The organism is Acinetobacter sp. YH12152 (assembly GCF_013418285.1).
Taxonomy (GTDB): domain Bacteria; phylum Pseudomonadota; class Gammaproteobacteria; order Pseudomonadales; family Moraxellaceae; genus Acinetobacter; species Acinetobacter amyesii.
In genome coordinates, this window is sequence record NZ_VPCH01000027.1 from 1 (window position 1) to 46,813 (window position 46,813).

At 40.4% G+C, this 46,813-nt stretch carries 39 protein-coding genes and 1 pseudogene; 20 read left to right on the forward strand and 20 right to left on the reverse strand.

What is annotated here, in order from left to right; translation table 11 throughout:
* Window positions 1-223: 223 nt before the first annotated feature.
* Together FTU83_RS10050 and FTU83_RS10055 are read right to left on the reverse strand one after the other, a co-directional pair.
* Window positions 224-850 carry a superoxide dismutase gene (locus FTU83_RS10050; RefSeq protein ID WP_078192384.1) on the reverse strand — a complete coding sequence of 209 codons (627 nt, stop codon included), beginning with the start codon at window positions 848-850 and terminating at the stop codon, window positions 224-226.
* 156 nt (window positions 851-1,006) lie between these two features.
* Window positions 1,007-1,765: a Nif3-like dinuclear metal center hexameric protein gene (locus tag FTU83_RS10055; protein WP_168379171.1), complete on the reverse strand. Its 759-nt coding sequence runs from the start codon at window positions 1,763-1,765 to the stop codon at window positions 1,007-1,009.
* Window positions 1,766-1,934: 169 nt separating this feature from the next.
* Here FTU83_RS10055 and FTU83_RS10060 point away from each other — a divergent pair, with 169 nt between their 5' ends.
* Window positions 1,935-3,113, forward strand: coding sequence for a trypsin-like peptidase domain-containing protein (locus FTU83_RS10060; protein ID WP_180007671.1), 1,179 nt, complete (start codon window positions 1,935-1,937; stop codon window positions 3,111-3,113).
* 186 nt (window positions 3,114-3,299) lie between these two features.
* Window positions 3,300-3,557, forward strand: a complete 258-nt coding sequence (locus FTU83_RS10065) for a hypothetical protein (RefSeq protein ID WP_078191893.1) — start codon at window positions 3,300-3,302, stop codon at window positions 3,555-3,557.
* A gap of 104 nt (window positions 3,558-3,661) precedes the next feature.
* On the opposite strand, the gene FTU83_RS10070 is transcribed toward FTU83_RS10065, so the two are convergent.
* From FTU83_RS10070 to lipA, 3 genes are all read right to left on the reverse strand, one after another.
* Window positions 3,662-4,048: a carboxymuconolactone decarboxylase family protein gene (locus FTU83_RS10070; protein WP_005008801.1), complete on the reverse strand. Its 387-nt coding sequence runs from the start codon at window positions 4,046-4,048 to the stop codon at window positions 3,662-3,664.
* Window positions 4,049-4,207: 159 nt separating this feature from the next.
* Window positions 4,208-6,721: an acyl-CoA dehydrogenase gene (locus FTU83_RS10075; protein WP_180106404.1), complete on the reverse strand. Its 2,514-nt coding sequence runs from the start codon at window positions 6,719-6,721 to the stop codon at window positions 4,208-4,210.
* A gap of 421 nt (window positions 6,722-7,142) precedes the next feature.
* Window positions 7,143-8,156 carry a lipoyl synthase gene (lipA, locus tag FTU83_RS10080; RefSeq protein ID WP_078190238.1) on the reverse strand — a complete coding sequence of 338 codons (1,014 nt, stop codon included), beginning with the start codon at window positions 8,154-8,156 and terminating at the stop codon, window positions 7,143-7,145.
* A gap of 206 nt (window positions 8,157-8,362) precedes the next feature.
* On the opposite strand from lipA, the gene sthA reads away from it, so the two are divergent.
* Together sthA and FTU83_RS10090 are read left to right on the forward strand one after the other, a co-directional pair.
* Window positions 8,363-9,778, forward strand: coding sequence for a Si-specific NAD(P)(+) transhydrogenase (gene sthA, locus FTU83_RS10085; RefSeq protein ID WP_078190237.1), 1,416 nt, complete (start codon window positions 8,363-8,365; stop codon window positions 9,776-9,778).
* Window positions 9,779-9,920: 142 nt separating this feature from the next.
* Entirely contained in the window at window positions 9,921-11,033 is a 1,113-nt protein-coding gene (locus tag FTU83_RS10090; protein ID WP_180106402.1) for an AAA family ATPase, read from the forward strand.
* 34 nt (window positions 11,034-11,067) lie between these two features.
* On the opposite strand, the gene chrA is transcribed toward FTU83_RS10090, so the two are convergent.
* Complete coding sequence (chrA, locus tag FTU83_RS10095) at window positions 11,068-12,306, reverse strand: chromate efflux transporter (protein ID WP_180106400.1); 1,239 nt, start codon at window positions 12,304-12,306, stop codon at window positions 11,068-11,070.
* A gap of 335 nt (window positions 12,307-12,641) precedes the next feature.
* On the opposite strand from chrA, the gene FTU83_RS10100 reads away from it, so the two are divergent.
* Window positions 12,642-13,625, forward strand: a complete 984-nt coding sequence (locus FTU83_RS10100; RefSeq protein WP_257222578.1) for an alpha/beta hydrolase — start codon at window positions 12,642-12,644, stop codon at window positions 13,623-13,625.
* 94 nt (window positions 13,626-13,719) lie between these two features.
* Here FTU83_RS10100 and FTU83_RS10105 read toward each other — a convergent pair whose 3' ends face one another.
* Entirely contained in the window at window positions 13,720-14,502 is a 783-nt protein-coding gene (locus FTU83_RS10105; protein WP_257222576.1) for a pirin family protein, read from the reverse strand.
* 174 nt (window positions 14,503-14,676) lie between these two features.
* On the opposite strand from FTU83_RS10105, the gene FTU83_RS10110 reads away from it, so the two are divergent.
* On the forward strand, window positions 14,677-15,588 hold the full coding sequence (locus FTU83_RS10110) for a LysR substrate-binding domain-containing protein (protein ID WP_180007677.1): 912 nt from the start codon (window positions 14,677-14,679) through the stop codon (window positions 15,586-15,588).
* 107 nt (window positions 15,589-15,695) lie between these two features.
* Here FTU83_RS10110 and FTU83_RS10115 read toward each other — a convergent pair whose 3' ends face one another.
* The 4 genes from FTU83_RS10115 to FTU83_RS10125 form a co-directional block, all read right to left on the reverse strand.
* Window positions 15,696-16,652, reverse strand: a complete 957-nt coding sequence (locus FTU83_RS10115) for a TauD/TfdA family dioxygenase (protein WP_078190229.1) — start codon at window positions 16,650-16,652, stop codon at window positions 15,696-15,698.
* 221 nt (window positions 16,653-16,873) lie between these two features.
* The gene (locus tag FTU83_RS17445) at window positions 16,874-17,008 is read right to left on the reverse strand and encodes a hypothetical protein (RefSeq protein WP_257221407.1); all 135 of its coding nucleotides are present in this window, start codon (window positions 17,006-17,008) and stop codon (window positions 16,874-16,876) included.
* On the reverse strand, window positions 17,001-18,212 hold the full coding sequence (locus tag FTU83_RS10120) for an MFS transporter (protein ID WP_180106396.1): 1,212 nt from the start codon (window positions 18,210-18,212) through the stop codon (window positions 17,001-17,003). The genes FTU83_RS17445 and FTU83_RS10120 overlap by 8 nt, the downstream gene beginning before the upstream one ends.
* A 244-nt stretch (window positions 18,213-18,456) precedes the next feature.
* Entirely contained in the window at window positions 18,457-19,533 is a 1,077-nt protein-coding gene (locus FTU83_RS10125) for an OmpW family protein (RefSeq protein WP_180106394.1), read from the reverse strand.
* A gap of 441 nt (window positions 19,534-19,974) precedes the next feature.
* Between FTU83_RS10125 and FTU83_RS10130 the strand changes: the two genes are divergently transcribed.
* Window positions 19,975-20,154 (forward strand): hypothetical protein, encoded by a 180-nt coding sequence (locus FTU83_RS10130; protein WP_078190224.1) that lies wholly within the window; start codon window positions 19,975-19,977, stop codon window positions 20,152-20,154.
* 60 nt (window positions 20,155-20,214) lie between these two features.
* Here the strand turns inward: FTU83_RS10130 and FTU83_RS10135 are convergent, their stop codons facing one another.
* Complete coding sequence (locus FTU83_RS10135; RefSeq protein WP_180106408.1) at window positions 20,215-21,672, reverse strand: sensor domain-containing diguanylate cyclase; 1,458 nt, start codon at window positions 21,670-21,672, stop codon at window positions 20,215-20,217.
* A 198-nt stretch (window positions 21,673-21,870) separates the two neighbouring features.
* On the reverse strand, window positions 21,871-22,659 hold the full coding sequence (locus tag FTU83_RS10140) for a hypothetical protein (protein ID WP_180106392.1): 789 nt from the start codon (window positions 22,657-22,659) through the stop codon (window positions 21,871-21,873).
* 300 nt (window positions 22,660-22,959) lie between these two features.
* Between FTU83_RS10140 and uvrB the strand changes: the two genes are divergently transcribed.
* The 7 genes and pseudogenes from uvrB (at window position 22,960) to FTU83_RS10175 (ending at window position 32,561) form a co-directional block, all read left to right on the forward strand.
* On the forward strand, window positions 22,960-24,981 hold the full coding sequence (gene uvrB, locus FTU83_RS10145) for an excinuclease ABC subunit UvrB (RefSeq protein WP_168379183.1): 2,022 nt from the start codon (window positions 22,960-22,962) through the stop codon (window positions 24,979-24,981).
* A gap of 155 nt (window positions 24,982-25,136) precedes the next feature.
* Window positions 25,137-25,733 (forward strand): lipocalin family protein, encoded by a 597-nt coding sequence (locus FTU83_RS10150; protein WP_180106390.1) that lies wholly within the window; start codon window positions 25,137-25,139, stop codon window positions 25,731-25,733.
* Between the two features lie 127 nt (window positions 25,734-25,860).
* Window positions 25,861-26,793, forward strand: coding sequence for an EamA family transporter RarD (rarD, locus tag FTU83_RS10155; protein WP_078191878.1), 933 nt, complete (start codon window positions 25,861-25,863; stop codon window positions 26,791-26,793).
* 218 nt (window positions 26,794-27,011) lie between these two features.
* Entirely contained in the window at window positions 27,012-28,697 is a 1,686-nt protein-coding gene (locus FTU83_RS10160; RefSeq protein WP_180106388.1) for a hypothetical protein, read from the forward strand.
* 711 nt (window positions 28,698-29,408) lie between these two features.
* Entirely contained in the window at window positions 29,409-30,866 is a 1,458-nt protein-coding gene (locus FTU83_RS10165; RefSeq protein ID WP_111885541.1) for a glyceraldehyde-3-phosphate dehydrogenase, read from the forward strand.
* A 309-nt stretch (window positions 30,867-31,175) separates the two neighbouring features.
* Window positions 31,176-31,877, forward strand: coding sequence for an MFS transporter (locus FTU83_RS10170; protein WP_218945804.1), 702 nt, complete (start codon window positions 31,176-31,178; stop codon window positions 31,875-31,877).
* A 3-nt stretch (window positions 31,878-31,880) separates the two neighbouring features.
* Window positions 31,881-32,561: pseudogene (locus tag FTU83_RS10175) on the forward strand (hypothetical protein).
* 56 nt (window positions 32,562-32,617) lie between these two features.
* On the opposite strand, the gene FTU83_RS10180 reads toward FTU83_RS10175, so the two are convergent.
* The gene (locus FTU83_RS10180; RefSeq protein WP_180106384.1) at window positions 32,618-33,472 is read right to left on the reverse strand and encodes an SDR family oxidoreductase; all 855 of its coding nucleotides are present in this window, start codon (window positions 33,470-33,472) and stop codon (window positions 32,618-32,620) included.
* Between the two features lie 115 nt (window positions 33,473-33,587).
* Here FTU83_RS10180 and FTU83_RS10185 point away from each other — a divergent pair, with 115 nt between their 5' ends.
* From FTU83_RS10185 to FTU83_RS10200, 4 genes are all read left to right on the forward strand, one after another.
* Window positions 33,588-33,962 (forward strand): helix-turn-helix domain-containing protein, encoded by a 375-nt coding sequence (locus FTU83_RS10185; protein ID WP_078191873.1) that lies wholly within the window; start codon window positions 33,588-33,590, stop codon window positions 33,960-33,962.
* Between the two features lie 213 nt (window positions 33,963-34,175).
* Entirely contained in the window at window positions 34,176-35,390 is a 1,215-nt protein-coding gene (cgtA, locus tag FTU83_RS10190) for an Obg family GTPase CgtA (RefSeq protein WP_180106382.1), read from the forward strand.
* A gap of 40 nt (window positions 35,391-35,430) precedes the next feature.
* Window positions 35,431-36,564: a glutamate 5-kinase gene (gene proB / locus FTU83_RS10195; protein WP_180022809.1), complete on the forward strand. Its 1,134-nt coding sequence runs from the start codon at window positions 35,431-35,433 to the stop codon at window positions 36,562-36,564.
* 157 nt (window positions 36,565-36,721) lie between these two features.
* Window positions 36,722-37,174, forward strand: a complete 453-nt coding sequence (locus FTU83_RS10200; protein ID WP_218945802.1) for a GNAT family N-acetyltransferase — start codon at window positions 36,722-36,724, stop codon at window positions 37,172-37,174.
* A gap of 57 nt (window positions 37,175-37,231) precedes the next feature.
* On the opposite strand, the gene arsH is transcribed toward FTU83_RS10200, so the two are convergent.
* The 6 genes from arsH to FTU83_RS10230 all read right to left on the reverse strand — a co-directional run bounded on the left by arsH (window position 37,232) and on the right by FTU83_RS10230 (window position 42,975).
* The gene (arsH, locus tag FTU83_RS10205) at window positions 37,232-37,936 is read right to left on the reverse strand and encodes an arsenical resistance protein ArsH (protein WP_168379190.1); all 705 of its coding nucleotides are present in this window, start codon (window positions 37,934-37,936) and stop codon (window positions 37,232-37,234) included.
* A gap of 1 nt (window position 37,937) precedes the next feature.
* Entirely contained in the window at window positions 37,938-38,978 is a 1,041-nt protein-coding gene (gene arsB, locus FTU83_RS10210) for an ACR3 family arsenite efflux transporter (RefSeq protein WP_180007689.1), read from the reverse strand.
* Window positions 38,978-39,451, reverse strand: coding sequence for an arsenate reductase ArsC (locus FTU83_RS10215; protein ID WP_180106376.1), 474 nt, complete (start codon window positions 39,449-39,451; stop codon window positions 38,978-38,980). The genes arsB and FTU83_RS10215 overlap by 1 nt, the downstream gene beginning before the upstream one ends.
* Window positions 39,448-39,777 (reverse strand): metalloregulator ArsR/SmtB family transcription factor, encoded by a 330-nt coding sequence (locus FTU83_RS10220; protein ID WP_180106374.1) that lies wholly within the window; start codon window positions 39,775-39,777, stop codon window positions 39,448-39,450. Before FTU83_RS10220 ends, FTU83_RS10215 begins: the two co-directional genes overlap by 4 nt.
* Window positions 39,778-39,890: 113 nt before the next feature.
* Complete coding sequence (locus FTU83_RS10225; RefSeq protein ID WP_180106372.1) at window positions 39,891-42,086, reverse strand: TonB-dependent siderophore receptor; 2,196 nt, start codon at window positions 42,084-42,086, stop codon at window positions 39,891-39,893.
* A 187-nt stretch (window positions 42,087-42,273) separates the two neighbouring features.
* Window positions 42,274-42,975 carry an SIMPL domain-containing protein gene (locus tag FTU83_RS10230; RefSeq protein WP_180106370.1) on the reverse strand — a complete coding sequence of 234 codons (702 nt, stop codon included), beginning with the start codon at window positions 42,973-42,975 and terminating at the stop codon, window positions 42,274-42,276.
* 485 nt (window positions 42,976-43,460) lie between these two features.
* Between FTU83_RS10230 and FTU83_RS10235 the strand changes: the two genes are divergently transcribed.
* Together FTU83_RS10235 and FTU83_RS10240 are read left to right on the forward strand one after the other, a co-directional pair.
* Window positions 43,461-44,834, forward strand: coding sequence for a diaminobutyrate--2-oxoglutarate transaminase (locus FTU83_RS10235; protein ID WP_078190193.1), 1,374 nt, complete (start codon window positions 43,461-43,463; stop codon window positions 44,832-44,834).
* Window positions 44,835-44,837: 3 nt separating this feature from the next.
* Window positions 44,838-46,370, forward strand: coding sequence for an aspartate aminotransferase family protein (locus tag FTU83_RS10240; protein ID WP_168379197.1), 1,533 nt, complete (start codon window positions 44,838-44,840; stop codon window positions 46,368-46,370).
* The last annotated feature ends 443 nt before the right edge of the window (window positions 46,371-46,813 follow it).

Consider the following 46,813-nt stretch of genomic DNA (forward strand, 5'->3'; position numbering starts at 1 on the left):
TTCGCAAGAGATGCGATGGATGTCTGATGATTTGTAGTCATAAATTTTAGTCCCCACTTGTTTCTAAGTGGGGACTAAATTAAGGCTTATAGGATGAATTCAGAAGGTGTGTTCAGCGGACGCTTACAGTTCTAATACCTTTTATAACTTTACAAATTGTAGAGCCCATAAAAAAATCACCCTAAAAGGGTGATTTTTTTTGACTTTAAAATAAGGTTAAAACTTATTTTTCAACGCCAGCAGCTTGACCTGCATATTTAGCGTTTGCATAGTCCCAGTTCACTAGACTTTCTAAGAAAGTAGAGATGTATTTAGGACGAGCATTGCGGAAATCGATGTAGTAAGCATGTTCCCAAACGTCGATAGTCAACACAGCAACTTTACCGTGTGCAAGTGGAGTGTCAGCATTTGAAGTTTTAAGGATAGAAAGGTTGCCGTTTACTTCGTCAGCAACTAACCAAGCCCAACCTGAACCGAACTGAGTTGCAGCAGCATTTGCAAATTCTTCAGCGAATTTTTCGTAAGAACCAAAAGCTTCGTCGATTTTAGCTGCTAAAGCGCCAGTAGCTTTACCGCCACCGTTTTTAGCCATACAGTTCCAGTAGAATGTGTGGTTCCATACTTGAGCTGCATTGTTGAAGATACCAGCTTTAGAAGCATCGCCTTTAACAGCAGTGATGATTTCTTCTAAAGTTTTGCCAGCAAGGTCAGTACCTTCAATTGCTTTGTTTAGGTTAACCACATAAGTATTGTGGTGTTTGTCGTGATGGTATTCTAAAGTTTCTTTGCTGATATGAGGAGCAAGATCTTCGTAACCGTAAGGTAACGCTGGTAAAGTAATCGTTGTCATGTTTTCAATTCCTTGCATTTTGCTGGGTTTTGACATTAAGTGCCGTTATTGTAATAGATTCTTGCAGTAAAATGCGCATTGCTTATAAATAACAATACAGAATAAAGCCTGAAAATATACGTATAAGGACTGAGCCAAAGACCAGGACGATTTAAATTAAATCGGGTTGTTTAATTCGAAATAACTATACTCAATATTGAACTGTTCTGAAATAGCTTTTGCGAGTCGTTGTACACCATATCTTTCAGTTGCATGATGTCCACATGCATAATAATGCACATTTAATTCTTCAGCTTCGTAAAAAGTACGTTCACTCACTTCACCTGAAATGTACGCATCACAATCTAATGCAGCGGCTTTGCCAATAAAGTCTTGTGCGCCACCCGTACACAAACCAATTTTTTGAATCGATGGTTTATCTGCCGGTAGGTGAATGGCATCAAATCCTAATTTTTCAGAAACGAAGTCTTTAAACGCCGCTGGAGTCATTGCTTGTTTTAAATAACCAACATTACCAATAGGATTGCGCTCAGTAGGATCTAAGGCTTCAATATTCTCTAATTCGAGCAAATCTGCTATCGCTGCATTATTACCTAAAGTAGGGTGACTATCTAAAGGTAAGTGATAGCCAACTAATGAAATATCTTTTTTGATCAGGCTTTTGATGCGTTTGCCGCGCATACCAGTGATTGGGTAAGCTTCACCTTTCCAAAAATAACCATGATGTACCAATAGCAAATCAGCTTTTGCTGCTATCGCGGCTTCAATCGCTGTTTGTGACGCGGTAACTGCACATAAAATTTTATGCACTTCTGCTGAGCCTTCAATTTGCAAGCCGTTGGGAGCATAGTCCTTAAATTCATGTGCTTTGAGTGTGCTATCACACCACTGAATAATTTCACTTAACTGAGCCATATACTGTCCAAAATCTCAAAAAGATGCATCAAAATTTACGATTGTTTAAATTGTAACTAAAGAATCACAAATCTCTGTGTTTATTTTTAAGTTTGTTGAAAATATTACATTACAATACGATATAAATTATTTAGCCATCAATGAATTATAAAATTTAGAGGATATAGACGTGCGTCGGACCTTTACATGGTTACCTTGGGTATTATTAATACTTGTGATCATCGGTTTCTTTACATGGCAACAGGTTCAAAAACCTAAAGCACCCATTGCCCCAGATGGGGTCAAAATGCCTGCAGAAAAGGTTGAGCCCCTCATTGATACGTCGCGTACAGGCGGTGTAGTTTCGTATAGTGCTGCGGTAAAAGTTGCGGCTCCAGCGGTTGTCAATATTTTCACTACGCAAAAAGTGAAACAATTGGATCATCCTTTATTAAATGATCCTGTTTACCGTGAGTTTTTTGGTAATCAACTTCCAGATCAAACCAATCAAAACGAAAATAGTTTAGGTTCAGGTGTGATTGTTCGTCCAGATGGCTATATTTTGACGAATAACCACGTGATCGCACAGGCCGATCAGATCGTTGTGGCTTTACATGATGGTCGTCGTGCTGAAGCGAAAGTTGTGGGTACAGACCCAGATACAGACCTAGCTGTGATTAAGATTGAAATGAGTCAATTACCGGTTTTGCCATTTAAGCTAAGTGGCAATGAAGTCGGTGATGTCGTCCTAGCGATTGGTAACCCTTTTGGCGTGGGTCAGACGGTTACGCAAGGGATTATCTCAGCTACAGGTCGTTCAGATTTGGGAATCAACACTTACGAAGACTTTATTCAAACAGATGCGGCGATCAACCCCGGCAACTCTGGTGGTGCTTTAATTGATGTTGCAGGGAACTTAATTGGTGTAAATACCGCGATCTTCTCGCAGTCAGGTGGCTCTTTGGGGATTGGTTTTGCCATTCCTGCAAAAGTATGTCAACAAGTATTGAACGCTATTTTAAAAGATGGGCGAGTGGTTCGTGGTTGGTTAGGTATTAGTTTACTTCCAATTAAACAAGAAAATATTTTAGATCCACGGGTGAATGGTGTGATTGTCGCAGATGTCATTCGTAATGGGCCTGCAGCACAAGCAGGTTTAAAACGTGGTGATAAAATCATGAAAGTGAATAATGAGCTGATTACCTCGACTTCGCATTTAATCAACTACGTTGCACAACAAGCGCCATTGAGCACTATGCAAATTGAGATTGAGCGAGACGGAAAGGCGATGACATTGCCGGTACAAGTGGGAGAGCGTAAACTGCAAACTCAAAACAGTGACTCGCAATATATTCCATTACCCCGCTAGCATAGAAAATCCCTCTTCATGAGGGATTTTTTTTGATTTCCTTTTTTTGTATATCGCTTTGAAGAGCTTCGTTTGCGCCAAACAATGCGCTTTGAAATTGAAATATCAATTACAAAAATGCATTGCACGCTTTGCTGAATTTGGCTTAATTTATAAGCAATAATAATCAGATAAGCGTATAAGAATATGAGCTTTTTACCCGCTGAACATGCCAAAGTTTTATCCAGTCAAGCCAATTTAGATATCGCCTTATATAAGACACGTTTGGCTTTGCTGATTGAGGAAAATGCCAAACAGGGGAATACCGCCGTATTTACGGTTTTACCCAAGCATTTAGCTTTAGAAGAGATTCGAAGTTTATCTGCTGAGCTTACAGAATTGGGATATCAAGTTCGATTTGAAGTGAATGAATTCTTCTATAATTTTAATGTCTACTGGATTTGATTCGGGATTCACTGCATTTAAGGTCCTAAGTTAAAAACAAGATGAAACCCTTTAGAAAACCACGCTAAGCGTAGTTTTCTAAAACTGTTTTATAACGCAGTATCTTATTCAGATTTTTGATAGTCGTTAATGACTTCAAGCGCCGCACGAAAGGCTTCTTGAGTCGCTGGTGCACCACAATATGGCAAACTATGAAGTAACACTTCCTGAATTTCTTCTACAGTCGCCCCGTTATTTAAAGCACCTCGGACATGACCTTTGAGTTCTGTCGGACTTTTTTGTGCTGTTAAAAATGCAATAGTAATCAGTGAGCGATATTTACGGGGTAAAACGCCTTCACGCTGCCAAGTTGAACCCCATGCATGCTCATTAATCCAATCTTGCAAAGGTTGAGTAAATGGCACGGTATTGTCTTGAGCACGTTTAACGAAACTTTCACCCATAACTTCAGTACGAACTTTTAAGCCATTTTCATAATCTTGTTGTGACATGTAGCAAACCCTCTGTGATGTAATTTTGCAGTACAGCCTATACCTTTGACTCTGCGATACCATTGGCTGATGGTCGTATAAAAAAGCCATCCCATTGTTTAAGAATGGAATGGCTTTTATTTTGAGAAAAATTAAGTTTAAAAGCGATGCAGAAGCTGATTAATATCGCAGAAATGCTTCTGGTTCATCATCGGTGTGTTGTTGCTTTTTCACTTCTGGTGAAACGGTTAAATGTGGATTGGATAGCTCAAGTTCGTGGATGAGCTGCATGTCAAATACATCTGTGAGCATGCTGTCATAGCGTTGAATGTTGTAAGTGCTGAGCTGTTCAGCTTCAGAGGCTGTAATGACTTTTTGTGCAATCGCATCGGCTATATGTGTTTCAAAAGTTAAACCTTTGAATTGACCTTTAGATTCAGCTTTTTTAAATTGGTTCCACAGCGGTTCAATTTTCAACAATTGTAAAAAGGCATTTTCCATACGACCAGAAACTTCATCTGCTGCAGTGCTGTAATACACGTGTTTTTTCAGTTCTTGGCGGAAAGTATTGTCTAGCATCATTTGAGTGGCAACTTCACGTTTTAAACGGTCTGTCGGTTTAGCAACAACTCGTCCAAACGGAAAGCAGATGATTTTTACTACGCTTGCTGCCAGTCGCATTGGGAAGTTATCAAATAAGCCATGGAAAGCTTCTTCGACATTGTACAAAGCTTTATCTAATGCAAGTTGTGCATGTAGTTGTTCAGCTTCGCTTCTTTGACCTTGTTCATAATATTTAAGAATAGCTGTCGCTATAAATAAATAAGAGTGAATGTCTGCAAGTCGTCCAGAGAGCATTTCTTTACGTTTAATATCGCCGGCTAAAAGGCCAAGACACATATCTGCAGTCAGCGCGAAATCGGCACTGAAGCGGTTAATTTTTTTATAGTAGGGGTGGCTAAATTCATCTGCTGAAGCAGGTGAGTCTGATGGACCACCTGTGAACGCATAAGCAAATGCGCGTGCAGTTCGGTTAAAGGTATACCCTAAGTGCTTAAAGAGCATTTCATTGAATGTATTGAGTGCAGTGTTTTTATCTTCGGCTTGAAGTAATTGCAGCTCTTCAAATAAATATGGATGGCACCGCATTGAGCCTTGTCCAAAAATCATCAAAGAGCGACTTAGAATATTGGCACCCTCGACAGTAATTGACACAGGAATGGCCTGATAATTCAATGCTAAAAAATTACGAGGTCCCATCTGCACGGCACGTCCACCGACGATGTCCATGCCATGATTGACTACTTTACGCATGGTTTCAGTGGCATAGTATTTGGCCATTGCAGTCATTACAGCAGGTTTGCCGCCTTGGTTTAAACCACAAGTCACCAAATAGCGAAATGCTTCAAGCATATAAGCATCTGATGCGATATCACTCGAAGCTTCTTGTACACTTTCAAAATTACCTACAGAAATTTTAAACTGCTGACGAACTTTGGCAAATGCGCCGACGTTTAAATATGCCATTTCTCCGGCTGCCGTTGACAATGCAGGAAGTGAAATACCACGACCAACCGCTAAGCATTCCATCAGCATACGCCAGCCTTTACCGGCATTTTCTATCCCACCAATGATCCAGTCTAAGGGAATAAAGACATCTTTACCTTCAACTGTCCCATTCATAAATGGTGAGCCTGGATTATGACGAGGGCCTGTAATGACACCGTCATGACTCGCCGGTAGCAGCGCGCAGGTGATGCCATATTCCGTTTTATTTTTATCTCCTAATAAGCCATCAGGATCGTATAACTTAAATGCAAGACCAATGACGGTGGCAATCGGTGCAAGGGTAATCCAGCGTTTAGAGAAATTCATGTTTAAGCCGAGCACTTGTTGTCCCTCAAAGGTGCCATAACAGACAACACCTGTATCTGGAATAGCGCCTGCATCTGAGCCTGCTTCAGGGCTTGTGAGTCCAAAACATGGAATTTCTTCACCTTTTGCAAGGCCAGGGAGGTATCTGTCTTTTTGTGCTTCGGTACCATAGTGTAGAAGTAATTCCCCCGGTCCAAGAGAGTTGGGCACCATACAACTGACTGCGGCAGTGAGTGAGCGAGATGCAATCTTGCTCATGACACGGCTTTGTGCATATGAACTAAATTCACGGCCCCCGTAAGATTTTGGAATCACTAGTCCTAAGAAACCATTATCCTTAATGAATTGCCAAGCTTCTGGTGGGAGGTCTTTATGTTTATGGTGAATATCCCATTCGTTGAGCATGGCACAAAGTTGTTCGACTTCATTATCAATGAAGGATTGTTCTTCAGCACTAAGCTGAGGATAGGGATAAGCCTCAAATTTTTTCCAATCAGGCGCGCCCATAAATAGCTCTTTTTCCCACCAACTTGTTCCTGCATCCAACGCTTCACGTTCCGTAGTACTCATACTCGGCATCGCATTTGCTAAGGTTTTATAGGCTGGTTTGGTGAGTAGATTGAGCCTCAGTGGGTCAATCAACACAATTAAACTTAAAGCAATAAGAGGGATGCCAAGTATTAATGACCATGGGCTTAAAAAGGCGAGTGCAATTGAAACGAATATCAATGTTATTGCGCCTACAGCACGTGAAAGTTCAAAGAAAAAAACGGCCCAAAGAGCAAAAATAAAGAGTACGGCACTGAGTATAAATAGCATTTGTTATGGCTCCAGTGACAAGGGCCAGAGCGTTATGCGTTTAAAACAGCCTACATGCGTTTAAAAATGATCTCATCTTTTGTCTTTCTGATTTTAAAGTGCATGAGACTGTCAAAATGGCATCACTCGGCTGGTGAGTATGATTGGACAATTGCGCGAATATCATGAAAGCGCAAATAAAGTGTTTTCAATAGATTGATTAATAAATAATCACAATACAATCCCTATCGGGCAAAGAAATGTCACATTACGTAAACTTGGATAATTCGATATATTGGATGAATATTGGATACCGTTTAAAGGAACGCACTATTTTCGAAAGATCTTATATTTGTTAACGAATTGGGCTGAGTGTGAAAGCCACAAAAAAGCCCTCAATCAATGAGGGCTTTAATTTGCGATGTTTTAAATCTTAGAGTGATTAAGCTTCAATGGTTTGAACTGCAATTTTCTTTGCAGGATCAGTTTTACGACGTACCGCAGGCACTGGCTCACCATAGTATTGACGGTCAGCAAAGTAACTTGAACGGACCATTGGTGCAGCCCAAATGTTTTTGAAACCAAGCTTTTGGCCATGTGCAGTGTAACGCTCAAATTCTTCTGGGCTTACAAAACGGTCAATAGGAGCATGTTCTTTAGAGGGCTGTAAGTACTGGCCAATGGTGACATAGTCAACATCGTGTGCTTTTAAGTCGTCTAATAACGCAATCACTTCTTCTTCAGTTTCACCAATACCGACCATCAAACCACATTTAGTTGGTACATCTGGGCAGTATTCTTTAAACATTTTTAATAAGTTTAGAGAGTGTTGGTAGTCAGAACCCGGACGCATTGCTTTATACAAACGTGGCACAGTTTCAATGTTGTGGTTAAACACATCAGGAGGGCACTCCGTCATAATACGAAGGGCAACATCCATACGACCACGGAAGTCAGGGACTAAAATTTCCAAAAGTGTTTTTGGACTCAAGTCACGAGCTTCTTTAATACAGTCAACAAAGTGCTGTGCGCCGCCATCAACAAGGTCATCACGGTCGACAGAAGTAATTACGGCATATTTCAAACCAAGATTGGCAATGGTTTCTGCCATGTGACGTGGTTCATCTGGGTCAAGAGCATTGGGACGACCATGCGCAACGTCGCAGAATGGGCAACGACGAGTACAGATATCGCCCATAATCATAAAGGTTGCAGTACCGCCACCGAAACATTCAGGTAAGTTCGGGCAAGCCGCTTCTTCACACACGGTATGTAATTTTTGTGCGCGCAAAGTTGTTTTAATACGTTGAACTTCATCAGGGGCAGCCATTTTGACCCGAATCCAGTCAGGCTTACGAGGCGTTTCAACCGTTGGCACGACCTTCACAGGTATGCGAGCGACTTTTTCTGCGCCACGAAGTTTTACACCCTGTACAGGTTTACGGTTCTCAGACATATTCAACTTTTCCACTGTTTTTGACGAGGAGATATTCAAAAAATTAGCTCAATCATTATAGCGGACTTGAGCTTAAATAGGGGGAAAACGATATTCATATAATAAATGTGGTTATCACATAATATATGTGAGCTAAATATCCAAAAAAGTTAGGATATACGTCATAATACAGCCTAGATTAAAGAATATTTGTAAAGGAGCGTTGAATGCCACGTAAGAAAGAGGTCGTTAGTGGAACTTTCGTGAAATACGATGCGGTAGTTCTGGGTTCTGGCCCTGCGGGTGAAGGCGCTGCAATGAAACTTGCTAAATCAGGTAAGCGAGTTGCAATTGTAGATATGCGTGAACAGCTTGGTGGTAACTGTACCCATGTAGGAACAATTCCAAGTAAAGCATTGCGTCAGACCGTTTCAAGCATTTTACGTTACCAACGTGACCCTATGTTCCAAAAAGTCGGTGAATGGAAACAGTTCACGATGAAACAGGTGTTACGTAATGCGCATAAAGTGATTCAACAACAAGTTGAAACGCATTCACGTTTTTATGACCGTAATAAAATTGATATTTTCCACGGCCGTGCGTATATCCAAGATCAAAACACTGTTTTGATTTTTAGCAATGAAGGTATGACGGAAACTTTAGTATTCCAGCAATTAGTGATTGCTACAGGTTCACGTCCTTACCGTCCAGCTGCTTTAGACTTTAATCATCCTCGCGTATTTGATTCAGACAAAATTTTGGATCTGGATTATTCAATCCAAAAAATCATCATTTATGGTGCAGGTGTGATTGGTTGTGAATATGCGTCTATCTTTATTGGTCTAGACCACAAAGTTGACTTGATCAATACACAACACAAATTACTCAGCTACTTAGACGATGAAATTTCAGATGCATTGTCATATCGTTTACGTGAGCAGGGTGTATTGATTCGCCACAACGAACAGATTGATCATCTTGAAACACATGATGATCATGTGGTTCTGCACTTGCAAAGTGGTAAGAAAATTAAAGCCGACGCGATTTTGTGGTGTAACGGCCGTTCTGGTAATACAGATGGTTTAGGCCTAGAAAATGTAGGTATCAAACCAAACAGCCGTGGTCAATTAACCGTGAATGATCAATATCAAACTGAAGTAGAGAATATCTTTGCTGCGGGTGATGTAATCGGTTGGCCTTCACTTGCATCTGCTGCATATGACCAAGGTCGCTGTGCCGGTTCTAACATGAGCGGTGAAGAAGGAATTGCACCTGTAACGGATATTCCTACAGGTATTTATACGATTCCTGAAATTTCTTCGATTGGTAAAACTGAACAACAGTTAACAGAAGAAAAAATTCCGTATGAAGTGGGGCAGGCATCTTTCCGTCATTTGGCACGTGCGCAAATTACCGGTGATACCGTGGGCGAGCTTAAAATTTTGTTCCATCGTGATACTTTAGAAATTTTAGGCGTTCATTGCTTCGGTAATAATGCTGCGGAAATTATCCACATTGGTCAGGCTGTGATGAACAGCCCGAACAATACGATTAAATATTTCGTAGAAACCACATTTAACTATCCGACTATGGCGGAAGCGTACCGTGTGGCAACATTGAATGGTATGAACCGTTTATTCTAAGGCTAAATTGAACTTAGAATGTACAATGAAAGACCCGTAAGTTTCGGCTTGCGGGTTTTTTATGGTAAGAATAAAGTGTATGCAAAATATACATTCAATCCACTTATAATCATCAGCATTTCCAACTCATTTTAGGTAGCTTATGACGATCCGTTCAGTGACCATTCAAGGTTTTCGATCTATTCATCATATGAATCTGACCTTATCGCGTCTGAATATCGTCAGTGGTCCGAATGGTTGTGGTAAATCCAATCTATATAAAGCAGTACGTCTCTTGCATGAAGCTGCAAATGGTCAATTATCCCAAGCTATTGCAAATGAAGGCGGGATTCAAAAAATCATGTGGGCAGGTGGTCACCGTGCGGGTGATCGATCGAAAGATCCTAAGCGCATGAAGCTTGCGGTGGAGATGGAACATTATGAATATCAACTTGAAATTGGTTTCCCTGAACCGCTTATTACGATGTTTGCACTCGATCCTTTGGTCAAACTAGAAGGAATTTGGTTGAGCGGCTATCAACGTCGAAAAATGAGTGAGTTGTTGGAAAGAACCAACCAAGCGGCATTTCTTAAAAATGTTGATGAAGAACGGATTGCTTATCCGATGGCATTAACACCAGAAGAGTCGGTGTTTGGACAATTGTCCGATCCACACTTATATCCCGAAGTTTCACAAGTGCGTGAGACCATGAAAAACTGGCGTTTTTATCATGAGTTTTCTGTCAGTGGAAATTCACCGATCCGTGTCCCACAGGTGGGCATTCGTTCGCCGGTTTTAGCGCATGATGGCACAAATTTAGCCGCAGCCTTTGAAACTTTACGTGAGCGTGGCAACAGTGAAACCTTGTTTGAAGTACTAGAAAAAGCCTTTCCGCAGACCCAATTTTATGTGCAGGAAATGGGTGGGCGCTTTCAAATGATGATGCAAAAGCAAGGGATCTTAAGACCTTTGGAAAGTGCCGAATTTTCAGATGGGACTTTACGGTTTTTGTGTTTAGCCGTGGCTTTGTTGAGTCCAAGACCCCCAAATTTTATGGCACTGAATGAGCCAGAAAATAGCTTACATCCCGATTTATTACCTGCCTTGGCGATGCTGATTGCCGAAGCAAGTCGCTATACACAGCTTTGGTTGACCACACATTCCAATGAACTGGTTGAAATGATCAAACAGTATAGTGATGTGCAGCATTATCAACTAGATCAAGTCGAGGGGAAGACCGTGGTCAAGGGCGCAAGCTTAATCGATGAGGATTAGATTATTCCTTTAGCTATAGTTTTTTTGCTTAAGTTTAAAAAGGTAGAAAAGTTAAAAAAGCATAATAGCCGATAAAACTGCTTATTAGGCTAAACCAGACTGGCAGCTTGCTGCGAAGTAAAGCAATAACGACGGCAACAAATATAAAGTCCGTCCATTGAATGATGTATTTCTGGCTCATTTGAAATAGTAGACACAGTAATAGACCGACGACAGCAGCATTGATTATTTTTAAGGTGCCGAAAAGCATCGGGTATTTCATCAACTTATTCCAAAACGGTAATAAGCCAAACAATAATAAAAATGATGGTAAAAATATCGCCACAGTCGCGAGTACAGCATTTAAGAGTAGCACATCAGTCATGGGTAAAAGTGTGCCGAGATAGGCGGCGAAACTAAACAAAGGTCCCGGCATGAGTTGCGCAAGGGCATAGCCTAAGTCAAAATTTTCATTACTGATCAGTCCTGTAGAGACAAAGTCCTGATGTAAAAATGGCAAAATAATATGTCCACCACCAAAGACGAGGGATGCTGTGCGGTAGAAGCTTTCTAAGCTGAAAGCCAATATATTGCTATGTTGTATATCGAAGAATGGCAGAACGAAAAAAGGGCTGATAAAGGCGAGAAGCCATAGCCAAGAGGTGCAAGTATTTTCATGTGCATTCCGGCTAAAATTGTCATGTTTGGGTGGAAATGTTTCGGCGATATTTGGCTTTTGGCTGTGTAATTGATTTGACGATAAAACTAAACCGATAATTGCAGCGCATAAAATCACCAAAACTTGATTTAAAGAAAATTGAAAGAAATAAATAAAAAATGCAGCTAAAAGCATGACTAGATACTGAAATTTTGTTTTACAGAAGCTTCGCATCATTTGCCAAAATGCCCATGTAACCACAGCAAGGACAATCAACTGAATAACATGAAAGAACTGTGTTGAGAGTTGATCGCTAAGTTTTAAGCTTAAAATCGCCGCGGCACACATCAGCAGGGCGGATGGTAAAGTAAAGCCTAACCACGCCAAACAAGCACCTTGATAGCGGTTGAGTTGAAATCCAATCGCCATGCCGAGCTGGCTACTGGTTGGGCCTGGAAGGACTTGAGTCAAGGCAAGCAAATGCGCATATTCATGCTCCGTTATCCATTTTTCTTGTTTCACAAAATATTGAAAAAACAACACTAAATGCGCAGCAGGTCCACCAAATGCAATACACCCTAATCTTAAAAAGGTGAGAAAGATGACAAGGTTTCGTTGTGGTTTGGACTGGCTCATGCGTTACCAATATTTAAAATCAAAAGTAAGGTTATGAATTTCTAAAGGATAAAATTATGAAAGTTAAAAGATCTTAAAGGCTGATTATTGCAGGAGTATGTAAATCCTGCTTCAAAAATATTTTGAAGTGCTTAGCAGGGAAAAAGATAATTGGACGAAGTGACATAGTGCTGTCCCACATGCACATGGCGTCGGTTTCCGCCGCTGATTAGCATCAGCACATACACATAAAAAATTGTCTAAAAATGACTTCTCCAAAATCAGACACCTTATCAGAAATTTTGAGCGCTTTATTGAAGTGGTTGATGAGTGGCATTGCATCGTTACTTTCAATCATGGCATTTGCAGATGATCAGCTACTTGCTTCACAAGCATTAGCAAATTATACAGATCAAAACAGTTGGCAGGGCATTCAGCACTATCTACCCAAAGAATACCATTTAACAGAAACGCAGCGACCCAAAGAAGAGTGGTGGAGTTGGCAGGGTCATACTGTTCACTTAGATACTTATCGGCATCCACAGGCAAAAGTGAAGGTGATTCTGTTTCATGGTGTGGGAACAAATGGTCGACAAATGTCGATGATTTTGGGGCATCCTTTGGCACAACGTGGCTATGAAACTATCGCTATTGATATGCCCGGTTATGGCCTCACCCAAGTCAAAAAGGGCTCAAAAATTCGTTATGATGATTGGGTTCAAGCAGGTAATGACCTCATTGAAGCCGAGCTACAAAAAGATCATCGTCCTATCGTTTTGTATGGGCTTAGTGCAGGTGGTATGTTGACCTATCACGTGGCGGCAAAGAATAAAAAGGTCAAAGGCATCGTCGGTATGACCTTTTTAGACACTTCAAATAAAACTGTGCGTGATCAAGTCTCTTTGAATAAATTTATGAGCCGCGTGGGCAGCCCACTGGCTCATGTGACAGCACATACACCATTATCAGCATTGCCAATGCCGATGCGGTGGGTAAGTAAAATGCATCGCTTGGTGAATAATGACGCAGCATTGCAGGTCTTTTTAAAAGATAAAACGTCAGCTGGGAATAGTGTATCGGTTAAATTTCTAGATTCGTATTTATATTATAAAAATGACACGGCACCGGAGCAGTTTGATGTCTGCCCAATTTTACTAACGCAGCCTGAACAAGACCGCTGGACGCCTTTGGCTTTAAGGCAGCCATTTTTAGCACGGATTCACCAAGTTCCAGTCGATGTCGTGCTGTTGAAAAATGCAGGACATTATCCTTTGGAACAGCCGGGACTTGAGCAAATGGTCAATGCAATAGATGCGTTTTATCAAAAAGTCACGCAATAATCTGTTGAAAGCGTGATGCGTAATTCATACCAACATAGATATAAAAAAACCGCCAGAAGGCGGTTTTTTTATTGGGACTTTATCGTGGAAATATTTAAGCAAAATGACCATGTTGAAAATCATAAAATGCCTGGCGTATTTCATCTTCAGTATTCATGACGAATGGTCCATGTGCCGCAATCGGTTCATTTAAAGCTTCGCCACTTAAAATAAGCAGTTTGGTTGTTTCAAAAGATTTAAGTTTCAAGGACGATACTTGGTCACTCACATATAAAGTCTGTTTCGCATCAAAGCGTTGACCTTCAATTTCGATCGCCCCACTTAATACAAAAATCATGTTATTCCACTGTGGGTTGAATGAAAATTCCTGTTCAGCATTTGCATTCAAGCGCACATCCAATACATTATTCATCGGGCTAAAGGTTTCAGCGGCGCCCAATGTATCTTCAAATTGGCCAGCAATGACGCGTACCACGCCTGCATTTTGTGCAAGCTTTACTTCAGCAATATTGGCTGTTGTCAGTTCTTGATAGCGAGGTTCAGTCATTTTGGCATGACTAGGTAAATTGACCCAAAGTTGTACCATGTCTAAATTTCCGCCAGTTTTGGCAAAATCTTTAGAATGGTGTTCTTCGTGCATAATGCCTCGACCCGCAGTCATCCATTGCACTTCGTCTTTGGCAATGCTGCCGTGATTTCCTTTAGAGTCAAAATGCTCCAATTCACCTTCATAAACAATGGTCACTGTTTCAAAGCCACGATGTGGATGTGATCCAACACCACGTTGATGATGACTTGGAGAGAAATGATATTGGCCGGTATAGCCCATAACGAGAAATGAACTGGTTTGATTGCCCATTTCTTGCATAGGGAGCATAGAGTTAGTTGGGAAACCATCGCCCACTCAAGTAATACGATCACTATGATAAACACGTTTGATTGGATTCATAATTCAGCCCTCAATTTATTGCTTCTGAGATCTATTATTGAGGTATAGTGAGGGAATGACAGGGCGAAAAACTCAACAGATTATTCTAAAAATGAAACAATCATGCAAAATTTAAATGACTATTACTACTTCGTGCAAGTGGTGAAATACCAAGGTTATACCAAAGCCAGTGAAGCATTGGGTATTACAAAGTCTAAACTATCACGCCGTATTACAGAGTTAGAGACCCGTTTGGGTGTACGTCTGATTCAACGTAATACGCGAAAATTTACTGTGACTGAAATAGGACAACAGTTCTATTTACACTGCTTAAAAATTTTAGAGGAAGTCAGCGAAACGGAAAACTTTGTGCTCAGTACGTTGAACGATCAACTCTGTGGCCAAATTAAAATCTCTTGTCCTGTGGCTTTGGTGGAAATGCCTGTTGCAAAAATGGTCACCGATTTTATGCAGCAATATCCTGAGGTCAGTGTGCATCTCATGGCGACCAATCATCGGGTTGATGTCATTGAGGAAGGCGTAGATTTAGCCATTCGTGTTCGTAATATGCCTTTAATGGATAGTGATTTGATCGTTCGAGATTTAGATGCTTGGGATCATGTTTTGGTGGCATCGCCACAACTTTTCTTCGAGCGTGAAATACCACAGCAATTGGCTGAGATTCAAAATTTTCCGTGTATTGGTTTTGATCGGCCTAAACATTTTTGGGATTTCCGACATCGTGAAAAAAGTGAAACTCAACAAATTGAATTTCATCCACGCTTAAGAACTGACAGTTTTAGTGCGATGATTTCTGCTGCTCTTTCTGGCGTGGGAATCGCTTCTTTGCCCAAAGTGTTTGTACGTGATGCTTTAAAAAGTGGTGAGTTAATTGAACTGTTTCCTGAATGGCAATTGCCGCAAGGGGCAATCCATGTTGCATACGCGACACGACAAGGCATGCTGCCGGGTGTGCGTGCGATGTTAGATCATTTAATTTCAGGTTTTAAGGCATTAGATATAGATCATCCGTAATTTGAGCAGTGTTCTTATTGTTTTAAAATTTTAATTATTTGGAGTTATTGCTCAAACACGGATTTTACTGGGTTATTTATTTTTTATTGTTGGCATGAAGTTCAACATTAGTATGGTCGTCCTCCTGCTAGGCTAATTCGCTTTAATAAGCGGCGTTGGTCTGAAGGGAAAGGGCGGCGTGAGTGTAAAGTGGCTTGGTTATCCCAAAATACAATGTCACCTTCTTCCCATTGATGTTCATATCGAAACTCAGGTTTCAATAAATGTTCACGTAAAGATGCAATCAATTCACTGCCTGACTGATCATCGTAGTGAACCAATTCCACTTCAGATCGTTCATTTAACCACAGACCTTTACGGCCACTTTCTGGATGGGTACGTACAAGCGGATGTGGATAGGCATGTCCAACAATCGGTTGGTCTTTGAAACGGTAAAGCGGTGTAGCGCCATATCCCGTTGTGCCTTTATTATTTTTGGCACGGACAAATGGGTTGTATGTAATGAGTTGAAGTTGGTCTAAATGTTTTTGTGTCGCTTCATCTAAAGCTTCATAGGCTTTAATGGTGTTATACCATGAGGTTTGTCCACCGTCTTGTGGCAGTTCAATGGCATAGAGTAATGAACCAAAAGATGGCAGCGGAGTCCACTGATGGTCTGCATGCGCAGCCAATTCACCATGTCCAGTATAGTCACCTTTGCCGACTGCATTTGAAACAGGTACGACGTCTGGTGGTGTACCGGTATCATCTTGTGACGCTAGCACAGGAATATCTGCACCAGGACGGAAAATTGAACCGAAGTAGCTTGCAAACGCGAGATACTGTAAATCATCTAGACTTTGATGTTTAAAAATTAAAATCAAGTGTTCTGCCAACGCTTGTTTTAAACGGTAGATGGTTTCCCCAGACTGTGCTTTACGCGCATCTAAACCATAAACCACAGCCCCCAAAGCTTGGTCATGTTGCGCTTCAATACGAATTTCATTGCCATCTTGAAATTGTTCTGCTTGATGCCAACGTGGAGCATCATGGATGGCTTGCGAAAGTTGAGTTAATGCGGTCATTTCATAAGTTCTCAAATTGTTCTTTATTGAGACTTAATCTATGGAAGAAAGCGCAGGATGGAAAATTAAAAAATAAGCTAAGTTTATGAAAAAACGTATTATTAATACTAATATGCTGAAAATGCAGCTTTTATTGAATCGTGTAGAAAATAGCTAAAAAACTGCTGTTGTAGTGTTGATATAACAGCAGTTTGAATTGGAATTAATGCTTCAATACGTCTTTAATGTGCACAAAACGCTTGGTTAAAGTATTCGAATAATTCAGGCGTTTGGCTCCATAAGCCGATGGATAAAGCCAACAAGGCCAGAATACTGATGGCAATACTGAGTCGGAACCATAATGTTGAATTAGTCATGAATGACACTTTCCTCATTAACCATGAAATGTACCAATACCCCAAAAATACTCAGGACAATCGAAAAAATCCAAATGGCATTATAGTTACCGGTCATATCGTGGTTCACACCACCCAACCAGCCACCAAAAAATGAACCGACTTGGTGAGTAAAGAACACGATACCGCTGAGCATACTTAGATATTTAACGCCAAACATATTGGCCACTATACCGTTGGTGAGCGGTACGGTAGAAAGCCATAATAAACCCATAATTACGCCAAAAGCATAGATTGTCCATGTACTTAAAGGCAGCAAAAGAAAGGCAATAATGGCAATACCACGTAATCCATACAGTCCCATCAACAGCTTTGGTTTGGAATATTTGCCACCGAGCCAACCAGCTGTGTAGGTGCCGACAATATTAAATAGTCCAACGAGCGCGAGGAAAATAGTGCCCGTAGTGGCATTAAAGCCATGATCGATTAAATATCCCGGAAGATGGATGCCAATAAACACCACTTGGAAGCCACAGACAAAGAAACCGAGTGCTAGAAACCAAAAGGGTTTATGCTCCCAAGCCAATTGCAAAATTTGTTTAAAAGTCAGAGAGGCTTCATGCGTATTGGTTGCATTTGGTGCAACATACATTGGTGCTTTTAGCATCCAAGCTAAAGGAATAATAAGTGCAATTAAAATGGCGCTGACCACCAAAGCTGAAGACCAACCAAATTTTTGCAGTAACAGTAACGTAGAGGGCAGCATAATGAACTGACCAAAAGAACCTGCGGCACTGGCAATACCCATGGCTAAACTACGTTTGTCTGGATGCGCTGCACGACCTACGGCAGAAAGTAATACTGGAAATGAAGTGGCTGAGAGAGCCAAACCCAGGATTAAACCTGCGCTTAAATTAAGCAGTAAACCGGTAGAGCTGACGGCCATGAGTAATAGTCCGAGGGCATATAATGCACCACCGACGGCGACCACGATCTTACTACCATATTTATCTGCAAAAGCCCCAGTAATTGGCTGCACAGCACCCCAAATTAAGTTTTGCATGGCAATGGCAAGGCTAAATACGTTATGTCCCCAACCAAATTCATCACTCATCGGCACGAGATAGAGGCCAAATGCATGACGCACCCCTAAAGACAATGCCAAAATAATAGCACTGCCAATGAGCATGTAAATCAGGGGCATTGAGAAACGAGTATCAGACATACAGCAGGCTACATTCTTTAAATTTAATCCAATGGTATTCGAATAAACGCAGAGTTGCGATTAAATTTAATTCACCAAACAATAAATTTTTTTTATAGGTAACTATGGATGAATAAAGGAAATTGCCTCAGCATAAATTCAAAAGTGTTTAAAAGAGATTTAAAAGATATCTCAGAATAAAAGACCATATATAGCCTAATAAAAAAGACGGCTGTAGCCGTCTTTTTTATATTCAGGTTATTAATTAGAAACGCATACCGATACCTGCATATGCAAGGATCGGGTTTACTTCAATATCCGCTTTAGATTTGATCAGTTCGCCGTGTGTCGCATCTGTAACGGTAATGGTTGTTTCATTTTGAAGGTGTGCATAGCTAACAGAACCAACAGCAAACCATTTATCATTGAAATCATAAGTGAAGCCCACCGTTGCAACCGGAGCAAATACATCAGTTGCCTCTAAATCAACTTTTGGATTTGCCTTACTTGGTTTTCCTTCTAAAGAAGCGCCTGCATTACCTTCTTTAATGTTGGCAATCATGTGACCTGCAGCAATCAAATCTTTCTCAATTTGTGGATTCATTTCCAATTCATTGAAGTAAGCATACATCACGCCTAGACCCACATAGGGACGGAATTTATTGACGCCAGTTTTACCGAAGTGATATTGGATTTCTGCAGCGGGGGTCCATGCACGAGCAGATGCCGCTGGGCCGTAGGCTTCTAAATCTGTAATCAGCAAACTATTCTTCATTGCGATTTCAGGTAGGTCGATAATACCTAACTCAGGTGTCGCAATAGCTGCAAATGGCGCATAAATTTTTCCTGATCCTTGTAAATCAACTTTTGGCGGAATACCCGCTTTCATTTCTAAAGAAATGTTATCAGTAAAGAAATAGTTGGTCATGATGCCTAGTGTGGTTACATCATCGGCTTCAAGGCCAGTACCTTGGTTATCCCAACTTTGTAGGCCATTAATTTCAGCAGTACCGCTTAGCCCTGCTGGTAAGGTACTCGTACCTAATTTATCGAGCAAACCGACAAACCAAGTAGAAATGTTTGGATCCATAGCTGGATCCATATTGGCTTTTACTGCGTCAATTGAAATATCACCAACTTTGGCTGTTTCACCATTTTTTACTGATGTATCAACATGGAATGGCTGTGCTTTACCTTGTGGCATAACATGTAGAGCACCAACAGAGACAGAAAAACGTTTGAAGCCATCGCCATCTTTTAAACTAAAATATGGTGAGTCTGCATGACTGAGCATAGGTAGGGCAGCCATAGAAACAGCAATGCACAATACACTTTTTTTCATTTGAAAGGACTCCATGTCCATAAATTGATAATAATTTTTCTAAGTGCTCATTATTCAAAATTAGTGCGTAAAAAATGTTATAGAAAACAAGAATAAACGTAATAGTCCTGTAACATTTTTGATGATTTGTATTATTTGAGGGCTTTAAGTAGGTATTTGTGTAAAAAAATCTAACTTTTTTGAAATTTAGAAATGGTTCTATCTATTTGTAAATATTCAATATTTATTGACATTAGTGACAGTGTATTGGTTGATTTGGGTCAATAAAATAGTTTAAAACGACCATATTCAAAGCAACTTTTTGTTTTGTTGTCCTATATAGATATAAGTCATAGTTCATCGTTGAGTCGTTATATGTCAATCGTGGTTAATCTCTCAAAGCCTTTTACACCAAAACCATTTTTTTTGTACAATAGCGCCAGATTCAATTGAGTTATTCGTATGAGTACGCAAAACCCTCCCAAGAAAAAGGCTTTAGTCAATTTGCCTTTTCCGATTAAAAAAGCTGAAGATAATGCTTCGGATGAAATCTTTGAAGATATGCGTCCAAAACCTCAGCGTTATGCTGATCGTACTTGGATGCCACCACGCGGTACACGTCGTTCGATGGGTAAGCGTTAAGAGATTTAAATAAAAAAGCCATGATTAAAACCATGGCTTTTTTATTGCAAATTATTGTTTTTAATTGCGTATTTCAGACTGAATTCTACGGTCTTTATTGAGATAATACTTTTTCTTCTGACGATACATGCCAAGATCAGCACGTTTAAGCATATCTTCCATTCGCTCATTCAAGATATTGGTGGCAGAACCAATCGATATACTCATCGGTTGATTTGAATAAAACTGGTTATCGACCAATAACAACTCATTCAAACTTTGTAAGCAGTTTTGCAGAGCTGCATCATCTGCACCGGGTAATAGAATGACAAATTCATCACCGCCAATGCGCGAAGCAGAATAGGGCGTATGCTGAATAAGTTGGTTAAGAATGTTGCCTAGACGTCTGAGGATACTGTCACCAGCATCGTGTCCAATACTGTCATTGAGTTCTTTTAGTCCATTTAAATCAATAAAAATACAAGAAACAGGACGTAATTGATTGCGTTCGAGACGCTTGAGTTCTGCGATATAAAATGAACGGTTATAGAGTTTGGTCAGGACGTCATGTTTACCTAAATATTCAAGATAATTTTCAGCCTTTTTACGTGCGGTAATATCGGTTAAGGCAACCTGCACGGTGCTCCAGTCGTCGAGATAATCGGGAAATACAGTAAATTGTAGTAAGACGTGGCGAATACTGCCATCAAGTGCATAATTTACGGCTTCACGTTGATGATGTAAATTACCATTCCAAAGTTCAATCAACTGTTCTTTAAATGTTTGAAGCATCTCTTTGGCAAATACTTTATGTACATTTTTGAGCAATATTTCTTTGTTCGGAGCGCCAAATAAATCAAGCGTGGCTTGATTGACGTCAACGATCAGTATTTCCTTAATACACTCTTGTACAAAATCGGGATGAACATCCAAAAAAGTGACAAAGTCTTCGATTTCTAAAGCGCGTAGCTGATCTAATTTGATTTTAATCCGGCTAAAATCTTCGACCCAAAGTGAGGTCGGAGAATAATGAAAACGCGCTTCTGCCAAATGACGACTTTGTTCTTGTAAACGGCAAGCTTCAGTATAAGAGGTGATATCTTCAGTCGTAATTAAGACGGCAGATAAATCCTGCTCATGACTCGGTAGCACGATGCCCTTGAGTTGAATGTCTAGGCGTTGCCCACTGAGCGTATAGTTCACGGCAGAATGGGAAAAATGTGTTTCACCATTCCATAATGCAACCAATTCTCTAATATGTGTTTGACACATCTCCGCCTGAAAAACTAAATCCAGGTTTTGACATAAATGTTCAATATTACGCGCTTGATACAGTTCTAACGTTTTTGTGTTGACCTGTAAGATTTTTATTTTTCTTGCACATTGCAGAATACGTGATTCATCTTGTTGAAGAAAAGTGGAGAGATCCTGCACACCTTGCTGACGCCAGAGATCAAATTGTTTTTTGACTTCACTGTAATCTTCAAGCCACATGGCAATGGGGGATAGCTCAAAAAAAGGAGAATCTAGCATGTCTATTTTATGTGCTCGTCATTCTTCATGATAATTACAGCATGTAGTATAAGATGAAAAAAATGATATTAAAATAATGTGATATGTAAAATAAACTTTATTTTTAGTGTGACTTATGTCGCTAAAAGTCGTTAATTCAACTTAGATAAAAAGCCAATGTAGACTTTGGCTTTTTTAGGGGGGGAGATATGGTGAAAAAAGTCTTTAGCGGCTGGCTTTACGAGCTTTATTTTCAGGTCTTGGTGCAGCGATTTCACGTTCAGCTTTCCAAACATCAATGAAATCTTTTTCATTGATATTGTACAGTTCAAGTAGGGCTAAAATGACGCCGCCAAACATCATTGGGCCTTCTGAGTTGCTTTGAAACTCAAATATTTTCCCATTCAGCGCATGCAAAATATCTTCAATTTCAAAAATACGGTCACGACCATTGCTATCTGTCGGGTACATTTGGGTATTCAGCACAATTTTCGCAAGACTTTTTTCATTATCTGTTAAGGCCAGAACATCAACCAATTCATCTGCCGAAGGTGCAAAAATTACCGAGTCTTGAAAAATTGTATGTAGAAGTTTCGAAGTAAGTTTAGGTAAAGCTTTTTCAACGAAAGGACGGAATGAAATTGGAAAAATAACATTTCTGGAAATCCCCTTAAACATGGGAGCAATTTCTTCAACTTTATAGCCAGCGACACCACAGCCAATCGAAGTAATGAAATATTTGGTCTTCGGATGATTCTTGGTATAGATTTTAAAATCATCAACATAATGTTGAATCTGAGACAATGGCATTTGTTGTAAATGCTCATTCATTGTTGGAATAGCAAAACTTTGACCAGCCCATCCACGACCAATACCATTCATTGCACCAAAATGCTCTAGGGCAGTACGCGCTGCACCGCCAGTATGTTGACCTGCCATATTGCTGCCAAAAACAAAAATGGTATCTTCAGCTAAGTTTTTAACAATACTTTCGTCATGATATTGGTAAGTCATAAAGTTTGATCTGTGGCGTCCTTTTGTTCATGTTGCAGGTGAAATTTAGCTAGGTCAAGTATCAATCTGGGTTAAATGAACGCTTTACCTATGAGTTTTTTAGCCTAAAGAGTTTCTTTGAAAAAAATTGGCTCAATCAGGTGATTTATAATTTTGAAGTTGACGAAAAAATCTAGAAACTCATACTAAATAAAGATTACTTCTGTCTGTAAGAGACTTTGGCTTTTTACATAAATTTAGCGTTGTTTTGTGCAACTTTGCCCTCATAATAAAGCCCTATAAAAACTGTTGAAGAAGAGTGTGATGCAGGAACAGCCTTTTGAACTGGTAACACAATATCAGCCCGCAGGTGATCAGCCTCAAGCGATTGAGAAATTGGTCAAGGGGATTGAGAAAGGAATGCATGACCAGTTGCTTTTAGGGGTAACTGGTTCGGGTAAAACCTATACCATGGCAAATGTGATCGCTCGCACGCAACGTCCAACGATTATTATGGCGCATAACAAAACTTTGGCTGCGCAGCTTTATGGTGAGTTTAAAGCCTTCTTTCCGCATAATGCTGTGGAATATTTCGTCAGTTATTATGACTATTATCAGCCCGAAGCCTATGTGCCATCTTCAGATACCTTTATTGAAAAAGACTCATCGATTAATGATCACATTGACCAAATGCGTCTTTCGGCAACCCGAGCATTATTAGAACGTCGTGATGCAATTATTGTAGCGTCAGTTTCAGCCATTTATGGTCTAGGTGACCCGAATGCCTATATGAGTATGCTTTTGCATATCGTGGAAGGTGACCGTATCAGCCGTGATGACATCATTCGTCGTTTGGTGGAAATGCAATACACCCGAAATGAACTCGAATTCCTACGTGGCACATACCGTATCCGTGGTGAAATTATTGATATTTTCCCTGCAGAATCGGATCAAAATGCCATTCGAATTGAGTTGTTTGATGATGAAGTTGATTCAGTTCGATGGTTTGACCCATTGACGGGCAAGCTAGTCCGTAAAGTGCCACGTATTACGATTTATCCAAAGAGCCATTACGTGACGCCTAAAGATAACTTGCAGCGTGCAATTGGGACTATTCGAGAAGAATTAACTGAACGACTCGGCTTTTTCCGCGCCAATGATAAATTACTCGAAGCACAGCGTATCGAACAGCGAACACGTTATGACTTAGAGATGATGCAGCAGCTTGGCTATACCAATGGTATTGAAAACTACTCACGGCATTTGTCAGGTCGTCCCTCAGGTGAAGCACCTCCGACTTTGTTTGATTATGTACCTGATGATGCTTTATTAATCATTGATGAATCGCACGTTACCGTTCCGCAAATTGGGGCTATGTATAAAGGTGACCGTTCACGTAAAGAAAATTTGGTCAATTACGGTTTTCGTTTACCAAGTGCGCTTGATAACCGGCCAATGAAATTTGAAGAATGGGAGCGGATTATTCCTTCGACCATTTATGTCAGTGCAACGCCTGCACATTATGAAATGGAAAAGTCTGAACAAGTCGTTGAGCAAGTGGTTCGACCCACAGGTTTGGTCGACCCTGAAATTGAAATTCGTCCAGTGTTAACGCAAGTGGATGATGTATTGTCAGAAATTAATAATCGTAAAAACTTAAATGAGCGTGTATTGGTTACGACATTAACCAAACGTATGGCAGAAGATTTAACTTCATATTTGAAAGAATATGGTATTAAGGTCGCTTATTTACATTCTGATATTGACACTGTTGAACGAACTAAAATTATTCATGAATTGCGTTCAGGTGTATACGATGCAATTGTTGGGATTAACTTGCTGCGTGAAGGCTTAGATATGCCAGAGGTGTCTTTAGTCGCCATCTTAGATGCTGACAAAGAGGGGTTTTTACGTTCTGAGCGTTCTTTGATTCAAACCATTGGTCGTGCAGCGCGTAACTTAAACGGTAAAGCGATTTTATATGCAGATCGTATGACCGACTCCATGCAAAAAGCCATTGATGAAACGGATCGTCGTCGTAATTTACAAATTGCATTTAACCTTGAACATGGCATTACGCCACGCAGTGCAGTGCGTCAAAACGTCAATGATATTGATACAGGTGAAGTGCTGACAGATGATGAAATCGATGCAAAAATTTCAGATCAGGCCAAGGCATTAACTGCAGATGAACGTCATTTGATGTCTGATCCAAAACTTTTAGCAAAACATATGAACAAGCTGGAAAAAGAAATGCTGAAAGCATCGAAAGATTTGCAGTTTGAACAAGCTGCTCGATTACGTGATGAAATCTTGCGTTTAAAAGCACAGATGATTTCATAATTTTGTTAGACAAGATGCGGAATATTGTCTGAATTACATACATAATTCAGACAAGAAAATGATTTTTAGAGCAATTTTTTCCGCTAGAGTAAAAACACGAGAGAAAGAATTACTTAATTTTCATCGAATGTTTTGCATCGAAATGAGGCATAAAAATGACAACAACGAATCTTCCGAAAGCTGGTTTTAAGCTCGCAAAAATTGCACTTGGTGCAGCAGTGTTAATTGGTTTGGGTGCAGCCACAATGGCTTATGCACAGACGAAACCTTTACAGACTGTGGAAAAAGTCGAGCTCGATCGTTATTTAGGTATGTGGTATGAAGTTACTCGTAAGCCTTTAGTCTTTCAAAAAAGCTGTGACCGTGATGTTACTGCGGTCTATACCTTAAATGAAAACGGCAATATTAATGTCAATAATCGCTGTGTATCGAAAGATGGCACCAAGAAACAATCAATAGGCGAGGCATTTGTACAAAATGCACCGTTTAACTCGAAATTAAAAGTTAGTTTCTTACCAGAAGCCATTCGTTGGTTGCCTGTAGGGCGTGGTGATTATTGGGTACTCAAAGCCGATGAAGATTATCAAACAGTTTTGGTGGGTGAGCCACGTCGTAAATATATGTGGGTTCTTTCTCGTTCGGCTCATCCAGATCAGGAAGTGATTCAGGAATATTTAAATTATGCGCAATCTGTTGGTTATGATTTATCAGATATTATTCATACCAAGCAGACAGTGAAACCTAAAACCTAAATAATTGAACAAATGCTAAAAAACCATGCCTGTGCATGGTTTTTTATTTGCTAGAATGTCCAGGTGAGAAGCTTGATTGATCAAGCAAAATATCAAGATTATGTAGTCATTTTGACTGGAGTGAAAGATGTATAAAGGCGTTGCATTGTCTGTATTGGCATCGGTCACTTTCGGTATTTTGTATTTCTTTACCATCTTTTTAAAACCTCTAGATAGCGAGCAAACTTTTGCATGGCGCATGTTGGCGACCTTGCCATTTTTAACCTTATTTATGTGGTGGATGAAAGATTTAAACAAAGTCAGTGAAATTTTTTGGCGTGTGGTCAAGCAACCGATCTTTCTCATTTGGTTAATCATTAGTTCATTTTTATGTACTACACAGCTTTGGTTGTTTTTGTGGGGGCCAATTAATGGCCGAGGGCTAGAAGTATCTTTAGGGTATTTTCTATTACCCTTAGTGATGGTTCTGGTTGGATGTGTACTGTATAAAGAAAAGCTGTCTAAATGGCAGATGGCTGCCGTGGCATTGGCAATTTTAGGGGTCGGTCACGAAATTTGGCGTATTGGCAGTATCGCGTGGGAAACAGTCTATGTCGCTGTGGCTTATCCGATTTATTTCTTTTTACGTCGTACCTTTAAAACCGATCATTTGGGTGGTTTTTGGTGGGATCTTTGCTTAATTTTGCCTGTAGCCTTTTATTTAGGATTTATTCATAGCGATAGTTTAGCGCTGATGTCGTTATTCCCGTATCTGATTTTGGCGGTTTTAGGACTGGGTTTTCTGAGTGCGCTTGGCTTAGGTAGCTATATGTTGGCGAGTCGTTATTTGCCATTTGTGATTTTTGGTTTGTTGAGTTATTTAGAACCCGTGTTGTTAGCTTTTGCATCCATCGCATTGGGGGAGCGAGTAGAAGCCGAAGAATGGCTGACCTATATTCCAATTTGGGGTGCGGTATTGTTATTGGTGATAGAAGGTGTTTTGCATCTGTTTAAACAAAAGCAAAATGAACGTGCGCTAGCAAAAAATGTAAAAGCGTTAAATGATCGAATCGATTCTTAGACTGAAAATATTGGTACGGTAAATTGATCAGTTCACAATTAACACTTGCTGTTTTTTAAGAAAATCTTAAACTTAGAAAACTAAAACACGCCATGATTCAATTTATTGTTTAGGAAGAACAGTATTGAATGATGGTGTACAAAAATATTTATTTTAGATAAAAATAAACTGAAATCGATAAAAGATCGATTAAAGAACCAAGATACAGGAAGCACTCAGTGGTTGTCCCATTTCATCAAAGCGCTAAACTTTTACAGCTAGAGCCTGTGTTGGATCAGCATTGGCGGAGTATTGTATCTGAAGTATGCACTGATCTTGATCAATCCAATTTAGCACAGATACAGCAGATGTTATCGCAAAAAGGTATTCGTTGGGAGTCTTCATCACAGTCGTATCAAAGAGATGTACCGATGAATTTGGGCATGCTGATGAAAGTACTAAAATATGATGTCATGCGTGAGCATGCACAGTATTTGGCAACACAGCTCGAAGAACTTCGAACATTGACAATGAGTATTCAAGTTGCGCAAAAATTAGAAGAAAACCTAGCCTATATCAATAAAATAGATGCCGAAGAAGATTTTGAATTACAGCATGAAAAAAACGTATTACATCGGCATTTCATTTTAAATGCTGCACAAATCATCCGTGAAATGGATTTGATTGCGCCGAGTGATGCACGTGAACTCACTGCCCAGCAAGTCAAAATTTTCTTGATCGAAATTTTCTTAAAGTCACATATGTTGGGGCAATTTTTTGATGCCACTATCCCGAAATCGTCTGAGATTTGGCAACATCCGATTTTTAAATACTATTTAAAGCGTGAACAAAAAACGAGATATTTACAAATCGTACAAACATCTGAGTTTATTTATATTTTGTCGCCTGATTTAGATTGGACGACGCAGTATTCCGCTACACGGTTTTTATCGACAAAGCACAATGACGCTTTAGCAGACGACGTTTTTGATGGGGTGGCCATAGATTTAACTATTGCTTTAGAGAATCAGCAAATAGAACAATTAAAAATTCAAGTGTCAAAGCTAGCATCCATTGCAGGTTTTATACATTTAGATCTACAAAATTTAATGCAGCAACTCCATATACGGGTAGATAAGCATCTACTTTTGATGCTGCATGTAGAGGATGCCACTCAACAATTGGCGACGGTTTTACCTGTTTTTGAGCAGCAGTTCAATGAATTGATTTTGAAGCCATTACATCAGACTGTTCAATTTCAACTAAGTGAGCAGATACAGCATGATTTTGTCTTTTTTCATTGCATGCAAATATCTCAAAAGCTCATCACGAGTCTAAATGTCTTGAGTAGTTGCCCTAAGTTTGAGGCAAGTTTGGAGTTGAAACGACTGCGACTTCAACTACAGGCTTGGCAAGTACTGTTGTTGAAACGGTGTACGCACATTTTTAATGTTCAAAACGAAGATGAGTGGGAGTTTCATCATCATCAGTCACAGCAAATTCATACGGCGCTGAAGGCGCTCTTGCAGTCGGTCGATGATCAACAGAAGATCTTTGCTACAGACGCAACTGTAGAAAATACGGGTACCCATGGCGCGCATGCGCATGTTGGATTTTCCAAACGCATGACGAAAACAGGGGATTATGAAAGCCTTGAAGCCGATGCTTTAAAAGCGCAGCAGCAAAAAAAGCGCCAGACTTATATGCAGGTTTTAATGTTGCTGAAGGAACATGCTTCACAGCTCGTCAATCTTGATTTTGAGCCATGTGAAAATGCCTTAAACGTGCGATCTTTTAGTGATCAGAGATATTTTGCGATTAGTGCTGGTGAGAATAGTTTAAATGCACTACCGAAAATATTAGAGCTGAGTGTAAATTTCTTTGATTTTAATCTGGAAAAGTTTGCTGATAATCTGAAAAATTAGCTGAATTTTCAATATTGATCTGACTTTAAAACTAATGTTAGGCAGTAACATTAGAGGCGTAATTTAATTCAAATAAAAGAACGATACGCTGTAATGTCATCCGCAATTGTCTGAGACAGGGTTACTTCTAATAAAAAATGTTTTTGCGATACTTTGAATAAATTGACGGTAGTGAACGAGTTTTGCGGTGAGGAGCATTGCTCCGCAAGATGGTTTCCTTATGAAGCACGCTTCTCATTTTGCCAAATGAGAAACAACGTTTCGTAAGAGTACCTCCAGCTGAAGGCTAAACCCTTTATTCAAACCTTAGATGTAAGACTCCGTCGAATAGTCTTAAAAATCATTTAAAAATGTGAAATTATTATTACGAGCTTAACATCAGTAAAAATACTATAAATTGAGCAAAATAAAAAAACAGCACAATTTGAAAAATATAATTATTCGTTCATCTTAGAGCTAAATGTGCTGAGATCTGGTTGATAAAACTACATTTGAAATTTTGTGACAAAAATCTGCGAAAAAGCCGGTTTTTCAACTTTCGGCTATAAAATCATAATACTAATCATGATTATTTTGAAAATTGATAGTGAATATATAACAAAATAACCTTGTCGAAATCTGCTTTTAGATTCATTAATTTTCAGTTTTCCATTACAATTGTGGGGTTTTGAAATTTATGCTTAGATTTACAATTAATTAGAGGACGTATCTGTGAGCAAAGACACTATCGTTGCCCTACATGCAGAGCACCAAGGTCGCTGGAAAAACCGTGAAGAAATCGCGGAACGTATGATTGCCCTAGTGGGTCAGTTATATCGTGAAAAAAACATCGTAGCTACAGTATACGGTCGTTCTTTAATTAACCGTTCGGTTATCCAAATTCTTAAAGCGCATCGTCGTACTCGCGTACTTGACGTTGAACTTTCAGTTGTGAACACTTTCCCAATTCTTGAAGCTTTGGCGAAAATCGAAAACATCGGTACTGCTGAAATTGATCTTGGCAAACTTGCTGTTGAGTTCAAAGAAAAAGGCGGTGATGTTGACGCATTTGTTGCTGACGCTGTGAAATCACTTGAAGGCAATGCAACTAACGTTGAAAACCGTGATGTTGTACTTTACGGTTTCGGTCGTATTGGTCGTATCCTTGCACGTTTGATGATCAGCCAATCTGGTCTAGGGCGTGGTCTTAACCTTAAAGCAATCGTTGTTCGTAAATCATCTGACGGTGACTTAGAAAAACGTGCGTCTTTGTTACGTCGTGACTCTATTCATGGTCCATTCGCAGGTACGATTTCTGTTGATGAAGAAAACGAAGCAATCATTGCAAACGGTAACTTCATCAAAGTGATCTATGCGTCTAACCCATCTGAAGTTGATTACACTGCTTACGGTATTAACAATGCACTTGTAATCGATAACACAGGTAAATGGCGTGATTCTGAAGGTCTTGCACAGCACCTTAAATGCGCTGGCGCTGCACGTGTAATTCTAACTGCACCTGGTAAAGGTGACATGAAGAACGTTGTATACGGTGTGAACCAAGCTGACATCCTTGATGAAGATACAATCATCTCTGCTGCAAGCTGTACAACAAACGCGATCACACCAACACTTAAAGTGTTAAACGACAAGTACACAGTGATCAATGGTCATGTTGAAACAGTTCACTCGTTCACGAACGACCAAAACTTAATCGACAACTACCATAAAGCTGACCGTCGTGGCCGTGCTGCAACATTGAACATGGTTATTACTGAAACAGGTGCTGCTAAAGCAGTTGCTAAAGCGCTTCCTGCTCTTCAAGGTAAATTGACTGGTAACTCAGTACGTGTACCTACTCCAAACGTATCGCTTGCAATTTTGAACCTTACTTTGGGTCAAGATGTTGACCGTGAAGAAGTGAATGAATACATTCGCCAAATTTCAATCAACTCTAACCTTCAAGGTCAAATCGGTTATACAAACTCAACTGAAGTTGTATCGTCTGACTTTATCGGTTCACGTACTGCTGGTGTGTTTGACGCTCAAGCGACAATCGCTTCTGGTAACCGTTTAACTGCTTATGTTTGGTACGATAACGAAGTGGGTTATAGCTGCCAAGTATTGCGTATTGCTGAGCAAATGGGCGGCGTAAGCTATCCAAAAGTTCCTGCTGAAACGAATGCTTAATTAGTTCACGCTGTAAAAAAAGGGCCTCATTTGAGGCTCTTTTTTTATCTAAAGAGTATGGGTTAAAAACTTAAGGCATAGATGACGAATGGATTGATCATAAGCATCAAAAGTTCTTGTTTTTTCTGCCACTGTTAGATGAGTGCGAGTCATTTATAATGAAAAAGCCGACTAAAATATTCAAGTTTTAAGTTAATGAAATTATTAAAGAAATAAATACAAAAAATTGCAAACTGGTTTGGGTAATGTGTTCAAAATAAAGCTGTAAAAAATAAAAAGCAAAAGGAATTTAGTTTGCAAGCAAAGCACATGCTCAGTGGATTGGCATTTATTGTGTTTGCTGCACTCTGTGGTGTACTCATCGCCATTTGGGTGTTTAAGCACTTTAATATTTATATCCCGCTAGAAAATCAGAACGTCAATATTGACCTGCAAGAGCCGTTACAAGCCGAAGTCAAAATTCATGATGCCTTAGATGTGGAGGTGACAGGGCGGGTGAATGCTGAAATTCCGATACATGAAAATTTAAATATTCCCTTAACTCAAACGCTGACGCCACGGGTGTATTTTGATAATCAAGTCCCAATCAAGACCACGATTCCAGTACGTGAAACTTTGAAAGTGAATCAAAACCTTCCTGTGAATACCAAAGTGAAAGTTAAAGTCATGGGGCAGGATGTGACTTTGCCACTCAAAGGTGATATCCCGATACAATTGGATATTCCAGTGAATATGAATGTGCCTTTGGAGCAAAAAGTACATTTAAAATTTGATGCGCCAGTCAAAACCGTGCTGAAAGAAAACCTGCATATTCCACTCAATGCAAATTTAAAAACCAACATTCCTATTGAAGGTAATTTGAATGTTCCAATTAAAACGGCATTGAAAGCGACAGTGGACGTACAAAATACGTTGCCCGTTCAAATTAAAAAGGGTGAATTGGTGATTCCACTAAAAACAATGCGACTCAATAGAGAGCATGCCAAAACTGAAGCGAAAGCTCAGGAGTAAGCCATGTGGATATTTCAATCGGCGAAGCGTATCATTTTGAGTTTTATCGCAGTTGCATTGTTGGTTGCGGTACTATTTTGGTTGTATTTAAATATTTATGCGTCGATGCAAGTACGTGCAAAAAATGCAGATATTCAATTGTCGCATTCACTACCCACCAAAATTTCCGTTGGCAATTATTTGCAAACGCAGTCCATCGGGACGTTGGATACGCAGATTGCTTTAGATCGGAAGCTGTAACTGCCCTTAAAGGGAAAATATCTGGCAGATTTGCAGTTTAGTGTAGAGGTTCCGATCTCAGTGGATATTGATTATTCCACCAATATTCAAATTAACCAGACGATGCCGCTTGAGGCGACCACAGATTTGGTGATTAAAAATAAACTTGTGCCGAAATTTCCCTTAAAAATGGACATTCCTGTCAAGTTAGATGTGCCTTTTCATTTGAAAAGAACCTATAACATTCCTATTCGAATTAATTTTAATGGCCCTGTGTATTTTGAGTTTAATGAAAAAGTTGATTTGCATGTGGTACATCAGTTTGCACCACAGCTAAAACTGAATGACCCGATGACCATGCGAAAAATTGCAACCTTTAATGCCACGATGTACAACGCAGAGCGTAATACCAAGGCAAATTTAGATATGAATATGGATTTGCCGATAAAAAATGTACATCCATAAGCATGATTCAACTCAAAAAAAGCCCGAATCAATTCGGGCTTTTTTATGGTTCGATCTTATTTTAAAGCAGCTTCAACAGCACTGTGTAGAGTAGTGGTTGGGTGACCGAGTAGATGTTCCAAGTCCTTGCGATCACTTTGCATCGCACCGTCAATGCTATTGATATCGGCATCGACGATCACATCTACAAGACCAGCAGGTAAGCCAGCTTGTAATAAACCTTGCGTGTAGTCTTCTGCAGTTAAATTTTGATAGTGAATATTTTGACCTGAAACTTGCTGTAGGGTTTCAGCAAGCTGTGCCAATGTGAAACTGTCTGAGCTTGCAAGTTCATAGGTTTTATTCTCATGACCAGAGCTTGTAAGTACTTTTGCAGCTGCTTCAGCATAGTCAGCACGGGTCGCTGCATTAATTTTCCCATCCTTTGCTGCACCAAATAAGATACCTGTTTCAAACACATGCCCTACAGCGGCAAGATAGTTTTCGACATACCAGTTATTTCGTAAGAAGGTATAGGTTAAACCACTAGCTTGAATCAGACTTTCTGTTTCACGATGTTCTTGAGATAAACCCAATGGTGACGTATCTGCACGTAACAGGCTGGTATAAGCAAGATATGGAACTTTCGCTTCTACTGCAGCATCAATTACGGCTTTGTGTTGTGGAGTACGCCGACCGATTTCATTGGCGGAAATGAGTAATAATTTATCGACACCTTGTAGTGCAGGAACAAGTGTATCTGGTTGATCATAGTCAAAATGACGCAGTTCGATGCCTTGAGCTTGTAGGGATGCTGCTTTTTCTGGCGAGCGAACTAAAGCGATGATGTTTTCGGCTGCGGTTTCTTTCAATAAAAATTTAAGGACCAATTGGCCTAGTTGACCTGTTGCACCTGTAATTGCGATTTTCATATTTAAACCCTCTGATTGTTGAATAAATGATCTTGATGGTTGAATCTTAATCTGTTAACTTACTAAATGTAAGTACGTACCAAAAAGTAAGTTAGTGACTTTGAGGAAAGATTTAATGAACACATACGCTACAAGTAAATTATTAGGTCAAGTTTTATCCACTGATTGTCCATCTCGAGAAATATTGGAACATCTCACCAATAAATGGTCAGTATTAGTTTTGCGTTGTTTGACTGAAGGGGTACACCGTTTTAGTGAACTTAAGCAGCGGATCGAAGGGGTGAGCGAAAAGATGTTGGCTCAAACGCTGAAAATGCTCGAGCAAGATGGTTTTATCTTACGGACAGTCTATCCAGTCGTGCCACCCAAAGTTGAATATCAACTGACTTTAATGGGCTCACAGGCTGCAGAAAAGTTAATGCATCTGATTGGTTGGGTTGAACGAACCTTGCCTGAAATTATTGAAGCTAAGGAAAATGCACGTAAATAGCTTTCGGAAATGGGGAGTGAAATTCGTTTGCCATTTATCAAAGGTATTTTGATGATGAGCTAAAGATTTTCGAGCGAGGTGCGGATTTTCCTAAAAATTTGCATCAGTACCAAGATAAATGAAATTTATAGTATTGCTGAATAATATTGTTCGAGAAATTCTTTAAAATATGGCAGAATAAGCGGTTTTAAAGTTTTTAGAGGATTGGCAAACATGCGCTTTGTTGATGAAGCAGTCATTACCGTAGAGGCTGGCGACGGTGGCAATGGCGTAGCCAGTTTTCGCCGTGAAAAATTCGTACCATTTGGTGGTCCAGATGGTGGTGATGGTGGTCGTGGCGGTAACGTATACGTTCAAGCCGACAACGACACAAGTACCCTAGTAGATTATCGTTATACACGTAAATTCCGTGCAGAACGTGCTAAAAATGGTCGTGGAGCGAACTGCTCAGGTCGTGGCGGTGAAGATACCGTATTGCTCGTTCCAGTGGGCACAACAATTGTAGATACAGAATCTGGCGATATCATCGGCGACTTAGTGGCTGACGGTCAGCGTGTGTTAGTGGCAGCAGGTGGTGAAGGTGGTTTGGGTAATACTCACTTCAAATCTTCAACCAACCGTTCTCCACGTAAATGTACACACGGCTCAAAAGGCGAATATCGTAAAATTCGTCTTGAATTAAAAGTACTCGCAGACGTTGGTTTGTTGGGTATGCCAAATGCGGGTAAATCAACCTTTATCCGTGCAGTTTCAGCAGCAAAACCAAAAGTTGCAGATTATCCATTTACCACTATGGTGCCAAACCTAGGTGTGGTTGATGCCGATAGTCACCGTTCATTTGTAATGGCGGATATTCCAGGTCTAATCGAAGGTGCGGCAGAAGGTGCAGGTCTAGGTATTCGATTCCTGAAACACTTGGCTCGTACACGTATTTTATTGCACATCGTAGATGTTCAACCGATTGATGGATCAGACCCTGCGTACAATGCAAAAGCAATTTTGGAAGAGTTGAAAAAATTCTCTCCAACACTTTCAAAATTACCTGTTGTATTGGTACTCAATAAAGTAGACCAATTGGCGGCTGAAACGCGTGATGAATGGTGTGATCACATTCTCGAAGAGTTGCAGTGGAAAGGCCCTGTATTCAAAACTTCAGGTTTAACGTTTGAAGGTACTAAAGACGTTGTGTACTACCTGATGGATCAAATTGAAGAACAGCGCGAACGCGAAACTGAAGATCCTGAATATGCAGCAGAAGTTAAAGCGTTCCGTGATCAGCTTGAAGCTGAAACACGTGAGCAAACGCTTGCTGCGAAAGAAGCATATCGTGAAATGCGTCGTCAACAACGTCTGGCAGGTCAAGGTGAAGACTTTGATGATGAATTTGAAGACGGTGATGATGAGGCAGAATCGTACTACGTACGTTAATTGCTGAATAAGTGTCAAAGCAAACAAGTCTGAGGACAAGATGATAGAAGTGGTAGATGGGCAACGTCAGCTCAAGGGTTGTAAACGTATCGTTGTTAAAATCGGATCATCACTACTCACAGCAAACGGAAAAGGGTTAGATCTGGATGCAATCTCGCATTGGGCGGGACAAATTGCAGAACTACACAATGCAGGACACGAGATCATTCTTGTGTCTTCCGGTGCTGTGGCTGAAGGGATGGTTCGTATGAATTTGGACAACCGACCCACAGATCTACCCAGTCTACAGGCTTGTGCTGCCATTGGTCAGATGGGCTTAATTCATACTTGGTCTAGCGTATTAGAACAACGTTCGATACGCACAGCGCAAGTGTTGTTAACGCATGATGACTTGGCAGACCGTCGTCGCTATTTAAACTCATGTGATGCTTTGCAGCATTTGATCGATTGGCGTGTGATTCCTGTGATCAATGAAAATGACACAGTGTCGACTGACGAAATCCGCTTTGGCGATAACGATACTTTAGCTGCGATGGTGGCTGGACAGGTTCATGCAGACCTCTTGGTGATTCTAACTGACCAAGAAGGTATGTTCGACTCTGACCCTCGTTCCAATCCAGATGCAAAACTGTTTCATACAGTACGCGCAATGGATGAATCATTATTCGATATGGCTGGTAGCGGCGGTAAATTCGGTCGTGGCGGTATGTTGACCAAAGTTCGTGCGGCACGTTTAGCAGCCAAGTCTGGTTGTCCAACAGTCATTGCGAGCGGTGATAGCGATAATGTGCTTTCACGTGTGATGGCAGGTGAATTACTCGGTACCTTATTCATTACGGATAATGACCGTGTCACAGCTCATCAACAATGGTTAGCTGCACATTTACAAACAGCGGGTCGTTTAGTAATTGATGATGGCGCAGTCAAAGCCATTCGTGATAATCACCGCAGTTTATTACCTGTCGGTGTGAAAGCGGTTGAAGGGCATTTCGAACGTGGTGATGTGGTGGAATGTGTCGATACACAAGGTCATCGAGTTGCCGTTGGTCGTGTAAACTTCAGTTCACGTTCGGCAGAAATCGTTAAAGGTTTGGCCTCAGATAAAGTTCATCAAGTTTTAGGGGAAGCCCGATCACTTGAAATGATCCATCGCAATCATATGTCAATTTACTAAATTGAAAGATCAAAATCCCGCTTCCGAGCGGGATTTTTTATGGCATGTCATTTGAATATAACGATAAAAATAGAAATAAGAGGAAAATAATATGAGCTAAATTTAATATTTAAACCTTCAAGATCTAAAAGATGAGCAGGCTCAACTGTGCGAATTATTGGCACAATGTGTGCAAGATGGTGCATCACTGGGTTTTTTAGCTAAAGAATCTAAGTCGCACTATGATGAATATTGGTCTGCTGTGACAAAGGATATTCAAAAGCATAAAACCTTTTTGTGGGCGGCGCTACAAAGCGGTGAAATTGTGGGCACAGTACAATTGGTTCGTGCCACCAAAGCCAATGCACTGCATCGTGCTGAGATTGAAAAACTTATGGTGCATCCAAAGGTACGTCAGCAAGGCATTGCTCACCAACTATTCACACTTGCAGAAGATAAAGCAAAACACTTGAACTTGAAATTACTTGTACTTGATACGCGTACAGGCGATGTCGCTGAAAGGCTGTATGAAAAATTTAACTATATAAAAGCTGGGATCATTCCGCAATTTGTATTGAGCCATACGGGTACAATAGATTCAACGACATTATTTTATAAATTATTGGCTTAAGTTAAAGTTGATGAAATTTTTAGACTAAAACTCCTGCACAGATGCAGGAGTTTTTCATTAAAGGTTCTTTTGATTAACCCGTTTAGAGAGCTCTTCCGCACTTTCAACTCGTTCAGAATAGCGATCTGTGAGGTAGGCAGATTGACCACGTGTGAGTAGGGTAAATTTATATAATTCCTCCATCACATCGACAATGCGAGTGTAATAGGAGGAAGGTTTCATGCGATCATTTTCATCAAACTCTAAAAATGCTTTTGCAACGGAAGATTGATTTGGAATCGTGATCATCCGCATCCAACGCCCAAGGATGCGCATTTGGTTAACAGCATTAAAAGATTGCGAACCACCACTGACTTGCATTAACGCCAGCGTTTTACCTTGAGTAGCACGAATGGCACCTGACGCTAAAGGAATCCAATCAATTTGTGCTTTCAATATAGAGCTCATCGCACCATGTCGTTCTGGCGAACACCAAACCATGCCTTCTGACCATGTAAGCAATTCATGTAATTCCTGAACTTTGGGATGTGAAGTTTCAGCATCTTCAGGCAGTGGAAGACCTTTAGGATGAAAAATTTTGACTTCTGCACCAAAATGTTCAAGGATTCGACCCGCCTCCAATACCGTTAGGCGGCTAAATGAGCGTTCACGGTTAGAGCCATATAGCAGCAGAATGCGTGGCGGATGTTCAAGTGCTTTAGCTTGAACTTGTTCAAAACGCGGTGTTTCAAGTAGATCTAGTTGAATATTGGGGAGCTTCATTTTAGTTCTCTTTATACCATTTTCGTTTTAACCATAGCGATACACTCACTAATGCAATTAGCACAGGGACTTCAACCAATGGGCCAATAATCGTGGTAAATGCAATCGGAGATGCAATACCAAAGGTGGCGATGGCAACAGCGAGGGCAAGTTCAAAATTATTACCCGCTGCGGTAAAGGATATGGCAGTGGTTTTGGCGTAATTATTACCCATCCATTTGCTCATCAAAAAGCTAATGAAAAACATCACCACAAAGTAGATCGTGAGGGGAATGCCAATACGCAGTACATCCATTGGAAGGCTCAAGACATCTGCACCTTTGAGGCTAAACATCACCACAATGGTAAAGAGTAATGCCATTAAACTGATGGGGCTGATTTTGGGTATAAATTGATTTTTATACCAAGCCAGACCTTTTTGTTTTACCAATATGGCACGCGTCAGGAAACCGAGCAGGAAGGGAATACCTAGATACACCAATACTGCATGTGTGATGGTCCAAAAGCTGACTTGGATCACTTGTGCTTCTATACCAAAATAAGGCGGTAAAAAACTCAAAAAGAACCATGCGTAGGTACTAAAAAATGCAATTTGGAAAATACTGTTAAAGGCCACTAAAGCCGCTACGTATTGGTTATCCCCACAAGCGAGATCATTCCAAACCAGAACCATTGCAATGCAACGTGCTAAACCAATCAGAATCAAACCGGTCATGTATTCAGGGTAGTGTTGTAAAAACACGATCGCCAAAATAAACATCAGGCAAGGTGCGATTAACCAATTTTGAACCAGTGATAGGTATAAGGTACGTTTATCTTTAAACACTTCAGGCAGCGCTTTGTAATCCACTTTCGCCAAAGGCGGATACATCATCAGGATTAAACCAATGGCAATCGCAATATTGACATCACCGATATTGAGTTGATTTAAAGCTCTTGAAGCACTTGGAATATAGACGCCAATCGCAATGCCTAGCCCCATTGCGATAAAAATCCATAGCGTTAGATTGCGGTCTAGAAATGACAGTTTTGCAGCAGCCATTATTGGATCTCTGAAATTTTTTGGATTTCTAGGTTGAGTTCTTCACGACTTAATTGCGTAAAATCGAGTGCAAATAAAGCATCTAAACGGCGGTTAATATGCGCCACGGTATCAAGAAATGCTGCAAGTTTTATTTCATCTACAAGCTCTAAATGGGAAGGATCTTCTAAGCCCCAGTGGGCTTTGATGGCAGAGCCTAAGTAAATTGGGCAAGCTTCTTGAGCGGCAGAACCACAGACGGTAATTACCACATCGGGTTGATATTGTTCACATGCTGCGATGGTTTTACTCGACAAACCCTCAGTCGGTAGATTGAGGTTATGTAGGGTTTTTAAGGTAAATGGGTGGACTTGTCCTGAAGGTTTACTGCCTGCGCTATAAGCACGGAAACCTTCAGGGGCACGCTGGTTAAAAAGTACTTCGGATAAAATGCTGCGGCAGCTATTGCCAGTACATAGAAATAAAAAATTCATAGCGTTTCACACAATGTTGTAGTGCCTTTCGGAGAGTTTAAATCGAGATTTTTAAATCGTTCTTGGTGACGCATGACATCAAGTATTTGTGTACACCAAGTAGGCAGTGCAGGGTGAATGGAGTAATAGACCCATTGACCTTTACGTTGATCACTCAGCACACCTGATGAACGCAGTAATGCCAAATGACGCGAAATTTTAGGTTGGCTCAATTCAAGGGACTCAGTGAGTTCGCAGACGCAGAGTTCACCTTTACAAGCCAACAGCATGATGATGTTCAGACGAGTCTCATCTGCAAGTAATTTGAAAAATTCAGTCTGTTCCATGTTTATCTGCATATATGGATTTTCATATATCTTTACATATGAATATATGGATGTCCATATATATTATTCAATAAAGATCCCACACATGGTGGGATCTTTATATTTAGACCAGTTTAAAAGTCGAATGAAATTTGTAAGAAGAAGGTTCGTGGCTGACCAATATATTTACCACCGGTTGCATCTGATGAACGGGTGAAATACTGTTTATCAAATACATTCTTGATGCCAGCGGCAACTTTAACCCCTTGCAGCGAACCGCTAAAGTCATAGCCTGTACGTACAGCGAAAGTTGAATAGCCAGGAATATCGCCCAGTTTACCGTTTGCAGTTTCTTCAGTTTGGTAGATGTTAGAATCTTGGTTACCTGGAGCACGTTGCTTAGATTGTGCGTACATGTCAGCATTGATGGACCAAGCATCATATTTATAGCCTAAGCCAAAGTTTGCGACATTTTGTGAATAGAAGGGCAAATCTTTACCTTTAAAGTTACCTGCTTCAGCAACCGCTTTGGTATAGGTGTAATTACCATAGGCTTTTAAGCCTTTGAGCTTGTCAGCTAAATGTCCAAAGTCATAGCTAAAACCGGTTTCGATCCCTTTATGACTTGTAGCACCGAGGTCAGTCCAAATGCCATTGTTTGCAGCATCACGTTCTAAAATCAGTTCTTTGTCAAAATCTAGATAAAACGCAGTCAATTCAGCACTCAAACCATTGCCTAAATATTTGGTACCAATTTCATAGTTATTAGACTTTTCAGGATGTAAGCCATCTAAGGTGGTGACCGCTGTAGTACCTTGCGTTGTTGCTAACTGGTTATATTGCTGTGGACCAAAAGAGACACCGGCATTGGCAAAGAAATTCCAATGGTCTGTTGCTTTATACAGGATAGCTAAACTTGGCAAAAATTCATCTGATTGGATCGATGGATGAACAGTATTTTGTAATACGCCATTTTTATAGGCACTAAAACTGTTTTGCGTATCAATCGATTCAAAACGAACGCCGGGTGTAATATTCCATTTACCCAGTTCTATACGGTTATCGATATAAGCAGCATGCGCTTTGGTGCCACCCGCACTACGGGTACGTGCTATAAACTGACCGGGTTCTGCATCTGCTGCGTATTCAGTACGGCCTGCGAACTCGGTGCTCTCTTCGTCCATATAACGGTAGCCGACAGTCACTTCATTCAGCGTGCTACCTAAACTATAGCTACGTGAATAACGTGGCTCAATGGCAAAGACTTTATAATCACGCGGTGAAGCATCTAAGCGATGATTGCCGTTGGCTAAAGTAGATTCAAGGTTGCTGGTACGGAATGAATCGATGTAATAACTTAAAAGTTCAAAGTTGTTCGTGTCATCTTTATGTGTATAACGTAGGGATACATCTGAACGACGGCCAGTGAAAAAGTCACGATAATGCGACGTTTGATATGGATTTACTTCGAATTCAGCAGCGCTTAAACCTTCAGGCATTTCACCTGTACCATCGTAATGATGGAAATTTAATGCGATTTTATCCTGATCAGTGATGTCATAAGCGGTTTTTAACATGACATCATCAATGTCATTTTTATTGTTCGCTTCACGATAACCGTTGCCTTTAGTACCTGAATAAAGCAAGGCAAGACCTAAACCATTATCTAATGTTCCACCAACAAACAGACTAGGACCTAATTTTACCTGATCTGTACCTGTTGCATATTCAGAGTTTAATGCCACGGTACCTTTAAAGTCTTCAGGAATGCTACGTGTGGCAAAGTTGATAATACCGCCGACATTTTGTGGCCCAAAACGGACAGAACCTGCACCACGGACTACATCAACAGATTCTATATTTCCTAAAGAGACAGGCGCCATCGAAAGCTGTGGTTGGCCATACGGTGCAAATGACATTGGTATGCCATCGATCAACACAGTTGAACGTGGAGAGAGGCGAGAAGTTAATCCACGAACGCCAATATTTAATGAAACATCGCTACCGCCAGTACCATTATTTTCTTGAACCTGAACACCAGAAACTTGGCGTAACGCATTTTTTAGAGATGTTGCTGCGCTTTCGTTTAAGCGTTTACGGTCAATAATGGTCCGCGCACCGGCATGCTTTTGCACCTTTTTTTCATTGGCGTTTTCCAGCCAGTTCCCTTGAGTTTCAATGGTGATGGTCGGTAAAACATCAGCTTGCGCGGTATCTGTATTTTCAGCAGCAGAAGCCATAGTGGCAACCATGCTTATACCTACGGCAATACTCAGCGGTAATAAAGGGAAGTTTTGAAGCTTTGAAGATTTTTTGCTTGAACTATACATAAAAGTGTGAGCAATGGAGAGAGTGCGCGTATCATAATCTTGAGTGTGATAAATTTAAATAAGGATGATTATCATTTAAAACTATGAATTTGACTAAGCTAATAGACTTTTTAATTTAAATAAAGAATAGGTGGATTTTATAATTAAAAAAACCGCGCTAAAGCACGGTTTCTTAAAATGAATTTAATTATTTGAACTGGATAGAGCCATTTGCACTGACCGTGATTTTAGATTCACCACCTGCCATTTCTTGCTCAGGAATAGCATCAGCTGCCGCAGCTTTCATCATCGCCATACGCGGAACTGGCTGACCACCATAATTGCTGGTATTTAAATTAATATTAACTAAGTTGTAGCCTGATTTATTCCATGCCTGAGCGAGCGCTTGGGCACGTTGTTGAAAGTTTTTGGATGCTTCAACCATCAGTTCATTTTCAACTTTTTTACGCTGTGCATCTGACACACTAAAGCTGATGGATTGAGTTTGGAAATTTTGTTGTAACTCGCTCACCAATTGGCTAGCTGCTTTAAAGTCTGTACTTTCTAAACGTACTTCGGCACGACCACGCCATTCTTTCAATTTACGACTGTCATTGTCATAAATCGGGTAGGTGCTTTGAGATCCCGTTTCGATTTTTACCGCAGGGTATTTACGGGCTGTGTTCACCGCTTGGGTCATCAATTGGTTGATTTGGGTAGCAAGTTCAGCCGGCTGTTTATTTGATTTTTCAATATATAAAACGGCATACATTTGGTCGTTCGACACTTGGCGAGTAGCATCCGCCTGAATATTCACGATGTTGTAATTGAGTGGCTCAGCTGCTTGAGTTGCTGCTGCCAAACCTAGACCGGATGCTAATAAAACAGTGGATAAGATAATTTTACGCATTGTTATGACCTATTCTTCTTTCAGAATGATTAATTTAGCTTATGCTGTTATCTTAAAAGGGGATTGTGATGGATTAAAGGAAAATCTGTGGTGGGATTGTAAATCTTTCAAGAAAAATAAATGTAGTGCTTGATGAATTATTTATTTAAATAATCAGTACTTAGTTGTTTAAATAATTGAAGATTACAATAATCATTCATAAGTTGTAAAAAAGCATAAAATAAAAAGGTTTTCTTTGTTTTGTCACACTGTAAGATGATAATTCAAGATATCCATGGAATAGATCTGTTTTTTCTCTAAATTATCTTTTTATTTGATCATAAAAGTGATTTATTTTCTTGAAAAAGTCTGTATCATCCGCCTCCTAGTTAGCCCATACTCAAAGAGCTTTTAAAGCTAACTAGAAACTCATAAAGCACCGAGTCAAAGGACCGCAAGTCACCCGACTTATTTCTTTCAACCCATATCAGAGATGGTAATTCGATATGAGCGTTTCTTCTGTAAACCCTGCCACTAATTCTACTAACGAATACTATTTGACTCGCCAAAGCCAGATGGAATCCAATGTTCGTAGCTATCCGCGTAAACTTCCACTTGCGATAGCAAAAGCTTTAGGTTGTTGGGTTACTGATGTTGAAGGTACAGAGTACCTCGATTGTTTGGCTGGGGCAGGAACATTGGCATTAGGCCATAATCATCCTGCGGTAATTCAAAGTATCCAAGACACACTTGCAAGTGGCCTCCCATTGCATACTTTGGATTTAACAACGCCTTTAAAAGATGCTTTTACTGAAGCACTACTTGAGCAATTACCTGGTGGTAAAGAAGAGTATTGTCTACAGTTCTGTGGCCCATCTGGTGCAGATGGTACAGAAGCAGCAATTAAATTAGCAAAAACTTACACTGGTCGTAGTTCAGTAATCAGCTTCTCAGGTGGTTACCATGGTATGACTCACGGTTCTTTAGCAATGACAGGTAACTTGTCTGCGAAGAACGCTGTGAACGGCTTAATGCCGGGTGTTCAATTTATGCCGTATCCGCATGAATACCGTTGCCCATTAGGCATTGGTGGTGAAGCGGGTGTAGACGCATTAACCTATTATTTCGAAAACTTCATTGAAGACGTAGAAAGTGGTGTAACGAAACCTGCAGCTGTAATCTTGGAAGCAATCCAAGGCGAAGGCGGTGTAGTGACTGCACCTGTAAAATGGTTAAAGAAAATCCGCGAAGTGACTGAAAAGCACAACATCGTGTTGATTCTTGATGAAGTACAAGCGGGCTTTGCACGTTCAGGTAAAATGTTTGCCTTTGAACATGCAGGTATTGAGCCAGACGTCGTTGTAATGTCTAAAGCGGTAGGTGGTAGCTTACCACTTGCAGTATTGGGCATTAAACGTAAGTTTGACGCATGGCAACCAGCGGGTCACACGGGTACATTCCGTGGTAACCAACTTGCTATGGGTACTGGTCTTGCAACAATCAAAACCATCAAAGAACAAAACTTGGCTCAAAACGCGCAAGAGCGTGGCGACTTCTTACAAGCTGAAATTAAAAAATTAGCGGTAGAATTCCCATGTATCGGTAACGTACGTGGCCGTGGTTTGATGATTGGTGTTGAAATTGTTGATGAACGTCAAAAAGCAGATCACATGGGTTCTTTACCAGGTGATTCTCAATTGGCAGCAGCAATTCAAGCAGCATGTTTCAACAACAAATTGTTGTTAGAAAAAGGTGGTCGTAACGGTACTGTAATTCGTTTACTTTGCCCATTGATCATTAACCAAGCTGAATGTGAAGAAGTGATCGTTCGCTTCAAGAAAGCACTTGCTGAAGCACTTGTTGCAACTCGAGGCGCATAAGTCATGGTAGATTTTGCAGAACATCGTAAAGCGTTATTCTGCAATGATGCACAATCCATTGCTGACTATCAGTCAGCAATGGGCGAAGCGGTCAAAGCCGTTTCTGCATGGTTGCAAAATGACAAAATGTACACCGGCGGTAGCATTAAAGAGCTTCGTAGTGCAATTGCATTCAATCCTTCAAAAGAAGGTATGGGTGTACAAAAATCACTAGACCGTATGGTTGAGCTGTTCTTAAACAAAAGCTTAAAAGTACATCACCCACATTCTTTAGCGCATTTGCATTGCCCAACAATGGTAACAAGCCAAATCGCTGAAGTGCTGATCAACGCGACTAACCAATCTATGGACTCATGGGATCAAAGCCCTGCAGGTTCATTGATGGAAGTTCAGTTAATTGACTGGCTTCGCCAAAAAGTTGGCTATGGTGCAGGTCAAGCAGGTGTATTCACCTCTGGCGGTACGCAGTCTAATTTAATGGGTGTTTTGCTTGCACGTGATGCATGTATTGCTAAAAACTGGAAAGACGAAAACGGTAACCCGTGGTCTGTTCAGCGTGATGGCGTACCTGCGGAAGCAATGCGTAACGTAAAAGTGATCTGTTCTGAAAATGCACACTTCTCTGTGCAAAAGAACATGGCCATGATGGGTATGGGTTTCCAATCTGTTGTCACTGTTCCTGTAGATGCAAATGCACGCATGGATATAGACGCGCTTGAGAAAACCATGGCGCACCTTCAAGCTGAAGGTAAAATTGTAGCATGTGTGGTTGCAACTGCGGGTACAACCGATGCAGGCGCAATTGACCCATTGAAAGAAGTGCGTGCAATCACCAACAAATATGACGCGTGGATGCATATCGACGCAGCATGGGGCGGTGCACTGATTCTTTCAAATGACTATCGTTCAATGTTAGATGGTATTGAACTGTCTGACTCGGTAACGCTTGATTTCCATAAGCATTACTTCCAAACGATTTCATGTGGCGCATTTTTGCTTAAAGATGAATCGAACTATCGTTTCATGCATTATGAAGCTGAGTATTTAAACTCTGCTTATGATGAAGAGCATGGCGTTCCTAACTTAGTATCTAAGTCACTACAAACAACACGTCGTTTTGACGCGTTGAAATTGTGGATGACGGTTGAAGCGTTAGGTGAAGAGCTTTACGGTTCGATGATCGATCATGGTGTAGGTCTTACACGTGATGTTGCAGATTATATCAATGCAACTGACGGTCTAGAAATGCTGGTTGATCCTCAATTTGCATCTGTTTTGTTCCGTGTAGTACCAGCAGGTTACCCAGCAGAATTGTTAGATACATTGAACCAAAACGTAGCAGACGAATTGTTTGCTCGTGGTGAAGCGAATATTGGTGTAACTAAAGTGGGTCAGGTTCAATCATTGAAAATGACGACTTTAAGCCCAGTAGCAACTTTAGACAACGTGAAGAACTTGCTTGCTCTTGTGCTAGCAGAAGCGGATCGTATCAAAGGTCCAATTGCTGATGGTACATATACTCCTGCAATTGACTAATCATCATTTTGTAGTTGTAGAAGAAGGAGCTCATTTGAGCTCCTTTTTTTTAAAAAATGAAAAGGCGCTTAATTTATTGCATGGCCGCAATTTTTCATTGAAAGATGATAGTTTACTGCGTAGGCAGATTGTTACTTTGAGGGATCAAAGTAACTAAAATCCTTCTCAGGCAAAAGGTACATCCATGTGACCATTACCTTATAGTGACATCCCTGTCTCCAGTCGCGATAGTCATTGATGTTTATCATTTGATGAATGAGATACCACAATATTTATAACCAATATAAGGCTTGTAAAGGAGTTTCCCTCTCCTTGTAGGCATAGGTATCTACACATTTTTTATAAATTGAATGCGATCTGAGCAATCGCATTCAGCTCATCAGACGAATACTCTGACAACAACTGAAGAGTGTTCAATAGTATTGAAAGCCCTGCCAGTATGG

Coding starts and splice junctions, on each gene's coding strand:
- FTU83_RS10130 (WP_078190224.1), top strand. CDS start 19,975: ATGAGTACGCAAAACCCTCCCAAGAAAAAGGCTTTAGTCAATTTGCCT.
- FTU83_RS10215 (WP_180106376.1), bottom strand. CDS start 39,451: ATGAATTTTTTATTTCTATGTACTGGCAATAGCTGCCGCAGCATTTTA.
- FTU83_RS10075 (WP_180106404.1), bottom strand. CDS start 6,721: ATGCTATTTATACTCAGTGCCGTACTCTTTATTTTTGCTCTTTGGGCC.
- arsH (WP_168379190.1), bottom strand. CDS start 37,936: ATGAAGCTCCCCAATATTCAACTAGATCTACTTGAAACACCGCGTTTT.
- chrA (WP_180106400.1), bottom strand. CDS start 12,306: ATGAGCCAGTCCAAACCACAACGAAACCTTGTCATCTTTCTCACCTTT.
- FTU83_RS10140 (WP_180106392.1), bottom strand. CDS start 22,659: ATGACTTACCAATATCATGACGAAAGTATTGTTAAAAACTTAGCTGAA.
- FTU83_RS10090 (WP_180106402.1), top strand. CDS start 9,921: ATGACGATCCGTTCAGTGACCATTCAAGGTTTTCGATCTATTCATCAT.
- sthA (WP_078190237.1), top strand. CDS start 8,363: ATGCCACGTAAGAAAGAGGTCGTTAGTGGAACTTTCGTGAAATACGAT.
- FTU83_RS10180 (WP_180106384.1), bottom strand. CDS start 33,472: ATGAAAATCGCAATTACAGGTGCAACAGGTCAACTAGGCCAATTGGTC.
- FTU83_RS10110 (WP_180007677.1), top strand. CDS start 14,677: ATGCAAAATTTAAATGACTATTACTACTTCGTGCAAGTGGTGAAATAC.
- FTU83_RS10150 (WP_180106390.1), top strand. CDS start 25,137: ATGACAACAACGAATCTTCCGAAAGCTGGTTTTAAGCTCGCAAAAATT.
- rarD (WP_078191878.1), top strand. CDS start 25,861: ATGTATAAAGGCGTTGCATTGTCTGTATTGGCATCGGTCACTTTCGGT.
- FTU83_RS10055 (WP_168379171.1), bottom strand. CDS start 1,765: ATGGCTCAGTTAAGTGAAATTATTCAGTGGTGTGATAGCACACTCAAA.
- FTU83_RS10240 (WP_168379197.1), top strand. CDS start 44,838: ATGGTAGATTTTGCAGAACATCGTAAAGCGTTATTCTGCAATGATGCA.
- FTU83_RS10100 (WP_257222578.1), top strand. CDS start 12,642: ATGGCATTTGCAGATGATCAGCTACTTGCTTCACAAGCATTAGCAAAT.
- FTU83_RS10065 (WP_078191893.1), top strand. CDS start 3,300: ATGAGCTTTTTACCCGCTGAACATGCCAAAGTTTTATCCAGTCAAGCC.
- FTU83_RS10230 (WP_180106370.1), bottom strand. CDS start 42,975: ATGCGTAAAATTATCTTATCCACTGTTTTATTAGCATCCGGTCTAGGT.
- arsB (WP_180007689.1), bottom strand. CDS start 38,978: ATGGCTGCTGCAAAACTGTCATTTCTAGACCGCAATCTAACGCTATGG.
- FTU83_RS10115 (WP_078190229.1), bottom strand. CDS start 16,652: ATGACCGCATTAACTCAACTTTCGCAAGCCATCCATGATGCTCCACGT.
- cgtA (WP_180106382.1), top strand. CDS start 34,176: ATGCGCTTTGTTGATGAAGCAGTCATTACCGTAGAGGCTGGCGACGGT.
- FTU83_RS10170 (WP_218945804.1), top strand. CDS start 31,176: ATGCTCAGTGGATTGGCATTTATTGTGTTTGCTGCACTCTGTGGTGTA.
- FTU83_RS10070 (WP_005008801.1), bottom strand. CDS start 4,048: ATGTCACAACAAGATTATGAAAATGGCTTAAAAGTTCGTACTGAAGTT.
- FTU83_RS17445 (WP_257221407.1), bottom strand. CDS start 17,008: ATGACTAATTCAACATTATGGTTCCGACTCAGTATTGCCATCAGTATT.
- FTU83_RS10235 (WP_078190193.1), top strand. CDS start 43,461: ATGAGCGTTTCTTCTGTAAACCCTGCCACTAATTCTACTAACGAATAC.
- FTU83_RS10050 (WP_078192384.1), bottom strand. CDS start 850: ATGACAACGATTACTTTACCAGCGTTACCTTACGGTTACGAAGATCTT.
- FTU83_RS10125 (WP_180106394.1), bottom strand. CDS start 19,533: ATGAAAAAAAGTGTATTGTGCATTGCTGTTTCTATGGCTGCCCTACCT.
- FTU83_RS10220 (WP_180106374.1), bottom strand. CDS start 39,777: ATGGAACAGACTGAATTTTTCAAATTACTTGCAGATGAGACTCGTCTG.
- FTU83_RS10105 (WP_257222576.1), bottom strand. CDS start 14,502: ATGCTCCCTATGCAAGAAATGGGCAATCAAACCAGTTCATTTCTCGTT.
- FTU83_RS10225 (WP_180106372.1), bottom strand. CDS start 42,086: ATGTATAGTTCAAGCAAAAAATCTTCAAAGCTTCAAAACTTCCCTTTA.
- FTU83_RS10185 (WP_078191873.1), top strand. CDS start 33,588: ATGAACACATACGCTACAAGTAAATTATTAGGTCAAGTTTTATCCACT.
- lipA (WP_078190238.1), bottom strand. CDS start 8,156: ATGTCTGAGAACCGTAAACCTGTACAGGGTGTAAAACTTCGTGGCGCA.
- proB (WP_180022809.1), top strand. CDS start 35,431: ATGATAGAAGTGGTAGATGGGCAACGTCAGCTCAAGGGTTGTAAACGT.
- FTU83_RS10120 (WP_180106396.1), bottom strand. CDS start 18,212: ATGTCTGATACTCGTTTCTCAATGCCCCTGATTTACATGCTCATTGGC.